Here is a 57671-nt window from a genome sequence, read left to right on the forward strand (position 1 = left end):
CCCTACTTTATGTAGGGCTTTGTCGTCTTTATTCATGTCTTAAGAATAATTTCTTGTGCTTTCACATCTTGCTTCATGCAGCACCTGGATTATCATTATTTAAAAGTTTAAATACTTACTTTTTCCTCTTTTGCCCGATTAACAACGTAATTTGTGCCATTGTGAACGGTAATGAGGATTTCTTCCGATACGCTACATACTTTGGTACCCAAAAATCCGCATATTTTAGCTTAAAGTTTTTTAATCCTTTAAAATGATAGAAATGCTGCCCATGTAGAAAGATTTGTGCAGCTATTTTTTCACTTAAAAAGGAATATCTAGACTGTCCGACATTGGATAAAGGCGACATCCCCATGTTAAAGACACGATAGCCTTCCGATTTTGCCCATTCAAATAATGATAGGAAAATGAAATCCATTGTTCCAGATGGCGAACCAGGCTTAAACCTCATAAGATCCACAGAAACTCTTTCGCCTCGATCATACATCGGCATAATACTAGCAAAGCCAAACGTTCCTTGTGCGCCACGTAAAATGGCAATATTTGAAGTGCTTAAATAATGTTCATCAAAAAAACCGAGCGAAAAACCTTTCTCTGCTCTTCCCTGCAACCATTTTGTTGATACCTCTTTCAATTCCTTCATGACTTCCTGAGAATAAGGAGGACTCAGTATTTCTACTATATAATTTTCTCGTTCAAACTTATTTTTTATCGCTCGACTTCCCTTCATTTCTTTACCTGTGAGTGTAAATTTCTCTAGATCTACAAATGCCTCCTCACCAAGCTTAAAGAAACTATATCCATTCTCATGTAATGCAGAGAAAATTTTATTGTTTATCTCATAAAAGACAGGTGTATAACCATGCCGATCTGCCAATTCTAAAAATTCTTGGATAGCAGATAAAAAATCAGATTCATTTCCAACTGGATCTCCAAGAACGATAATCTTATCTGCATAAATTTGATAAGAGAATAAAACAGTTCCTTTTCCATTCCAATGTACAAATTTATCATGCAAAAAAATCAGATGTGAATACTCCGTTCCCTTATAGGTCATCAAATGATTTTTAATAGCTTCCTCATGCTCAATAGATAAAAGATTTACCATTTTCTTAGGTGTACGTATAAAATAACCTATATAAAAAATAACAATGGCGATAAGAATACCGATGACAGCACTATAAAAGAGGTCATGATAATCGGTTATAATATAGTCCTGTAGGGCACTAGGAAAATGAATTTTAGCAGAGGGTAAATTGACATAACCAATCATCACATACATAGCTGTAATAACTGTTACTATCGCAAGGTCAAGTATGACAATTCCCCATGTCAAAACATAACTTTCTCGATAAAACTGCTTTTTGGATACCATTAATAACACTGTGACAATTGCTAAAAAAATAGCTTCCTCATAATCAAGACCTTTAAAAATAGAAAATATCGCCGAACTACTTAGCACTACTATTGCGAGCTGATATGCCCTTTTTACTTTATATTTTATCCCCCTACATAACCCTAAGAGGATAAAGCCCGCCGCTACCGTCATTTGGTGTGAGACATTCATTATTGGTGAGGATAAAAATTCCTGAGCAATTTTTATACGACTTAGCACCCCTGGCATTGCTGCAGATAGCAATAAAATAATGCCAGAAATAAACACCAATAATGTTAATAGCAAATGGCTTAGTTTTTGAAAAATAATATTAGGTAAGTCATCCCAAGATTGATTCCACCGCATCCAATATTCTTTAATAAATAAGAATGCGGAAACCAAAAATGGTAGAACAAAATAGCCAATACGGTACAAAATTAATAGAAACAACACTTTTTCATCAGCAATTCCTATACTTTGTGTTCCCCACAAAAAAACGAGATCAAAGGAGCCAACTCCGCCAGGTATCATACTGACTATTCCTGCACTAGAAGCAATTAAAAATATAGGAATTAATGCGGATAATTCTATTGGAATCTTCAAAATAAACGTTAAAGCCCAAATTACGAAAAATACAGCAAGCCACTCAGCTATTGAAGTGGCCATCAATTGAAGTGATATTTTTGGTTTTAAAGAACTTTCCTTTTTATATCGAATCATATACATCGCCCAAAAAGCTGGTACATATAGGCTGACAAGAACAACTGCAATCGATAACCACCGTTCTTCTTTTAGCAATGGGAAATCCCAAAAGAATATATACATAATCCACGTTAACAAAGAAATCCCTGTTAAATAGAACAGGGTGACCGAAGCAATACTTCTGATCATGCCTTCCTTATCTTCTTTATATTTGGAATAAAAGTAATCACGTAAGAATATACCAACTAACCCTCCAAAGCCAATAAGGTTTGAAAAGGTATTTACGATAAATGAATGATTGAGCAAATTACGTCTATTGATGTTGATACCTAATATATTTGCTAAAATAACATCGTAAAAAATCATTGGTGTAATTGCGAAAAAAGTGATTAGAAAAATCAATAAAAGCTCCCATAGCTGAAGCTCATTCACTTCTTTTCGTAGTAAATGAACATCTATCCCACTCACTGATTGTTGGATTTCATAAATAGCTACTACCAAAAGTAATATTGGTAATAGAATCTTCAAAAATTTCAATAGTGTCTCTTTTCGGACGTTAAACATATGCCTAACCTACTTCCCATGAGCTAAATTAGAACTTCTATTACCTAAATCATTTTATTTTTTTAGGTAACGGACTATTTCCATATTGTAACGTATTCTTTGCTATATGTATTGTCAAAGTAAAGTACTACTATTCATACTATTAACAAACAATCGAACAATTTTCCTTACCTGCCTACGCCTACTACATCACCTTAAAAAAGACATTTTCATTTCCCGTATATAGTAGAGAAATAAAAATGTCCATATTCAATAAAGTTAACAATTTTACAAGCATATCTGGATTTGAAAACTCATCCCTACTCCTTACTATTCGAATTTACATGCTGCCTTATATGTATGGGGAGATCGGGCTTCTTGCACTCCTTTATAATGAAGCTTTTAGAACGCCTCCTAAATTGGCTCTGTCTTGTATCAGTACATATAACTAATCATTAAATATAATAACGATGAATAGGACGTCCTACGTTTCCATATTGTATATCTACTTTTAATAGTTTCTGCTTTTCTAAAAAGTCTAGATAGCGTCTAGCTGTTACACGTGCTGTACCTATATAAGTTGATACCTCCTCTGCTGATACTGCCTCGCCACTTTTTTTTATATATGCAAGTACCTTATCTAAGGTAGCTCGATTAAACCCTTTTGGGAGTTCTTCTATAAGAATGGCGTCCATTCCTGTAGTTTCTACTACAATTTGTTCAGGAAGACGCTGTTGCATTAAATGATCGACATCATGCTGAGTTAAATCTTGCATACCGCTTATTTTTCTTCTATAGCTTTGATAATTTTTTAAAGTCTGCTCAATCCGCTCAAACGTAAAAGGTTTCATAATATAATCATAGACACCTAAGTGTAAAATTCGCTGCACAGTAGGCATATCATTCGCAGCTGTTACAGCAATAACATCAACAGGAAGATGCTCTTCTCGGATTTTCCCTAACGTAATAATGCCATCTTGCTCTGGCATAAAAATGTCCATAAAGACAAGCTCTGGGGTTATTTGTTTAATTTTTTGAATTCCCTCAATTCCATTGCTAGCATAGCCAACTAATGAAAAACCTTTGATTTGTTCAATAAATTGTCTGTTCACTTCTCGTACCATTGGATCATCTTCTATTAATAAGACATTTATTACATCCATCTATACTTCTCCTAACTCAAATAAAATTAAGAAACTTGTTCCTTTCATAAATTCACTTGTTACTTCAATATCTCCATTGCCTTTTCTTACAATTTCATAGACTAAATGCAAGCCAATGCCTCGATTTTCACTAGCCTTTGACGAAAATCCATTTTCAAACATACGATCCTGCACCTCTTTGGTCATGCCAATACCGTTATCGGTAACTGCAATCGCTAAGACGCCATCATGCTCGTCTACAGAGATGGCTACATATTTATCTTCCTTAGAAAGTACATTTAATGCCTCAAAAGCATTTTCAATTAAATTGCCAAACAACACAACAAAATCATGATGATCTAATAGAGGTGGAAAGCGTTTAAAATGACTTTTTCGATCAATTTCAACCTCGATACCCAGTTCTTTTCCATAACTTACTTTACTTAATAACAAACCTGAAATATTTTCATTATGAAAGCGTTCATTTAAAAACTTCGTTAATGAGGCTTCATTTTCAGTAGTAACGGTAACATATTCAAGTGCTTGCTTTGTATGTCCCAATTGCAGTAGTCCCGCAATCGTATGAATCTTATTTTTATGCTCATGGGTTTGTACACGTAATGCTTGAACAAAGGCCTTTACACCTGTTACTTCCTCCGCAAGCTTTTTCACAGCTGTTAAATCTTTAAACATAGCAACTGCACCAACCAGCTCTCCATTCACAATAATAGGTACACGATTACTTAAGATACTATGATGATTAATGTAAAGCTCTTGATCATAAACAGGTGTTGCTGTTTCAACAATTTCAGGCAGACGGGTATCAGGCAAAACGTCATAAATCTTTTGTCCAATACAGTCCTCTATTTTCCTAGTAACACCTAAAATATCGGCCGCTTTTTCATTAAAAATGGTGATATTCATTTCCTTATCTACCGCTATTATTCCCTCATGCATGGCATTAAAGGTTTCTGTTCTTTCCACATACATTTTTGCAATTTCATGAGGTTCAAGCCCAAACATTTGTTTTTTTATATGTCGTCCTAGTGTATAGGCACCGAAAATACTGAAAATCAGTGATATAACAATAGTTATCATAATTTCTCGCTCATAACTTTGTAACATTTCCAGAAAATCTGGTAATGAATAGCCAACGACTACAATGCCCACTTGTTCCCTTTTATCATTAATAATTGGCACGAAAGCCCGTATCATAACACCCGATTCTCCACGTGCCTTTGATACATAATAATGTTCACTAAATGCGGCGTTTAAATCCTGCGACTCACTGCGTTTTCCTATTTCCTTACTTACTGGGTGTGATAGTTTAATACGCTCCATATTCATTACAACAATATACTCGGCCTTATGAATCACTCTAATGCCATCTACAATTTTATTAATATTTTTTGCAGATTCTTTTATATTGGCATTTTCCAGATGTACACTAAGCTCTGGTACATTTGATACAGTTCTTGCCACAAGCATTGCTCGCTGTCCAAAATCTTTTTCCTGTTCAGATAATAGGTTACCGAGTAAAAAAATACCACCTAGTAAAAAGGAGAGTGCAATGATTAAAAATGTCACTAACAGTATTTTGCCGTTCACAGGCATTTTCATCATTAAAAAATTCCTTCCTTTCAAATTTGCATTCTCATAATCAGTGGCACACATATTTAGTTTTAAGATTATCTGCAAAAAAATCTTTTGACAACATATTTAGTCGATATAAGTAGCAGAAAATATTGAATTTAATGAACAATATTATAAACTGATAATTTAAAAAGAACTTAATTATCACTCTATGTTTTTGTATTATAACAATAATTAATTAACTATAGCGTACCATAACAGAGATAGTTATTGATATTACTATATTTATATGTAAATGTAAGTAAATGTACTTAATGAACGATATGTTTCTTATTTTCTAAATCTCTTTTTTAAAGAAATATTCGCTATGATACTTTTAGTGAAAGCGATATCAAAGAGAAAATTTAGAAAAGAGGTAGCAAAAAATGAAGTTACTGAAAAATTTGACTATTCAGGTTATAGTGGCTATCATACTTGGGATTATTGTCGGAGCCATTTTCCCCGAGTTCGGTGCCAGCTTGAAAATCTTAGCAGATTTATTCATCAAATTAATTAAAATGTTAATTGCTCCTATTATTTTCCTAACAGTTGTTATTGGAATCGGCAGTATGGGAGATATGAAAAAGGTCGGGAAAATCGGAGGTAAGGCATTGCTTTACTTCGAAATAGTTTCCACAATTGCATTAGCAATCGGAATTGCTGTTGCTTTAATCGTAAGTCCTGGTACGGGCTTGGATACATCAGGTGCATCTGATGCTGATATTTCAAAATATACAACTGCTGCAGCTGAATCTGAGCAAGGCTTGGGTGCCTTCATTTCTAGTATTATTCCAGAAAATGTAGTTGGTGCATTGGCAACTGGTCAATTATTACCAGTCCTATTCTCTGCTGTTTTATTTGGCTTAGCAGCTGCCTCAATCGGTGCACCCGCAAAACCAGTTATCACATTCTTTGAGCAAGTAGCAGAGATATTCTTCAAGATTGTAAGTATGGTTATGAAAATATCACCAATCGGAGCTTTTGGTGCAATGGCCTATACAATTGGAAATTTTGGTTTAAAATCTTTAGGTAATCTAGGTTTATTAATGGCTGCCGTATATATAACAATGTTTTTATTTGTTGTCTTTATTTTAGGTGCCATTGCAAAGTTCTTTGGATTCAACATCTTTAAATTTATCGCTTATATCAAAGATGAGATTTTCTTAGTAATCGGGACTTCCTCTTCTGAATCAGCTCTGCCATCTATGATGCGAAAGCTTGAGAACTATGGTTGCTCGAAGCAGGTTGTAGGTTTAGTCGTTCCTACAGGGTACTCCTTCAATCTAGATGGGACTTCCATCTACCTGTCCATGGCTGCATTGTTTATCGCACAAGCATATGGAATGGAACTAACTTGGATTCAAATCATTACACTGCTCGGAATTTTAATGATTACTTCTAAAGGTGCAGCAGGTGTAACAGGCTCAGGATTTATTACATTAGCAGCAACTTTGGCGGCATTCCCAATGATACCAGTGGAAGGAATAGCGCTGTTAATCGGGGTAGATCGCTTTATGTCTGAGGCTCGTGCTGTAACAAATTTAATTGGTAATGGGGTAGCTTGTGTGGTCGTGTCAAAATCTGAAAAAGAGTTTGATATAGCTATGGAAGAACGTGCACTTCAAGGAAAGACCACTATTTCTTCCTAAAAAATGGTAGAAATGATAGCCATCTCTGTTTCACTACACTCTTTTTCATTCTAGTAAAAGCTATGAACTTATGGATTGACGCTGACAACCAACAGCTTACACTATCACCCAAAATAAAATGTTTACACTCTAGTAAAAAAGTGAAAGTTAATAGTAAGAGGTGATAGTGAATGAATGATAAAAAACAGGCGAAAACACGTAATACGAATAACCCTGATGTATTGGATACAGATAAAGAAAGTATTTTTGATAAACACGAGGACATGAAAACCGTTGATCCAATACCTGTCGAAGAATTGAATGAAAAAGTGAAAGATGAACAACATAAATCCAAAACTAAGGATTCCTCAGCAACAGATAAGCGCTATCGATAATGTGAAGGTAGAATTTTTAATTATAGTGCTGCAAAAATGGATAAATATAAAAAGTCGACCTAATTCATTATTATGGGTCGACTTTTTTGATACTATTTGTTAAAGGGAGTAAATCATGAGTAAAATACCAATTATGAAAACGGAAAGGTTACTATTGAGACCTATTACACATGAGGATTTAGAAGCAATGTATGACTACTCTTCCCGTGAAAATGTGGCGCGTTATGTGACATGGCAAGCACACACGAGCTTAGAGGATACAAAGGCTTTTATGGCATTAATTTTTAATGGTTATCAGCAAGGCAATTTGATGCTATGGGGTATTGAATATGCAGGCACAATTATTGGAACGATTGATTTTGTCACGATTAATGACACACATAAATACGCGGAAATTGGCTATGTGCTTTCTGAGGATTTTTGGAATAAGGGATTCACAACTGAAGCAACAAAAAAACTCATTGAATTCGGTTTTAATGAATTAGATTTAGTACGTATCCAAGCACGATGCTTTGAAGAAAACATTGGCTCCCAAAAGGTTATGGAGAAGTCAGGTATGCAGTTTGAAGGGTTATTACGGAAAAGTATGCTTGTTAAGGGACAATACCAAAATGTAAAAATGTACGCTATAACTGATGATGATTATCGAAACCTCTAGCAAATAGAGCCTTGCTACGTTTGCAAGGCTTTATCATTACAACCATCTCTCTATACAGTATATCTTTTTAGCTGTGGCATCTAGCTTTACTCGTTTGCCTATCGCTATCGGATGCATAGGGTGTGTATGACAAATATCCACCTCTGCTAATATAGGAATCTCTATTCCATCCAACTGTTCAAGTAGAATATCATATGGCTGTCGACCCGTTCCTAAATCATTATAGCATTCATGTTTCCCCAAAATGATTCCACTAACTTTGTTAAAGACACCATGCAATTTTAGCATTGCAAAATTCTTTTCAACAACAGCAGCATTTTTTAAGCAGTCCTCCACTAATAAAATATCACCTTCCACAATTTCAGGGAAATACGGCGTACCAATAAATCCATACATGGCATTGACATTCCCACCAATTAATCTCCCTTCCGCAACCCCTCCCTGAATCGCTAACCATTCATTCTTCTTGAGTTTCTTATCCACTGTCTTCTCAAGCCAATTAACAGGCTCATCCGACCAATAAGGAGGCATTGGAATTTCGTATGGTATTGCTTGCGGCTTAAAGAAATAATGCTCAAAAAATTTGAAGGTATCATTTACTAATGGTTCAAACTCGCCAAAGGAAGGTATGAGGGCCGGACCATAAAAAGTTGATATTCCCGTTTTTGCATAAAGTGCCAACAGTACGGCCGTTGCATCCGAATAACCTACGACCAATTTTGGATGTCGACGAAAAGCCTCATAATCAATATAAGGTAGCATACTATTAGCATTGGTGCCCCCGATGGTAGACATAATCATATCCACATTCGGATTGCGTAGTAACTCATTCAATTCTTCGGCTCTTTCCTTTGGCGAACCTGAACGATAATAATCGGATTTACCAGTTAGAGAACCTGTCACGATTTGAAAATTTTTATTCTCGAGAAATGCTTTAGCACGTTCATATCGTTCCAAAGCCGTCACGGTTGCTGGGGAGGACGGTGAATAGATGCCGATGTTTATTTTTGAAGTCATATGTTAAGTCCTTTCCCAATCAATAGTTTTGACATGTAGTATTCATTAATATATTGTCCATCTACATACAGCGAAGCCCGCTTCGTTCCCTCGATATCAAAGCCCATTTTCTTATACAAAGCAACCCCAGCCTCATTATTTTCCATAACGGTTAATTCTAGTCGATGTACACCATTCTCCATTGCCCAATTTTCTACGTGATGAAATAAAGCCGTTCCAATTTTCCTCCCTCTATAGTCACTATGTATGCCTATGACAAGATAAGCACGGTGAGCAATTCTTTTCAGCTCATTGCCCTGTACAATTAAGTACCCCACAATCCGCTCATCCGTTTCAGCTACGAACAAAGCTGAGTGGTGACTATTCTGTAGCTTGTCTATATACTCCCCAAATGGTTTAGGTGTTAAATTGCGCTCACCTGGTCCAAATAACATAAAATTAGATGCCTCTGCATTTGTCATAACAGCTATCATTTGTTCACTGTCATGTCGGGTTGCTTCTCGTATGACCATGTTTAGCACGCTCTCTTTCTAAAATATAGATACCTGAATCCTCAATTCTTTTGTATTTATATGGACATTGCCACCAAAGTATCTCATCACCCAGTGTTAGTTTTGCTGGAATTCTCATACTTTCTTCGTCCCTTCTAATAGGTTTGAATTTTAGCTACTAACTTTTCATTCCTAAAATGGAGTGTCTCAGTATCTATGAGTGTGTAAGCTTGTAATGTGGGATGATTTTCTATCCAGCGATCAAATGCCCATCTTCTCTCTTGATCATTATAATGAGGACAATAGGTACCTGATAATAGCCCTAAGCCATTCCATTCCTCAAAATCATTCTCGGTATTTTCACTATAGCATTTTTCAAACCAACACATTGCCCCAGCACTGATACCAGCTAATAGAACCCCTTTTTGATAAGCTTCCTTTAACAATTCATGAAAACCATATTCTCGCCACTTTTCAAGAAGATAACCTGTATTTCCCCCGCCCACATAGATAATATGCTGTGCTAGTACTGTTTCTCGAATATTATTATCAAGCATATCCTTTAGCAGAATATGTGTTGCTTCACAATGATGAAAAGCTGCATAAAACTTCTCGATATACCCTTGTGCATCATTACTTGCGGTGGGAATAAAACAAATTTTAACTCGTTCATTTGTCTGAGCTTGTTGTAAAATATACTCATCGATAAATGAAGGATTCTGTTGAGAAAATCCGCCGCCTGATAGGGCAATGATTTGTCTTGTCGGTTCATTATTTTTTCTTAATTCATATACAGCTTGTTCCTGCCCAAATCTTTCTAACATCTGTACTTTCTTCATTCCTAACTTTTCGAGCAAGCGACACGATGCCTTGTTAGCTGTTTGTGTTTCCGCCACAATAGATGCTATATTTAGATAATTTAAACCCTCCTCAATTACCTGTGTAAGTACTTCAAAAGCTAGCCCCCTCCCCCAAAACTGAGGTAAAAATTGATAGGAAAGCTCATATAACTCCTTATCATGGTATTCATCGATTGAGACAAGACCGATAAATTCACCTGTCTCCTTTAAAGTGATAGATAAATATGTATTAGGAAATGGCGCTTCTAGCATGCCTTTAAAAGATGCTTCTATATAGCTGTTTGATGGAACACCACCGAGGTAAGTTCGAACCTGTTTATTAGAGTAGAGTTTATGTATATCTGTAAAATGTTCTAGTTGTAATTGTTCGATTACACAATTAGTTGACATGATTTTCATTACATCTAGCCCCCTTCGTTATGTCAAAGTTTAATCTAACTCTCTCGTTAAAATCAAATATTTTTTCCATTTTTTTCTTACAGATATAAAAAAGTAGTGACCAGCATGAATTGCTGTATCACTACCTGCATTATTGCCCGTATTGTTCAAGTAACCGTTGCGTATTGGTTGATTGTTCAAGTACCTTTTTCTCCTTTGCCCAATAGACCAAATATTGTGCATCATCCAAACGAAAAACCATTTGCTGCAACTCTTCATCAAGTTCAGAACTAATAGCCACTTTTAATATTTCCACCTCATAAAGAGGCTTATCCTTCATTTTATAAACGATATGATATGCTGGCTTTTCTTCAAAAATAGTTCTTTCCTTTTTGGAAAGCTTCCTTACATGACTCAATGGATATTTCTCAATAAAGTCTTGTGCCTCATCGCCTGTAGCACGAAATAGAGATCGATCTCCTTGAAATAATTCAATGTCATCAATTTCTGTAGCATGATCTAGAACAAGAGAGATTGCCTCATCTTCACTTTTTTCTCTGTTTTGCATAATAAAAGCACCAATTAGTAAAATACCAGCAAATATAACAAGTCTCCATCTGCGTTTCGTCATCTGCTCTTACCCGTTCAATGCCTTTTTAACAAAACGATTTATATCAACATCAGCGCCTATAACAAGCATAATATCTCCTAATAAAATCTTGTCACTTGCCTGTGGAGATACAATGATATCAGCCCCACGCTTTATTCCCACAATGTTGATGCCATATTTAGCGCGAATATCCAAATCCATAATGGAATATCCAGCAATCGCATCATTGGCCTTTAATTCCATAATTGAATGTTCATCTGATAGCTCTAAATAATCTAGAACAGTATTCGATAACATATTATTAGCAATACGAATACCCATATCCCGCTCAGGATGGACGACAAAATCTGCGCCAATTTTACGTAAAACCTTTTCATGGTAATCGTTCTGAGCCTTTACTGTTATTTGCTCAACACCAATTTCCTTTAAAATAATGGTTGTTAATATACTTGCCTGAATATCTTCCCCAATTGCTACAATTACGTGCTCAAAATTACGAATACCTAATGAATTCAATACCGATTCGTCGGTTGAATCTGCAATAACAGCTTGTGTAGCAATGGAAGCAAACTCATCTACACGCTCTGAAGAATGGTCAATCGCCATTACCTGTGCGCCCTGACTCATTAATTCACGAACAATACTCCCTCCAAAACGTCCAAGCCCTATGACTGCAAACTCTTTTTTCATCATAAAAATCCCTCCGAAAACTACTATACCACCATTGTAGCGTATTCTTTGCAATATGTATTGTCAAAACAAGAGCCCATTCGTCAATGTTGGACAGCAAAAAAGACGAGGATCTATATCCCCGCCTTCTAAATATCGTTATTATTCAGCGTTTCGCATCTCATCTAGCACACGGTTTACACGCTTTTCTAGCATTTTCATACCACTACCACCAGCTTGCATATGACGCAGCTGACCATCTTTATCGAACACAAAATATGCTGGCACATATTGGTTTTCAAAAGCATCCGTTAGCTTCATTTCACTGTCTACAAAGATTGGTTGCACAATATCATGCTCTGCTGCTACTGCTTTAATTGTATCTAAATCAGTATCTGCCTCAGAACGTGGCATATGTACTGCTACAACATTTAATTCATCTTTATATTGATCGCGGAAATTGTTTACGTCTGGCATTGCCTCTTTACATAAGTGGCAGCTTACTGACCAGAAGTGGATTAATGTTGGTTTTTTGCCTACTAATTCTGCTTTTGTTACTTCACCATTTAACCAAGTCGTAGCGCCAACTAATTCAGGCATTTGTTCACGAAGTTTCATAAAAATCCTCCTCTAATAGATTGTTTGTCTTCAATATTTAGATAACGGTCTAAAAACTCTTTCCAATAATAAAAGTTCAGTTAAAAGTCCCCACAAGCTTGTCGTGGGGACTGTTAATTTGTTGCATAATGCCTGGACTCTATTTAAATTATAGAGTTGCTTGGCCTGGACGCCAGTTAGCTGGGCAAAGACCACCAGTTTGTAGTGCTTGAAGTACACGTAGTGTTTCATCAACATCACGGCCGATGTTGTTATCAAATACTGTTTGGTATTTTAATTCGCCTTCTGGGTTGATGATGAATAAACCACGTAATGCGATACCTTCTTCTTCAATTAATACGCCATATTCTTTAGATACTTGATGGTTTGTATCAGCAGCTAATGGGTATTTTAATTCACCAAGACCATTTTGCGTACGGTCTGTGTTAATCCATGCTAAGTGTGTGTGGATTGTGTCAGTAGAAACACCGATTACTTCTGCATCTAAGTCTTCGAACTCGTCATAACGATCGCTCATTGCAGTGATTTCAGTTGGACATACAAATGTAAAGTCCATTGGATAGAAGAAAAGAACTGTCCATTTATCTTGTGCTTTAATATCTTCTAATGATACTTTACCAAACGATTTGTCTGAAAGTACTGCTTCCATTGTAAAGTCAGGTGCTTGTTTACCTACCATGCGTTCTGCCATAATAAATCCCTCCGAATAAATATGTAGTTTATATATTCCATTCGCACTAGCGAACTCGTCTTCTACGATAGCAGAGTAACCGCAGTTTTTCAAACAAGTAAACTCCGCCCGTTCGGATGATTGAAATGGATTGACAAAAATTCGTCAAATCCATCACTGGAATTATCACTAATGTCTTTCTATTAGCTATTTTTAACAAAAATATTCTACACTATACAAAATTTTTCTCACTTTCATTTATACCTCATTTTTTAACTTTTTATAGCTATTTTTTTCACGAAAAACGATTGCAAATTTTTTATTATTATGTATAATTGTAATGGTTTTAGTAAACTAAAAGTTTCGTTAAAGTAAACTTCATATTTCAAAAGTTTATCATTGCTAAACTTCTCTTAGGAGGGAAAAGATGCAAATAGGAGCAAAAATTAAAGCGCTTCGTTTAAAAAAAGGTCTTACCCAAGAGGAACTTGGAGAACGTACAGATTTAAGTAAAGGCTATATTTCCCAATTAGAACGTGATCTAAACTCACCTTCAATTGAAACATTATTTTCAATATTAGAAGTTTTAGGGTCGAGACCTAAAGACTTTTTTGATGATGAATCACCTGAACAGAAGGTTGTTTATACAGAGGAAGATCAATCTACCTATACCGATGAAGAAAAAAAATATGAAATTCAATGGCTGATTCCTACTTCGAATGAGAAAGAGATGGAACCCATTTTCTTAACCTTTGCGGCAGATGGCGAGTTCAAACAGTTTGAGCCTTCGCTCTCGGAAACATTTATTTATGTGGTTAAAGGGCGTATTCGTCTCGTTTTAGGGAATGAACAGTATATCGCAAGTGAAGGCAACGCACTTTATTATGACGCGACAGACCATCATCAGATTTTTAATGCACATGATGATGAAACAAAAATTTTACTTGTCGCAACAGATTCTTATTTATAGCTTAAGGAGGCGCATCCATGACAACCAATTCAATTATCCGCTTTGAAAATGTTTCAAAGTCATATAGTGACGGTACCGTCGTTTTAAAAAATATCAATTTGGAGCTTGAAAAAGGGAAATTTTACACACTCCTAGGTCCATCAGGTTGTGGTAAAACAACCATTTTACGAATTATCGCAGGATTTACCGAACCTACAACAGGAAATGTATTTTTCCATGATAAAAAGATTAATGCAGTTCCTGCCAATGAACGTCAAGTTAATACTGTTTTTCAGGATTATGCGCTATTCCCTCATTTAAATGTTTTTGAAAATGTCGCATTTGGCCTCCGCATTAAAAAGCTTCCTGAAAAGGACATAAAAGAACGTGTGGCTGAAGCCTTAAAGTTTGTCAATTTGGCAGGCTATGGTAACCGCGAAATATCTGAAATGTCTGGAGGACAACGACAACGTGTCGCGATTGCGCGTGCCATTGTCAATGATCCTGAAGTGATTTTACTGGATGAGCCACTTTCAGCTTTAGACTTAAAGCTACGTACAGAAATGCAATATGAGCTACGTGAATTACAGCAACGTCTTGGCAAAACATTTGTCTTTGTTACACATGATCAAGAAGAAGCACTTGCCATGAGTGACGAAATTTTTGTCTTAAGTGAAGGTCAAATTCAGCAATCAGGTACACCTGTGGATATTTATGATGAACCAATTAACCGCTTTGTTGCTGACTTTATTGGTGAATCCAATATTGTACCTGGTGTGATGATTGAGGACTTTAAGGTTGCATTTGCTGGCAAAGTTTTTGAATGTGTCGATCAAGGAATGAAGCCAAACGAAAAAATAGACATTGTTATTCGACCTGAAGATTTAGAAATGACAACAATTGATAAAGGCAAACTTGTAGTAAAAGTGGATACACAATTATTCCGAGGGGTACATTATGAATTATCCACATACGATAAAGATGGTAATGAGTGGCTAGTCCATTCATTAAAGAAAGCAGAAGTAGGGACAGAAATTGGCTTAGACTTTGATCCTGAGGCGATTCATGTAATGCGCTTAAATGAAACAGAGGAAGAGTTTGATAAACGATTAGAATCATATGGAGACGATGAAGATGCAAACTAAAACATCGAAATCAGCGTTATTTCCATATGTGTTATGGATTGCCTTTTTCGTTATCGCGCCAATTGTACTTGTTGTTTATTATTCCCTACTCGATTTACATGGCAACTTTACGCTCGATAACTATAAAGCGTTCTTTTCTTCAGTTTACTTAAAGATGACATTGAGCTCGTTTTGGTATGCATTTTTAATTACACTCTTTACACTATTAATTTCATATCCAACTGCTTATTTTTTAACGAAGACAAAGCATAAACAACTTTGGCTTCTACTTATTATTATTCCATCATGGATTAATCTTTTGTTAAAAACATATGCCTTTATCGGCATCTTTGGGTTATACGGACCTATTAATGCATTTATCGAAGTATTTGGCTTCGATCCAAAGCAAATGCTCTTTACTGATATTAGCTTTGTCTTTGTGTCAGTCTATATTTTTATTCCATTTATGATTTTACCGATCTTCAATTCTTTAGATCGTTTAAACCCAACGCTCATTTATGCAGCACGTGATTTAGGTGCTTCGGCTTTTACTACCTTCCGTCGTGTTGTTTTACCATTGACAATGGATGGCGTTAAATCTGGTATTCAAGTCGTCTTTATTCCTGCTCTATCCCTGTTCATGATTACTCGCTTAATTGCTGGGAACCGTGTCATTACTCTAGGTACAGCTATTGAACAGCAATTCCTTGTGACACAAAACTGGGGTATGGGTTCCACTATTGCTGTATTCTTAATTTTATTTATGGTGATTATTATGCTAGTTACGGGGCAAAAGGATAAAGGAGGTCGCGTACGATGAACAAACTATCTGCATCAGCCAAAGTCTATTTAACAATTGTTTTTATCGTTCTCTATGCTCCGATCTTCTATTTAATCTTTTACTCATTCAATAGTGGCGGTTCCATGAATAATTTTAAATCCTTTACTTTGGAGCATTATCAGGCGGTTTTTGAAGATTCACGTCTTCTTGTTATATTAATAAATACGGTTATCGTGGCACTTCTTTCCGCTCTCATTTCCACTATTATTGGTACCCTAGGAGCTATTGGAATTGTGACGGTTAAGGATTCAAAAATGCGTAATACTTTATTATCCTTAAACAATGTCTTAATCGTCAGCCCAGACGTTATTATCGGGGCTAGCTTTTTAATTTTATTTACACTGGTAGGTATTAAACTGGGCTTTGCATCTGTTTTATTAGCGCATGTTGCATTTAGTGTACCGATTGTTGTATTAATGGTTTTACCAAAGCTACTAGAAATGAATAACTCATTAATCGATGCAGCATTAGATTTAGGGGCAACGAAAAAGGACGTTATGATGCGTGTCATTCTTCCTTATATTCAACCAGGTATTTTTGCAGGCTTCTTCCTTGCCCTTACGTATTCATTAGATGATTTTGCCGTGACATTCTTTGTAACAGGTAATGGCTTTAGTACTTTATCAGTAGAAATTTATTCCATGGCCCGCGCAGGAATTTCTCTAACGGTGAATGCGATTTCTGGTTTAGTATTCTTTGTTACGGTGTTAGTTGTTGTTGGTTATTATTTCATTACAAGTCGTACGAATAAAAGAATGGAGGGACAACGATGAAGTCACTAATTCAAGCAACCATCGCCATCCTTGTCGTTTCAGCCCTTTTATTCTATGCGGCTGATGCCTTAAGTGCAGGTGGCGGTAAAAGTGGAAAAGATACGTTAACCATCTTTAACTGGGGAGAATATATTGATCCTGATTTGTTAAAAGAATTTGAAAAAGAAACAGGCATTCATGTCATTTATGAAACATTCGATTCCAATGAAGCTATGATGACAAAGATTCAACAAGGCGGAACAGCTTATGATATTGCTGTCCCTTCTGAGTATATGATCGAAAAAATGAAGGAAGAAAATTTATTGATTCCTTTAGATAAAACGAAAATCCCTAATTTAAAAAATATTGATCCTTACTTTTTAGATTTACCATTCGATGATAACAATAAATACTCTGTCCCTTATTTTTGGGGAACTGTCGGTATAGTCTATAATCCAAGCCTAGTTGGTGACTTAGACTTCTCTTCTTGGGACGATTTATGGGACCCTTCTTTAAAACGAAAAGTCTTTTTAGTAGATGGTGCTCGTGAAGTCATTGGCATGGGCTTAAACAGTCTTGGCTATTCTCTGAATTCACTAGATGATCAGGAACTTCGCGAAGCTACTGATAAATTAATCACACTCGCACCAAATGTAAAAGCGATCCTTGGAGATGAAATTACACCGTTAATGATCAATAATGAGGCAACAGTTGCCCTTACTTGGTCTGGTCAAGCTGCTGACATGATGTATGAAAATGAAGAGCTAGACTTTGCTGTACCTGAGGAAGGCTCAAACTTATGGTTTGATAATATGGTCATCCCAAAAACATCAAAAAATATTGATGGTGCCCATGCCTTTATCAACTTCATGCTAAGTGCTGAATCTGGTGCTCAAAATGCCGATTTTGTAGGCTACTCAACACCTAATATTGCAGCTATGGACTTAATGGACGAAGAAGTTGTTTCTGACGAACGTTACTATCCTTCTGAAGAACAACGTGACACATTAGAGGTCTACAAAAATTTAGGACCTGATTATTTAGGGAAATACAATGAATTATTCTTAGAATTTAAAATGAGTATTCGATAATTCAGCTAGCGAATTGGTTTCACACCAATTCGCTAGTTTTTTCTCTGCTTATCTAACTTTCTATTAAATTAAGAACATTATCCATCAACTATTTGTATTATTATATTTAGAAAATAATTTAACTAGAATTTGAAGATTCCCCACATCTTCTGTTATGAAAAAACCTCGCATATAGATACTTGTCACCTATCCTGCACAAATTATTTTATCAATAAGCAAGCCATAAAAATGTACTTTTAGTATTACATAACCTTCACTCATTACTTCTGAACATAGTTAAACTTTATGCCATTACAGACAAACCCACAAATTTCACAAGCGAAGTCCATCCACTTTTATTACAAAAATGGATTATTTTACAATTCATAAGTGCCCCGACGAAAACTTTTGTGGAAAACCATTCTAAATATAGAACCAGTACTATAATCTTAACTATTAGCCAAGCAATAATTCTTTATGATAGACTGTACTATATTTGATTACAAAAAGGGGGTTCATTCGATGACCCAGCAGAAGTCCAATAAGGCGGCTTTGTATATTTTAATGTTTAATATGTTTATCGCAATGGGGAGTATCGGCATAATTATTCCTGTCATGCCAGAGTATTTAAAAATATTTGGTGCAGCAGGACAAGTTCTAGGTATGCTAATTGCAACGTTCGCCTTAGCTCAATTCGTATTTTCTCCAATTGCTGGGAATCTTTCAGATCAGTACGGTCGAAAAAATTTAATTATTTTCGGTCTTATCGTAACAGGTCTTGCTCAAATCGGTTTCGGCCTTGCTACAGATGTATGGATGCTCTTTTTAGCACGCTTTTTAGGTGGTCTAGGTTCCGCATTTGTTGCACCTCCTATTATGGCTTTTGTTGCTGACGTCACAACCTATGAAGAACGTGGGAAAGGTATGGGGATGTTGGGTGCCGCTATGTCTCTTGGCTTTATGATTGGGCCAGGAATCGGTGGTTTCTTAGCAAAGGTAAGCTTACATTTTCCATTTTTCACCGCTGGAGCTGCAGCCATCCTAGCTTCTATTTTATCTTATTTCTTATTACCATCTACCAAACCAAACACTGCTCAAAAGAAACAAAAGCAAGACAATCTGGCGAAGCAAATGGCTCGTTCCATACATATGCCTTATTTTGTAATGCTTATTATTATGCTGGTGTTCTCATTCGGAATTGCAAATTTCCAAACGACATTATCATTATTTGTGACAGAAAAGTTTAATTACACACCTGTGGATATAGCAATTATATTAGTTGTTGGTGGTGCTTTTGGAGTAGTAGTACAAATGTTTATCATTACACCGCTGTTCAATCGCTTCGGTGAAATGAAAGTAGTACTTGTCAATTTATTTATTGCAGCTGTTGCTATTTTCTTAATATTATTTGTTTCTGGCTTTGCCCTTATATTAGTTGTAGCAACGATTTTCTCTACAGCAACGACATTAATTCGTCCAGCTGTTAATACACTTATCTCAAAGCTTGCAGAGAAAGAGCAAGGATTTGCTGCGGGCTTGAATAATGCCTATATGAGCCTTGGGAATATGATTGGACCTGCTTTAGCTGGTCTATTATTTGACTGGAATATGAATAGCCCCTATATTTTCGGTTCTATCATATTATTAGCATGTTTCTTCCTAGCGCTCATCTGGACAGTGAAAAAAGCACCTCATTTAATGCATCCCGATACAAAATAGTCTGAAAAATCATTGACTATTTTTTGCAGTATGTTACATTATTGTTGATTCACAAAATTGAATGATTTTAACCACTAGGGGAGTCTTTAAAAGGCTGAGACGTATATGGTAATATACGGACCCTTTGAACCTGATCTAGTTCACACTAGCGGAGGGAAGTGGCGCTACTTGCTGTTGTCACTATACACACACAAGGCCGCTTCCTATTGTTTAAAGGGGGTGGCCTTTTTATTTTTCCTCACGAACTTTACCAAAAGGAGTGAACTTTATGTCAATTCGTAAATTAACAGTCATGGCTTTATTAGTAGCCGTTGCTGTTGCAGGCTCTACTTTCGTATCCATCCCAACAGGAATCGCACGTGCTTACCCAGTTCAGCATGCTATTAATGTGATAGGAGCCATTATACTTGGACCCGTACCAACAGTTATAGTTGCCTTTGTCACTGCCATCATTCGTATCCTTACTGGAACAGGCTCTCTACTAGCTATCCCTGGTAGTATCATCGGTGCGTTCTGTGCTGCCCTTGCCTATAAATATAGCAATAAAATGTGGTTAGCTGGTATCGGAGAAGTTATCGGAACGGGCATTCTGGCTTCACTTATTGCCGTCCCTTATGCAAAATTATTCATGGGAACATCTGTAGCAGCATTCTTCTTCCTACCAGCCTTTTTAACATCAAGTACGATCGGTGCTATTTTAGGTGTAATGGTTGCGAGTAGCTTGCGTAAAACAGAGCTAGTAAAGAGGTTTAATTCTTCTCTTTATTGAGAGAAATTGAATTATGAGCATTCATTGAGCTGGGGTAGGGTAGTCCAATTTGGATCGCTTTTTTTCTCTTTATGAGCAAAGAGCCCACTTTTTAGATCACCTTGCCGCTCTCTACAAAGGGAGCAACTCTCTATTCAAACAATACAAAAAAAGCAGTGCAAACCTATTAAAGTTTGCACTGCCTCCTCCATTTTAAGATCTCTTTTTCATGCCTTTTAATAACTGTGCTACATTTGTATTCTCTGCCTGTACAGGTTTTTCCTCAACCAGCGGCTCTTTCTTCTTCGCGTTCGTTAGGAAATTCCAACCAAAACGTCTTATGGTAATATCAATAAAGAATAGGAGCATACTCGCTAAGAGCAGCCATGTGGCAATATTTTGCCGATCTGCTCCTTTTGTCGTAAAGTCACGGAAGACATCTTGTGGTTCCTTTAAAACAGTGCCTCCTGTTTGTTGAGTCAACTCTTCTATCAGTTGATTATTTACAGGGAGTAGTTCGTATTCGGCACTATAAGGAACACTTAGACCTGCCTGGTAAATGGCCTGCTTTTCATCTGCTACACGGAAGAAAATTAATCCAGGTTCAGCTTGTACTACAGCTCGAACTTGAGATGCGGAAATGGTTTCAAGTTGTGTTTCTAGCTCCTCCCCTGCTTCATTTACCGCTACAATATCTAAAAATGCGGCTTCATTTGTAGGGTCTGTAATCATAAAGGAACCATCTGCTTCCAATCTTACATCATAGGCTACATCATTGTAGCTTGGTAGCATTTGAGAAATAAGTGTTTGCCAAAATGCTCCCCAATTCTGCCATCTTGCCCAATCTCCTGTCCATTTACCCGTTGAATCAGATGTAAAGGCAAATGTTTTACCAAGACCATATTGCCACTGGGCTAACACAGGATCTTCCTTCTCGCTTTCTGCCACAACAGTAGCCCCCTGTTTTGCCGTTGTCCCAATGTATGCATTCATTTGTGGGACACCATTAGCAAACAGTGAATTCCATCCTGGTGCATTATAAATTGCCGGATAGAATGGATTGTCCTCAATATACGTTCGGGAAATCATAGCTGTTTCACGAGATAAAATAGAAGGAATGGTTTGCTCATCTATCACATCATAGAAACGTCCACTGCCCATGTCACTAAGCGCTTCTAATAAGTTCGCATCGGCATCTTGTCCAATCGCTACTGTCGATAAGGTTATACCCTCTTCTTTTCCTTCAGCAATTAAATCCTCATAGTTCCCTGCCTGTGATTGCCCATCTGTTAAGAGAATAATATGCTTACGTTGGAGCTTTAAATCAGCAAGGTTCTCGTAGGCTTTAGCTAGTGAACTATAGATTTCTGTTCCACCACCAGGTGTTACTGATAAAATAGTATCTACAGCCTCTTCTTTACTGCTAAGAGGCCCTGTCTCTATAATCTCCCAAGGACGATCATCAAAGGCGATGAATCCTAATGTATCCTCGTCTCGCAACATCTCAACAGAACGTGCCGCTGCTTCCTTAGCAAGCTCAAGCTTCGAGCCTTGCATACTGCCAGAACGGTCAAGTACAATCACTAATCCTAAGGAAGGTAATTGCTCTTTGCCCTTAATTTCCATTTCCACTGGCAATAAGGTTTCAATCGGTGTTTTAAAATAGCCGCCTAGACCAAAACTATTTTCTCCACCAACCATTGTAAAACCAACACCAAAGTTTTTGACTGCTTGCTCTATAACACTCATTTTTGCTTCACCCACTAAATGACCTGGCACATTGTCGAAAATAATAGCATTATATTGCAAATAGCTGGATAGTTCATTTGGTAGACTGTCGGGCGCTACAACATCATAGGCAATCGATTGACTACCAAGTGCTGCTCCGATTGGTGAAGCTGTTTCATAACCATTCACGATTAATAAATGTGGTTCACTTTGAACCATTGTGACACTAGTTAGCTTATTGTTTTCAAAAATAGCATCCTGACCAACTTGAACAACGGCTTCATATTTTACAAGCCCTTCAGCTGTTGCTGCATGTTTATAGGTAAACACATTCGTGCCTTCAGTCAGCTCAATGGCCTCTCGATGAATAAGCTCATCATTTTCATATAATAACAACTCACCTTGGGCCGCTGATGTTGCATGTATGTCTGTCACTAATTGTTGCTGCTCTCCAACATAAGCAACCTGAGGGGATACAAAGCTTTTTAATGACACATCATTGACAACTGGCTGACTAAAAGTCTTAACATCCACACTAATATTGGAGCCTTTCAACTTCGAAGCAAATTCTAAAGCATCTCCCTTTGTCTCATTACCATCTGTTAATAGCACAAGACGAGTTGCCTTTTTAGGATCTATAATACCTGTGGCAAGTTGTAGACTTTGTTCTATATTCGTTTGATCGGTAGCTTTGATTTCAGTCAGTTTTGGTACTTCCTTTAAGGTTTTAGACAAAATGGCTTCTGTTTGTAAAGTGGAGGAAAATGAATAAATGCCCGCAAGCTGTGGTTCTTTTTTTGATAGTAGGCTTTCCTGAATAAACTGAACCATCTCATCTTCCGTACCATTCATAGATGCAGAACGGTCTACTAAATAAACAATTTGTTCTTCTTTTATTGGTAATAATAGATACGGTCCTGCAAGTGCAAAAACTAAACAGCCTGCTGCCACTATGCGAATAGTAAGTACAACAATATGACTTCTTTTGAGTCGCTGCCGCTCATGAAAGTATGTCCATCCAAAATACAAGAATAATGGAAGGAGTAACAACAATACTAACGGCATATCAATTCGTAAATCCACGACGTCGTTGCACCTCCCACTCTGAAACAAGCAATAGTAAAATAATGACAATTAGCCAAGGTACGAAAGAGGTCATTGATACTTCTTCCTTCCCGTTGTCTGAGATATCACCTAATGTAAAGCTTGTTCCTTGTTCAATAACACGTTCTTGGGCTTGCAATTGGACAATCAATTGTTTTTCCTCATTATTTGAACGTACCATATAAATGCCCGGCTCTTTTGGCGCAGTTAACATCCCCTTCGTAACAGACGAAAGAAACTCGTCTTCTTGCGAATAAACATTCCAGTCTCCTTGCGCTAAAGCTACTGCACGCTGTTCATTGGGTGAAAAAATCCCAAGTGAACCAACTGATTCTGTTAGCTGCTGCTCAGTACTCCATAGAAATAGTGGAAATGATGGATGTAAGGGCCAGTCAGTATCGGCAATATCCGCTAAAATAACAATATCTCCTTTAGGGGAGCGTTGTATGAACGGCTCTTCTCCAACAGAAGCAATCGTTTCATAGTCCGCAAAGCCAGGATAAATAGCACTAACATAAACATCCTTTAGTTCACTAAAAGCAAACAATGCATCACTCCTAGTGCTTACCGTCCCACTTGCTTTTATTTTCTCTGCATCATCACGACCAAATAATACAAGCGGTTTATCCATCTTTTCTAATAAGGCTGTTTGATTTGTGATTACTGTAGCATCTTGATTGTCAGCTACTTGCGATGAAGGAACGATTTTCACACCACTACTAACCGTTTGAAAACCTTTTTGTATCAGTTGATGCATGCTTTGGTCCACAACAATTTTTGAAGAAGTCGTTTGTAGTAAAACAGTTTGTTGATTATCTACAGCATAATCATCTTTTGCATCGATAGTAGCTGTCATCGATTTTGCAATAGGCAAATCTTTGAATGTTTTCGTAATGGCTTCATTTGGAGGCACAACGACACTTTCTGCTACCAGCTCCTCACCCTTTGCATTTTTCAATGCGAGTGTTATCTTTTGCTCGGTATTTGTATCATTATGAAGTTGGATAAGCGCCAGCGTAACTTGTCCATCTGTCGTAGCAGCAAAGCGTGTAATTGCAATATTTGTTAAGTCTTTAGTAGCGCCTCTTACTAGCCATTTAACAGAATCCTTGTCCATCGGTAATTGCTTTTTATCAAGTGTATCTGTAAAAACATAGATAGAAGTTGGTGTATCGCCCACAAATGCCTGTGCTACATCCAGTGCCTTATTCATTTCAGCAGTTTCATAGGTTACTTGTAAATCTTGAATAGCTTTTTTTATTTCATTTGTGTTTGTTTCTTGCTGTAAAACAGCTTTTGGGGCTGCGCCAGTTGTAATTAATGTGACAGGTCGACCATTCAATTCATCCATCAAGTTCAGCATTTCCTGTTTATGAGCGTCAAAGGTTGATTGCTCTTTGCCTGCCAGCATTGTGGCTGAAGTATCTACAATAAATATAGTTTGTGCACCAACAATGGTTGATTTTTTTATATAAGGATTCATCAATGCCAAAACAAGTAGCAGTAAAGCAAGAAGCTGTAAATATAGTAGGGCATTTTTTTGCAAATGCTTTAAATAAGGCGATACACGCGTTTCCTGCATAATCTCCGACCAAAAAAGTGTCGAAGAAACAGTTTGATCTGTATATTTTTTTCGAAAAAAATAATAAAGTAGGACAATGACCGGGATGATGGCCGTCCAGCTAAATATAATTTGACTAAAGCCCAATACGGCTCACCTCACCTAATCCAATGTGCTTTTAATAATTGCTGGAAAATCGCATATTGCAATCCATCTTCCACTTTCAATTGTAATTGTCGAACACCAAAGCGACGGCAAATGGCTTCAAATTCTTCTTCATGTAGTATACGTCTTGCATGGTAGGACTCCAGTACTCTAGAGGACATCGTCACATTCACATCATTACCTGTTTCACGATCAAGGAGACGTACATCACCCGAGTAATTTGGTGACAGTTCTTCTTGCGTTACAATTTGCAAAATGCGAACATCTCCAGCGTAGCGTGGTAGCCTTTTTAATAGCTGTTCCCATTCTTCAATTGGCTCTAATCCATCAGTAACGATGAATAATACGGTACTATCTTTAGGCAAAGCTTTAAGTGCATCCTTGGCAAAACGATGAGAGTAATTAGCTTCCTCTATATCTGTTACTAGCTGTAAAAAAGCTCGGCGATACATGGTACCCTTCCGTCGAAATGGTGGCTTCACTTCATCTTGAACAATAGAAAAGGAAAGACGATCATCTCGACCTAATACCATTAGACCGAGGGAGGCCACAATTTGACGAGCAAATAGCCACTTAGCATGTTCTCCCATTGATTTGGTCGCATCTAGTAAAATATGTACACGCATCTCTTGCTCATCTAAAAACCTTTTAATAAAGTATTTATCTGTACGAGCAAAGACGTTCCAATCCACTTGGCGTACATCATCTCCTAAATGGTATTCTCGAAAATCTGAGAAATCGAGGGATGCCCCGAAGCGTTGAGAACGGTGCGAGCCCTTATGTTGCCCGCGTAGTTTGGAGGCCGTCGCTATTTGAAAGCGACTGATTTTCGCTAACCAGTCTTCGGGCAATAAGTATTTAGCTGTCACTTGCTAATACCTTGCTGAACCTTTTCTAAAATTACATCAATCACATCGTCTGCCGTTTTTCCTGAAGCCTCCCCTTCATAATTCAACAGCATTCGATGACGTAAAACAGGCTTAGCAACAGATTTAATATCCGCTACAGAAACATGAAAACGACCATTCATTAAAGCTCTTGCCTTTGCCAATTTGATTAAGCTCTGCAAACCACGTGGACCACTTCCATACATTGCATATTGTTTAACCTCATCAAGCGCATCTATTCTTTCAGGATGCGTAGCCACCACTAGATCCGTTGCATACTCCAGCATTTCATCAGCAACCATCACTTCTTTTACCATTTGCTGAGCTTCAATAAGAGCATCCGTATCCATTTGCTTCTGTAAACCAATTTCCTGGGCTCCTGTCGTTCGCTTCATAATTTCCATAAGTTCGCTTTTTTCAGGATAGGGTACAAGAATTTTACAAAGGAAACGGTCCATCTGCGCTTCTGGTAATGGGTATGTTCCTTCCATTTCAATAGGGTTTTGAGTGGCCAACACGAAAAATGGTTTCGCCATTTTTTTTGTATCCCCCAATATTGTTACCGTTTTTTCCCCCATTGCTTCCAACAAGGCACTTTGGGTTTTTGGTGTGGCGCGATTTATCTCATCAGCCAATACCATTTGGCTAAAGATTGGCCCAGGTTGAAACGTAAATTGCTGCTTCCCATCGGGTGTACGTTCAATCATGCTTGTTCCCGTTATATCTGCTGGCATAAGATCTGGTGTAAATTGAATACGTGAAAACGACAGATCCAGTACCTCTGAAATCGTACGAATCAACATCGTTTTTCCTAAACCAGGTAAACCTTCTAACAATGCATGACCATCCGCTAATACTGCATATAGGGTGTAATCAATTGCTTCTTCCTGTCCAACAATGAAGCGATGAATTTCTTCTTTAACTCGTTGTAATTTCGTACTCATATCTACATATTGTTGCTCTGTAAAGGCCATTTCTTTTCCTCCTACTGCGACTCAATTGACGTGAAATAAGATTGCACGACATTTTGTAAATCCTTCGGTAATTGTAAACGCTCTGAACTCTCTAAATAGCTGTCTTTGTATGATCCAATTACTTCTTCATAAGGTCGAATAGAACCTTTTGTGATCGGACCATTTCCTTGTTGCTCAGATACATGGGAACCATCACCTAATGCGCCACCATCTACTGATGTCTCAGTTGACCCACCAATTCGATTCGGTGTCGTTAACAAATTCCTTCCGCCTTGGCCACTTCCTGCTCCTTGACCACCTTGGCCTTGTCCCTGTCCCTGTCCTTGGCCTTGCCCCTGTCCTTGACCTTGACCCTGTCCTTGACCTTGGCCCTGTCCTTGGCCTTGACCCTGTCCTTGGCCTTGACCCTGTCCTGGACCTTTGCTCTGGCTATTACCATTTTGCTGTTGAGAACCACTTTGAGCATTATTTTGACTAGATTGGCCTTGTTGATTACTTGGTTGGGAATTACCAGATGACTGTTGACTATTTTGATTGTGGCTGCTTGCATTATTGGCACTCGCAATTGCATTTTGTAAGGAATTACTTGCTGGTTTACCAAGTTTACTCATAGCAGTTTGTGTGGCATTTGCATTTTCTGTAAGCCCTTGCTGCATTTGGGCAAGCTCTTTTAGCTGCTCAACCTCTTCCTTCGATAATCCTTGGCCTTCTGTTGTGCCATCTTGACTAGCCGATTGTTTATCCTTTAATTGCTGCTCCTTTAATGCTAGCTCCTTTTGTTTTTTGACAACTTCTCGTAAAGCTTCTTCTGCTGTTTCAGCTTCTTTTAAAGTATTTTGAAGTTCTTGCAATTGCTCTTTTACTTCTTTTGTTTCCGCCTTTTTCTCTAATTCAGCAACTTCCTTCTTTATATCTTGGATAACTGCCTGCTCCTTTTCAACCTCTATTGCTTCAATTTGCGTAGCTGCTGGGAACATGTAAAGAATGGCTAGTACAACTGTTGTAATAAACAATCCGATAAACGCCTTTGGACGAAATAGATTTTTCTTTCGAGCCTTAAAGTCTGCGAATGCTTTTTCAGCATTTTGCATTGCTTTCGATAATAATGATTGAACAAGAGGATCCTGATCATCTTTAAATGATAAAGCTGTCACTAATTCATTATGTGAGAAATAATGATCCAGTTTATGCAATGCCTCTCGCTCTTTGACCCTTTTCCACCACATATAAGCAATGGTTGCAATAATAACAGTAATAAAGGCTCCTAATGCTATTTGGCGATAATATGGCCAGACAAATAGTCGGGAAATAAGTACGAGAGAAGCACTCGAAAGCAATGCCAAAAACAAACCATATTGTGCAATGGGAATGCTTCTTTCAAGAGTTAATCTCGATTTTGCACGCTGAATATATTTTCGTAATTGCTTACGACGCTCCATACAAATTCCTCCTCATCGGTTACTTTTCATGTTGGCACGCAATTTTTTAATCGCAATCGTTAAACAAAGTACAATGATGAATACATAAGCAATTAAATAAGTAATCCATACAGGTAGTTCTACACCAGAAAGCTCTGCTAACGCATCCCCCATCTCTGGAGAAATAAGTGTCAGCATCAAGGCACCTGGATTAATTGACGCCCAGAAATAGGTCATAAAGGAGGCACCTGTTCCAATGGCGTTGCCCATTTGATGAAAGGCCATTGTTAAAAAGAAGAAGAATGCAGTAATACCTCCTAAGAAAATAATTGAGCCGTATGTGGCAATCATGGCAACAATGGTTCTCTTGGTAATCGTAGAAAACATCACGCCTATACTACCTATCGCTACTACAGTGACTAAATAAAATAAAAATATAGAAATAAGCTGTGAAGGCGACACACCACCAAACAGAAACACTAGGCTATATAGTGGTAAGCCTGCTACCAGCATCAATACTAGAAATGCTACGGAAGATAGTAATTTTCCAATAACTATTTGTGTAGAACTTTGTGTTGTTGTTAATAAAATATTTAATGTTTGCTTTTCGCGCTCACTACTGATAGCACCTGCAGTTAAACTTGGTGTAATGAAAAGAACTAATGCCATTTGTAAAATGGTAAGCACAGCAAACATCATAAAGCTTGTCTCAGGTCTAAAGAAGCCTCTGCCAGTAAATTCAGTTGTAAGCAATAAAAAACCTGCAATGAAAATACAAAGTACAGCTAAATAAAACATTAAACCTGAAAAGCTTTTAAAAGAACGGAAGCGTAACTTCAATTCTTTAACAAATACTGGATTATAAAAGCGTTCCATCATTGATTGTCCGCTCCCTTCGTAATCGCCATAAAGACATCCTCTAAATCTTTCTCTTCTTCACTTAAAGCATAGATCGGTAAATCTGCAAGCATCGCCTTTTTCAGCAATGCCACCTGCTCTGCGTCTGTTCCTCGATAGTTAAAGGCTATTTCTAAACGATTGTCGATGACATCAATTGATGATATATGCGGATCTTCCTCTAAAAATGCTCGTACCTCGTCTAAACGATCTGTTATTTTAAGCACAATACGCTTTTCCCCTTGTAGTTGTGCTTGGATGGCAGCTACATTGCCATGTGCAATTAATTTACCATTATCTATAACACCGATTTCATCACACATTTCAGCCAACTCTGGCAAAATGTGTGACGATATTAAAATTGTTTTCCCCATGGACTTTAAATTTCGTAAAATATCTCGCATTTCCACACGAGCACGTGGATCTAGTCCTGATGCAGGCTCATCTAAAATCAGTACCTTTGGATCATGGATAAGTGCACGAGCTAAACATAAGCGTTGCTTCATCCCACGTGATAATAAATCAACATATTCATAGCGTTTATTTGTTAAATTTACGAGTTCTAATAGTTGTGGAATTAACACTTGGCGCTCTGCTAACTGAATACCGTAGCTCGCTCCATAAAAATCTAAATATTCATCTACTTTTAGCTGATCGTATACACCAAAGAAATCGGGCATATAACCAATTTGCTTTCGAACTTCCTTTGGTTCCTTCACAACACTTTTGCCATTTATCAGAGCATCCCCAGAAGTCGGTGACAATAGTGTAGCTAAAATAGAGAATGTTGTTGATTTACCTGCTCCATTGGCGCCAACAAATCCAAATACAACGCCTTCTTCCAAAGATAAGTTTAAATGATCTAATGCTGTAAAGGAGCCATATCGTTTCGTTAAATCACGAATTTCAATCATTATTTTGCCACTCCTTTCAGCTCTATGTCTGGTAACTTTGTTTGTTCTCCTGATGGATCAGGACCATATTTGATTTCAATTCGAAGCTCTCCATCTTGATTAAAGTATGTTGAAACTTTGTCTGTAAACACTTGCTTTGTATCGACTAAAGGCTCATATATATTCGTTTCATTATTCCAAATGGATAGCTGCATACGTGAGACATCCTTATTAGAAATTGTGAGCTCATTAAGTGATTCAACGGCATCCATAAATTGATCCGGCATGGCCATCGTTACTTCGTACAACCCTTCAGATAGGTACCATTTATTCAATTCTTCCTCGATCTTTTCATAATACCCATTTGCTGATAGCGGCTCTACTGAATACGAGAAGTTATTACGCTTCATTGTAAATGGACCTGTTAGCTCAACTTTTCCTTTAAATGGTTGAACAAGCATCGTAATTGGTGACATATTAGCACTTGTTTCTAGTTCAACACCTACCACAGCTTGATCTGTCCAAGCTGTAAGTATTGGCTGGTTATCCTTTTCGACAAGCGGCAATGCTAATGTTTTCATTCTTTCAATACGCATTGGGTCTACCTCATCCTTTTTCGATGGGTAACTATAATTATAATTATTGAAGATAGATGGTTTTTGAAGAACCGTTGTTTTCAGTTCTTTATTTACCTGTAATGTTCCGTTTGCTTCAATATCACCCAGTTTCACTTCTTTCACACCGGAGATTAATGTGACATCTTTTAATGCAAATGGGAAATTATTTTTAACCGTTCCTGTTAGTTTTTCATTTTTCAGTGTAATATCAATATCCATCTTCCCAATATTTTGCGCTGATGTTTTTCCACCAAAGGATTGCACAGACCAGTAGCTTAAATCACGTAATGTTAGTGTTGAACCGCTAGCATTTTCTTTTATATAAGAAGATTCATGTAATGGTCCCATTGTGCCTGTGAAGTTATTATAATTTCTTAATGCAACGGCCGTTGTATTTTGGTCAGCATTGACCACAAAGTCCCCACTGCGATTCGTTAGAATGGACTCTACATAGTAGCCATTTACACTATTGTCTTCATTTACTTTATAGAATGCCGATTGTTGAACTTGTGGCTGAACAATACGATCCTTCGCTCCGACAATAAAGAGAACAATGGAAAGAACAACAGAGATAGATGGTATAATCCACCATGCATGCTCGCGCTTGTCCGCTTTTTTCAAGATAAAATAAAGGATTGGCCCGATAATTAAAATATAAAGAATAATGACAATTAGCATATAGCTCACTGATACTTCGAAGGATGGAAATAATTCGTTTATGTTACGAAGTTCATAAGATATTTGATCGAGAGGAGATTGTCCCTGTCTCATTATTCCTTGCTGTGAAATACTTTGAATATTTATCACTTTGGCTAAAAGTGCTCCGTAGCCGTCCATAGAAGCAAGTGGTTGATCACCTAAAGAGAAGGTAGTTTGAATCACTTCCCCGCTACCCACTTTTTTCTTTGCTGCTAACACTGTATTATTTTCTGTTAATACAGGTAAACTTCCTTCACTACTAGTAGCTGAGTAAACTGAAATCGGCTGTGTAAAAATGCCGCCTCCTGACATTTTAGTTAAAGCTTCTGCAGAAATCGCAGTCATTTCTTGTGATAATGACAAAGGTAAATACTCTTTAAAAATGCCTGCTGTAGCATTAATTTGGTCAGCAGCACCTAGAAGTAAGGTACCTCCATCTTGCACCCATTTTAATAATGCTTCTTGTTGCTTCTGAGTTAAATCAGCAATAGCCACTTCATCTACAACAATGACATTGGCCATTGCAAGTCCCTGCGAATCTTCTGGAAGTGTATAATCTTTTAATTGATTGATATTAAATACTTCCACATTGCTTTGAGCTACAAATGTTGATAAACGTAATAGTGCTGAAAGTCGATCACTTTTATCTGTTAGTGTATAAATGAATGTTGATGAGGGATCTAAAAAGTTTGATTGCAGACGTTTTGTTCCCTTATAGGCAATCTTTTTTCCTTTTTCAATGTTCCCCTCATAAAAGGCAAATAAATCTGTGTCCGAATAACTATAGTCAGCTAAACCATCAAGATAGAAAGTAAATGTCTTTTCCTCTCCTGCTGCTATATCAATTGGCACGACGAGTGCTGAAGCTGCCTCATAAGAATTTGATGAATTAATCGCCATATCTCCTGAGAAGTCAGCTCCATTATTTTTCACTGTAACTTGTAGTGGTACTACTGATTGATATTTCGCTTTACCAGAAATACCTGCTGTTGCTTTCACCTCTAGCGTAGCAGCCGCACTCGCCTCTGTTGCAGGCAAGATAAAGCTCATTACAAGCATGACTAGTAAGGTCAGTGCCGTCCATTTTGTCTTTTTCAAAAGCTCAACCCCTTTTTATGTAAATAGATGGTTACATAATTATACGATTTAGATTGCATTTTGTTCCATTTCTTATGATATCTTCATGAATATTCATAAACTCTTAAGATTTCTACAATGTCAAAAGGCAACTCCAAAACAACTTGGAGCTGCCTGATTTTCTATTTAGTATAGTCAAACAAACACCGCGCATGATCCTGCACCACTTCAACAAACGCCTCTACCTGCCTTAATTCAAAAGAGGATTCATAACCAATTAGCCAAGTATCGCGTGTAAGACCAAACTCTTTTTCATCATTTGATAGAGGGATTTTGTGAATGGCATCGTGGTCATTTAACGTAATAGAAGGCAAGATTGCATAACCGATACCATTTAATGCCATTTGCTTGCAAATTTCAATTTGATCCACTAAAATTTGTTTTCTTGGATTCGAGGCAAAATGCTGCTGCCACCATTGCTGAATTTCTTGATAATAGTTGGAATCACTCTTATATTGAATAAATGGACGGTCTGTTTTTAACACATCTTCAATTGTTTTAACCTCTTTGTCCACTAAATAAAGAGTATCTCTGAAAAGGTGGATCTTTTCTCCTTTCCAGTCAACTTGGCCTCGTACAATGCCTACATGGGCCTCGCCCTCGTAAAGAGCCTTCACAATTTCAGAACTCCAGCCCGTCATCAGTGATATTTTAGCCTCTGGATATTTTGACACAAACTCCTTCAAGATTTTTGGTAGCCAGTTCTGACCAACAATGGAAGCACAAGCAATTTTCAATGTCCCGTTTACCTTTGTCGTTAAGGATTGAATCGTTTCAAATATTTCTTCCTTTTTGGCTAGCATTTCCTTTGCATAAGCAATAACTTGTTCACCAGCAGGTGTTGCTGTTAAACCTTTTTGTGAACGAATAAATAATTGTGCACCCCAGTCTTTCTCAATCGTTTGCAATCGTTGTGAAAGGGCTGGTTGGGATAAAAATAGACGTTCTGCTGCTTTCCGCATATTGCGTTCTTCAGCTAAGATTTTTAAAATTTCTGCCTCTGTTGCCATCAATCTGTAAACCTCCAATACAAGCAAAGAGGGCCTCATGATTTTCATCTGAGTTCCCTCTTAAGCTACTACTCTTTTTGATAAATATATTTTTTCAATTGCTTTAAAATAACACGTCTTGTTAATATCCCTGCGAATGTACCATCTTCGTCCACTACACATAAAAAGGCGTGGTTAATAACTAAATCCAAAGCACGCTGGAAAGTATCCGTCAGCTTCAATACAGCGATCTCTTTTTCCATAATAGAGTCAACCTTAATATCAGGTAGCTTTTCATATTCAATATGCTCAAGTCCAAGAATCGATTCGGTAATCATTTTCATGCTAAGTAAACCTTGAAGTCGATATTTCAAATCTAATACAGGTATGGACGAGTACCCTGTACGTGTTAGTACAAGGAGTGCATGTTCTGCACTATTTCCACTTTGTACATGCGCAACTTTTTCAGAGGAAATGATAAAATCACTAATTGGCATTGCTAATAAGTCTTTGCTGTTAGTTGAAATCATGAACTTCTTCTCCTTTTCTGTCCTCACTGTGTAGAACAGTCCTTCCCTTTCATCATATCACAACTTTTCTATGTATGACCACGACAAGGCCAAGAAGAGTTTTTCATGAACAATGAATTATTTTAACCCTTACAGCAAAAACTTAGTATATCTTCATTCAGTCCAGTTTTTCGTGACTGAATGAAGATGGTTCCTATCTAATAGCCAGTCTTACTCCAGTAATAAAAAATCATGATTCCTAAAAAAAGCAAAAAAATTGCATAGACCCAAACAATTGGGTTCAACATCGTTGCATACTCTTCAACTGTTTCAGAAATCGGAGTATCATTTTCAGATTTCCGTTCAGAAGTCATTTTGGCTATTTTTAGCGTATAGACAAACGAAATAGCAGAAATGATTACAATGGCAATAATTGCTGGTATTAACCACATACCCATCGGCAAAACTCCTTTCTTTACCCTTAGTATGCGTCAACCCAGCTATTCGTTATGCAAACATTTTTAGAATGGATATTGATTGAGCCACTGCCCACCATCCAAAGTTACACATTCTCCATTCATATAACTTGCTTTGTTAGACATCATAAACGTAGCTAAATCAGCAATTTCTTCTGGTGTTCCTATACGGCCTAGTGGAACAGAATCTAGTGTACGAGCTGCCGCTGCTTCTGATTCCCAAAGCTTATCGGCTCCACCAGTACGCTCGATTGGACCTGGTGCAATAGCATTAACGCGAATTCCATACTGTTTCCCCCACTCAACAGCTAGCGTTCTCGTCAATGAAAGTACCCCTGCTTTTGCTGCAGCAGAATGGATCACACCTGCTCCTGCATTCCAAGCATACGTCGCTACCATATTTAATATAGACCCTTTAATCTTATGTTCAATCCAATACTTGCCTACTACTGAAGAACAATAGAATGTACCATTTAATACAATATCCACGACAGCCTTCCAGCCATTCGGGGATAAATCCTCTGCACGTACAATAAAGTTACCTGCTGCATTATTCACAAGCCCATCCACTTGACCAAATTTTTCAATAGCAAATGCGAGCATAGCCTCAGCATGCTCAGGTACACGTACATCCATTTGGAATGTCTCAATAGAGGGACCAGCCTCCGCTATAAATTTTTTTGCCTCTGCTAATCGTTCTTCGTTACGACCTGTTATAACAACATTAGCTCCCTCAGTCACGAATTGCTTTGCCATATACAGGCCCATGCCACTTGATCCACCCGTAATAATAATCGTTTTCCCTTGCAACATTCCATTTCCCCCTTTGTTAAAAATGAATGATGATTCACTAAAATTTTACTATATATTCTCGAATATGTCATATTAATTCTATAGAATGTGAGTTTATTTTCTAAAAAAATATAAAAGAGCCATTCATTAGTCTGAATAGCTCTTCAATATAATTAAAACTCATACGTATAGGCAATTTTATATAACTCCATTAACTCTTGTAAGGTTGGTATCTTCGGATTGTTGCCTGGGCTTCCACTTGCAAGCGCATCCTCAGCCATTTTAGGAATGGCCTGATAATAAGCATGCTCCTCTATTCCCCATTGTTTTAAATTGCCAATTTTCATATGCTTACACATATTTTTAATGGAAGTAATAGCAAGCTGAGCAAGCTCCTCTTGTGATAGACTTTCTTTTGTTTTATTAAAAAATTGTCCTAAATCTGCCAATCGATCTATACAAGTATCTTTTGAATAGTCTAGTACAGCTGGTAAAAGCATCGCGTTGGAGATACCATGAGGAACATGGAAAAGAGCACCAATCGGACGCGACATTCCATGCACAAGGGCAACAGAAGCATTTGAAAATGACAGCCCTGCCTGCATCGAGCCCAATGACATCGCTTCTCTAGCATCAACATCATCGCCATGTTCATAAACCTTTATGATGTTATTCACAATTAATTCCATAGCAGATAAGGCGAGCACATTCGAATAAGGATGAGCTAAGCGCGATAAATAGCTCTCAATGGCATGGCTCAATGCATCTATTCCTGTTGCTGCGGTAATGGCAGGAGGTGAAGTAATGGTTAAAATAGGATCAACAATCGCAACAGTTGGCATAAAAGCTGGTTGCTTAATCATCATTTTCACATCATTTATCGTGTTGGTAATAACGGTTGCATCTGTTGCTTCAGAGCCTGTACCCGCTGTCGTTGGTATCGCTATGTGTGGGATTGGTACAGAAGCTGCTACCTTTGCCATTTTCATATAATCCCCTATATAGCCACCGTTTGTAGCCACTACTGCAATCGCCTTTGCCGTATCAATACAGCTACCACCACCAACAGATATAATGACATCACAGTTTTCCTTCTGCAAAAGCTGCAATCCCTCTGCTACATACGTATCATCTGGCTCTGTTGTCACCCCTAAATATGAAACGACTTCTAGCCCTTGGTTCTTTAACAGTGTATGGCATTGCTTGACAAAGCCTAAACTGTCCATGATTGGATCACTAATAATTAATGCCTTAGAGCCTAGTTTTTTAGCATACTCTCCTACTTCTTCAAATGAATCACGACCATATACAATCGTTCCTGGTGAATGAACGGTAAAGATGGTTTTTGTTTGAATCATATTTTCCCTCCTAAGCTATTGAGCTGTATAGCCACCATCTAATAGAATGGCCTGACCGGTTAACCCCTTTGCTACATCACTTGCTAAATATAATGCAAGTCCAGTAATTTCCGAGACATCAAGTAAACGTTTTTGTGGGACAAGTGGATATAACACTTGTTCAAGTACTTCTTCCACTTGAATACCCCGTGTCTTTGCTAAATCCATAAACTGATTACGTACTAATTCCGTATCAACATACCCTGGACAAATGGCATTTACCGTAATTCCATTTGTCGCCACCTCTAGTGCGGTTACCTTAGTGAGCCCAATCACACCATGCTTTGCTGCATTGTAACCAGCCTTACCAGCAAACCCAATAACGCCATTGATGGATGCCATATTAATAATGCGACCAAATTGATTTTTCTTCATATATGGTAACGCATACTTCATCGCCACAAAGGGAGCAACGACCATCACTTTTTGCATTGCCTCGAAAATTTCTGTCTTAAAATCCTCAATATGCGATACATGTTGAAATCCTGCATTATTGATTAAAATATCTAATGTTGAGAATTTATTAATTGTAAAATCAATGGCTTCTCTTATGGCTTGTTCTTCTGTCACATCACATATAAAGGAAGTTAAAGAGGGGTTTTGTGCGACAGCTTCTTCTAAAAGCTGTTCATTTTTATCCGTAATCACAACATTAGCCCCTTGCTCATCAAATGCTTGTGCCATGGCAAGGCCAATACCACGAGCTGCTCCTGTAATAAAAACCGTTTTTCCTTGCATACTACATCCCTCCTACATCCCTAATAAGAATAATATGATCGCAAGTATTGTACCTATGATGGGGATAATAACCGTCAAAGCTCCAAATGGCATATATGCATCCTTCTGCTTTTCATTACAAACTGAATTGATGGTTGTCACAACATATCCACCGTGTGGCAATGAATCTAGGGAACCAAATGCTATAGCGATTGTTCGATGTAACGTGCCTCTGTATCTACACCCATCTCGATATAATGCGGTGCAAGTAAGGGCATTGGAATCGTTTGTCCCCCTGATGCTGAACCTGTTAAACCAGCAATAACAGCTATTGCTAAGGCTCCTCCAATCAGCGGACTACCAGGAATATTGGTCATTACATCTACTGTTGCAACAAAGGATGGCGTTGCTTTTACTACGCCTTCAAAGCCGACAACAGCCGCCGTATTGGCAATGGCAATGATCGCACCTATTGCACCTGCTGCTAATGTTGCGCCAACTGACTTTGCATATTTGTAGCTCACTAAATAAGCCACGAGACAGCCACTAGTTAAGGCTACAATTAAAAGTTAGGAAGTTGGCCTGATTTTCATTAGCTGTTTGAGGAAAAAATGCGAGACCATTTGTTAAGGCTGCTAACAGCGCAGTTAACGGTGCTGAAATAAGTAGATTTATACCCCCTCTTTGTTAAATAAACTACCAAAAAGACCGATATACTCTAACATTTACACCTCACCCATCCCCTTTTTTAGAAAAAGAGCTGTATGTCTCTACAGCTCTAGGTTTTATTAGTCGTTATTGCTTGGGAATGCAAATGTGGATGCTGCGGAGGCGTTACCAGCCATCCAACGCTCTGAAATTGTCTTTGTTTTTGTAAAAAAACGTGCTTGATCTGGTCCAAACATATGCCCCTCACCAAAACGAGAGCCTTTAAAGCCAGCAAAGTTATGATAGCCAACGGGAATTGGAATTGGTACATTGACACCAACCATGCCAACATCAATTTCTGTCGTAAATTTGCGAGCTGCTAATCCATCATTCGTAAAAATTGTGACGCCATTACCTAGCTCATGCTTATTTATAAGTGTTATAGCTTCCTCTAATGAATCTACACGAACTACATTGCGAGCTGGACCAAATATTTCTTGCTCATAAACTTCCATGCCTGGCTTTACATGATCTAATAATGTAGGTCCTACATAAAACCCTTTAGACTCTTTAACAATGTCAAGTTCCCGTCCGTCACAGATTACTGAAGCTCCTTCTGCTTCTCCTCGATCAATTGCAGTAAGTATTGCTTCTTTTGATTGTTGAGAAATAACAGGGCCGAAATCTGAATCAGGGTTTGTATAAGGGCCGACCTTAAGATTAGAGATTTTTTCCTTCAGAATCTCCACTAGACGATCTGCAGTATCCTTTCCTACAGGCATAATAGTAGATATCGCCATACAGCGTTGAGAGGCTGCCCCATATGCTGCTCCAATAAAGGCATTAGCTACCTGTTCAAGATCGGCATCTGGCATTACAACCATATTATTTTTACCCCCGCCTAGTGCCGTAACGCGTTTTCCGTATTTTGATCCAGTTTCATAAATATACTTTGCCACTGGTGTTGATCCAACAAATGAAATCGCTTGCACAGTTGGGTTTTCTAAAAGTTCATTGACCGCATCTTTATCACCATTGACCACTGTCCAAATACCATCAGGCAACCCTGCCTTCTTCCAAAGCTCACTAACATACAATGCAGTCATCGGCACACGTTCGGATGCTTTTAAAATCACCGCGTTTCCTACAGCAAGGGCCATACTCGTTTGCGCTAGAGGCACCATGATGGGGAAATTAAATGGAGAAATTGCCGCCACAACCCCTAATGGATATTTTGCAGAATAAGCATTTATTTGACCTCCAACATTTACAGAGTATTCTCCTTTCATTAAGTGGGGCGCACCAATGGCTAAATCAACAGATTCAAGTCCTCGTGTAATTTCACCTTTGGCATCTTCAATCGTTTTACCGCTTTCAGTACAAATGATCTGTAATAGCTCCTCCATATTGTCAGTGATAAGGTTACGGAACTTTAGTACAATTTCTGCACGCTTCGCTACTGATGTATCACGCCAAGCTGGAAATGCTGCTTGAGCTTGCTCGATAGCATCTCGTGTTTCCTCTACTGTTGCAAGGGGTACCTTAGCAATGACTTCACCTGTTGTTGGATTAAACACCGACCCAAATCGCCCACTTTTCCCTTCAACCATTTTGCCACCAATAAAATGTGTTAATGTTTTAACCACTTGTGCTGTTGTCATATCCATATCCTCCTCTTAAAATTGTTCTAGTTTACATTTTTCTTTTAAGCTTAAATAAGCTGCAGACATATCATTTTCTCCATAGCCCTGCTGCACAATCTCACTGTAAAGATCCACCAGCTTTTCACCGATTCGCAGAGATACGCCTGCTTCATCTGCCATTTCCTTAGCTAATTTCAAATCTTTTACTAATAGATTTGTCGAAAAGCCTGGCTCATAATTATCATTTTTCATATACTCCATATAATTGCGTTCATAAATACGGCTTTGCCCATAACTATTACTTAATACCTCATACAGCGTGTCTGCCTGAATACCCATTTTTTCTCCAAGTAAAATAGTTTCAGCGACTGCCTCTGTGTAAAAGCCAATCATTAAGTTATTGAGTAATTTAATTCGCGTTCCTACACTTGGAGATGTGCCCAGGTGATAAACGTTTTTCCCCACTATTCCGAATATTTCTGTAGCACTTTTATAATCAGCTGTGTCACCACCAACCATAATGGTTAATGTCGCATTGACAGCCCCAATTACACCCCCACTGACAGGTGCGCCCAAATAACGTAATCCCAAAGCTTTAGCTTCTGTATGTAACGTATCATTCAATTCGGGATTAACAGTACTGAAATCAATCAGCAGGCATCCTTTCTTTGCATGTTGTAAAATTCCTTGTTCTGACTGATAAACCAATTCTACAACGTGAGGGGTAGGCAAACTTGTCATAATAACATCACATTGTTTCGCAATATCTATTGCTGTCTCAAGACCGATACCACCTGCTGCGACGAATTGTTCCATTGTTTTCGCATTCGTATCGAAACCAAACACCTCATAATCTGCTCTTAATAAGTTAATAGACATCGGTAAACCCATATTCCCTAAGCCAATAAAACCTAATTTTTCCTTCATTGTGACCTCCTCATACCTTGAAAATACACCAGGAAAACTTGATGATATACTAGCCAACTTTCATTTTTTAAAGTAACATTAATAACGAGATAATTTCACTGACCACAGTCATTGACCTTGGTCATTTAAATCATAATCAATCGAAATCCATCTCGTCAATTAAAAATTTGATATTTTCAGAATATTTTTTACAGAAGATATTTTACAATATTTTATATAGGGGGTATTAGCTACCTATGGAAGCACTCACAAGCAGACAGAAAAAGGCATTAGAAACACGTGAAAAATTATTGAAAACTTCTTTAGACTTATTTAACAAACATGGTTATGAACATGTTTCTGTTGAACAAATTACGAAGGCATGCAATGTTTCGAAGGGTACCTTTTATACACATTTCCCATCTAAATACGATGTTATTTTAGAAAAATTTAAGGAACTTGATAATTTTTATAGTACAGTTGAAAAAAATATTGATGCCACATTACCAGCTAGTGAAAAAATACTATTAGTGTTTCAAGAGCAAATGAACTATTTAACAAAAATTGTAGGAAAGGATTTATTGCGTACAGTATATACGGCTGCTATGACAAACCAAGTAGAACAGGATCATTATTTAATCAATCCACAACGAAAGATTTTTCAGATAATGAATACCTATATCGCGGAAGGTATTCAACAAGGGGAATTTAGACAGGATCTATCTGCTACTACCATACAAACACTTATTCAGCGCTGTATGCGTGCGAATGTCTATGATTGGTTAATACATAGTGAAGATTTTGACCTAACCTCCGAGATGTCCCAATTTACAGCAATTGTTTTAAAAGGTCTTAAAAACGACAAATTAAAAAGTAGCACTTCATCTATTTTATGATGTAAGTGCTACCCGTTTTCTAGCTAACAAAATATTGTTGTACAATCGTTTCAACTGGTAATGGTTTATTATACAAATAGCCTTGCCCTTTTTGACAACGATGGCGTTTGAGAAAATCGACTTGTGTGGGTTCTTCAATTCCCTCTGCAATGACCTCTAACCCTAAATTATGAGACATCGAGATAATGGCTTTTATGATGGCTTCATTTTTGTCATCCTTTGCTATATCTGCAATAAATGACTGATCAATTTTTATAATATCAATCGGATAACGCTTGAGATAACTTAATGATGAATAGCCTGTCCCAAAGTCATCCACAGACACATAAACACCTAATTGCTTCAGTTCTGTAAGAATCGAAAATGTTTCATGTACATTTGTCATGGAACTTTCGGTAATTTCTACTTCTAATAATTCAGGTGGTACACCATATTTCTTTAAAGCTGTTTTAATTTTCCGGGCAAAATTTTCTTTTCTAAACTGTTTTGGTGATATATTGACTGCAATCCGTACAGGACGATATCCTTTCGATTGCCATTCTTTTTGGTAACGACATACCTCATCAATAATCCAATCACCGATTTCAATAATCAACCCTGAGGCTTCCGCAATAGGAATAAATTGCGCTGGTGATACAAAACCAAATTTACGGTTATTCCATCGTAATAATGCTTCAAAGCTATTGATGCTATTATTTGCTAAATCCATTTGCGGTTGTAGATGAAGACTTAGCTCATTAAATTCAATTGCTCGACGTAAATGTGCCTCCATTAATGCTTCGTTTGGAAAAATGGCCGTCATATCTTCACGGTAGTAGCGATAATGTGAACGACCATGTTCTTTAACAGAAAATAAAGCTTTATCTGCTTTCCGTACAAGTGTCTCGATATCTTTACCATCTGCTGGGCTAAGTGAAATCCCAATCGATACGCTAATAAAATATTCCTGTCCATCTATCATAAATGGCTGTTTTAATACGTCCATAATCAAGTTTGCAGTTCGTTCAATTTTTTGGATGGTTGCATCTTTTAGCACAAAAATAAACTCATCACTATTATATCGATATAGCGAACACTTTGAGTAGCAAAGCTCCCGTAACCTATGACTAAACATACGCATCAAATCATCTCCCTTGCTCTCGCCAAGGGATTCATTAAACTTTTTAAAACGGTCAATGTCAACTAAAATAAGAGCGGCTTGCTTATGCTCTTGCTTTTTATCATTTAAATGCTGTAGCCAATGCTCCTTAAAAGCTTTTCGATTCCAAATACCTGTTAATTCATCCATTAGTGCTAGGTAATAGAATGCTTCATGATCATTCATAAATGAATTAGCATCTTTAACAAATAGGTGGACACCCACAACTTCTCCATTATAATAGGTTGGATGCGTTCTTAAATAAAAGGGCTCTTTGCTTAGTAAATCACCTTTCAATAAGCATTTAGGCATGCCAAACGCTGAACCTTCGATTGTTTTGGTAAATAATAGTTTAAACTCATTGAGATATTTACTTTCGAGTAATGAAAAAATATCTAGTCCAATTAGACTGTGCTGCTCTCTCGATAGTGTAGCAGTAGCAGCAATATTTTGATGAATTATTCGACCTTGTAAATCTGTCGTTAACACTGGACTTATATGTTGTTCAATGAACTGTAAATAGGGATTTTCTTCAAATTGTGTCGCTCGAAGAATAATGGCAACTATTGATTCAGAAAAGTGCTGAACATGAAGCATAAATGTTTTCTCTTGAAGACCGTTACCTAATTTTAGAGTATGCTGTTTATTGATTTCTTGAATTAGAAATCCCGACAATTGCAGCCAGCATTGCTTAGTAAAAAAGTTCTCAGCGTTTTTGGCTGTTATATCCTCCAGCTCAATCATTGACGATAGCTTTTCATTAAATTCAACGACCTCAAACACTGTCTTATCAACTTGTCTCAAACAAATGATTGCATCAAATGGATTCAGTTGCATGAGCTGTTGATATTCTGCAAATGGCGCTACATTTTCTCTACATTTTTTCATTCTATCCCTCACTAAGTAGCGTGTTTGCTCTATTCTTCGTCTAGCGTAGGCTTTAATGCATCCTTCAAGAAAATTTCCTGGCTATTTAATGGATCTTCGCTACGATCAAACTCTTTATAATGATACTTACCATTAGAGTCTTGAATACGTGCTTTGGCAGTATCCATTAATTGTGCATTCATTATGTCAATAATACGAGTTTTTGCTTCACTTGCATATACAGGGAATAAAATTTCTACACGTTTAATCATATTGCGTGTCATCATATCTGCAGAGGATAAATAGACTTTATTTTCCCCATTATGATGGAACCAATAAATACGAGAATGTTCAAGGAAACGACCAACAATACTTGTTACAGTAATGTTCTCACTAATACCTGGGATTCCTGGTCTAATACAGCATATACCACGAATAATAAGCTCGACCTTTACACCCGCAATCGATGCCTCATAAAGCTTCATCATTAAATCTTTGTCTGTCAATGAATTCATTTTTGCACGAATAAAACCATTTCCATATTTTTTATGACAGGCAATTTCCTCATCCATTAAACGAATAAACTCATCTCGTATATCAAATGGTGCCACGACTAAATGATTAAAAGTAGGCTTTTCTGTATAGCCACTTAAGTAGTTAAAGAAATTTGTCGCATCAATGCCAAACTCTTTATCTGTCGTTATTATGCCCATATCCGTATAGATTTTTGCAGTAGCATCATTATAATTTCCTGTACCCAAATGGACAAAGCGTTCAATTTTGCCGTTACGACGACTAACGACTAGCGTGATTTTGGAGTGTGTTTTTAAATTATTCATCCCATAAATCACAAGACAACCTGCTTGTTCTAATTGTTTTGCCCAGTGCACATTATTTTCTTCGTCGAAGCGAGCCTTTAGCTCAACTAATACCGTGACTTGTTTACCGTTTTCAGCGGCAAGCTTTAACGCTTGAATAATCGGTGAATTCCCGCTTACTCGATATAATGTCTGTTTTATAGCCAATACATTCGGGTTAACAGCGGCCTCAGAAATAAAATCAACAATAGGGGCAAAAGATTCATATGGATGATGGAAAAATATATCCTGTTGAAGTGCTTTTTCGAAAATATTTTCGTCAGACTGTAAATCTAAAGGTGGCTGTGGGATAAAGCTTTCATATTCTAAATGCTCACGACCTACAGAAATACCTTTCACAAAAGAGAACATAAACGTTAAATCCAATGGACCATCAATATGGAATACATCGGATTCTTCTATTTCAAATTCATCTAGTAAGTATCTCAGCACTTCCTCATTCATTTCTCCAACTCGAACTTCTAAACGGCTTCCTACTCCCCATTTTCGCTTTTTCAGCTCTTTTTCGATCTCCACGAGAAGATCTCGAGCCCCTTCTTCATGGATCGTTAAATCCGCATTTCTTGTTAAACGGAAGGCTTGTGCTGATTTTACGCTATAGCCATAAAACAGCTTTTCTATATGCGCTACTATCACATCCTCCAATAAAACGACAACTGTCTTTCCTTCTTCTGACGGTACTTTTATATAGCGATCTAACACAGATGGAACCTGGACAATTGCCACTTTTTCACGACTTTCAAGATCTGACTCATCCTGCTCTAACAGTACTAGTAAATTCAAGGTTTTACCAAGTAAGGTTGGGAAAGGACGATATGCATCCACTGCAACAGGTGTTAAAACAGGGAAGATAGTTTCTGCAAACATTTCATTGATAAATGATTTTTGTGTGCTATTTAAATCTTTCATGTCCGCAATATGTACATTATGTTGTGGCAGTAAATCATAGATTAAATGTCGATATACCTCGGTTTGTCGACGAACTAATGCTTGTGTGCGTTCTGCGATTTTGGCCAACTGTTCCTTTGGCGTTAAGCCAGATTTGTTTTCGGGCTTATGAAAACCAGCGCGTACCTGGTCCTGTAATCCTGCAACACGCACCATAAAAAATTCATCTAAATTTGAACTAAATATAGCCAAAAATTTTAAACGCTCTAGCAGAGGATTATTAATATCCTCTGCTTCTTCTAATACTCGCTCATTAAAGGCAAGCCAGCTTAATTCCCGATTATTATAATATTGAGGCTTTGCAATTTCCTCCAACAATAGATTGTAGTTTTCGGAAAACTCTTCCTCGTATAGCTCGTTTTTCGTTACTTCAGTTGTCATCCATTGTTCCACCCTTCTTCAATAAAATTGATTTTCATTGGGATTTTTAATGCACGTTCTAAATGTTTTCTATGTCGATTGGCTTGATATTTTTCAGCCGCAGCATTCTTTTTAACATAAATATCAAGCTGAACATGATCTTCTTCGGTGTGCATTTCAATAGCGTGTACAATATTGCGCTTTGAAACATTTAATGCATAGACAAATTTTAATAACGCTCCGAAATCTCGTATTTTACGATGTTCCTCCCGACTCATCCATGTAGCAAATGGAGCAGCAAATCGTTCGAAATAATCTTTATTTTTATAGGAGGCAAGAAGTGCTAGTTTTACTCGTTCTAAATGATTTAAACCATCAATGGATTGATTTGCAATTAAATAAAAAGTATGTTGGCTTGAAGAGCTTAATTCGATATACTCTCCTATATTAAAAACCTTCGCCGCTTTTGCTAATAAATGCAAATCTTCTGGATTATATTGCAAGTAGCCTAAATGACAACATTCACGATACAATTGATCTGCTAAATGCATTAAATAATCTACTTCCATTTCACTCCGACCATACTGACGTGCTAATCTTCTAGCATTTCCTTCAAATACATTATATTTATCAAAGGCTTGTGTGTCTGTTTGCAAAATCCGTTGAAAAATGAGTCCCTCACGTAAACCTCGTTTTGTCAGTTGGAAGGACTCACTACCAACTACCTCCATCAACACTCTAAATACCTCTAATGCAGGAACAATGATATCTGCACGGTCTGATGAAAGACCGTCCAATTGTTTCAATTCCTGAAAGCTTAATTGCCCTAAAAATAAGCTTAAATCATCCAAATCTCCCTTTGTCATTTCGTAGCCATGAACGCTGGCAATAGGATAATCATGCTTTTGTTGATGTATTTGAGCAATATTGCGCGCACTACCACCAATTGCGATAATAGGTAGAGCAATATTTTTTATCCAAGGGAGAGTTTGGAACTGCTCTTTTACAAAGGTAAGAAGCTCTTTTTTCTCACTACTATTGATAATGTCACCTTTTACAAAACGTTGCTTTAAAGAAACTGTCCCAAAAGGAAAGCTATGTGATTGCTGAATTTCTTTATTTTCAAACAGCGTAATTTCGGTACTACCACCACCGATATCTATCGTCACAGCCGATTTCGTACCCATGGAATAAGCAACAGCAACGTAGCCAAAATAGGCTTCTTCCTCTTCTGATAAAAGCTCTATTTGGATACCTGTTCGTTCTTTCATTACCTCAATAATTTTGTCACGATTAGTGGCTTGTCGGATGGCAGCAGTCGCAGCAGCTTTTACATCTGTTACTTCAAAATCCTCAAGCATTGCTTTAAATGTTAATAAAGTTTCTGATAACAATTGAATACCTTCATCAGACATCTCCCCTGAGGGCTGTATATATGTACGCAATCGTGCTACCGTTTTGATATTTCCAAGCTCACGAAGTCCCTCTTCATTATCATATTGATATAATACTAATCGAATAGTATTGGAGCCGATATCAATAATCGCTGTTTTTAATTCATTCAAATAATCACATCCTTCAAGCGTCTACAATTTATTTTGTTCATAATATTTGGACATATACAAAAAAAGTCGGTCCCTCTTAATTAAGGCATCCGACTTTTCTTTCATTTATTTTTACTTGCAGGATACCAATTATTAAAATTGAGAAGTATCATGTAAGCCATGGTGATTACAGAATTAGTTGGTCAACACGTAAAATGAGCTCTGCAATTTCTGGCTTACTTATTTGATCCTCAGCCCCTACTTGATCACCTTTATGACGTAGGTCATCTGTAATGAGACTTGAGAAAATGATAACAGGAAGCTTTTGAAGATCGGGATGCTCTTTGATTTTTCGTGTCAAATGATGGCCATCCATTTGTGGCATTTCAATATCCGTTACTACCAATTGAATATGCTCTGCTATATCACTACCACTCTTCACAATTCCCTCTAAGTATTCATAAGCATCGCGGCCATTTTCAAAGAATTCAACATTGTCATAACCAGCTTCACTCATTGTATCGAATAGTAATTTACGTAATAACGGTGAATCTTCCGCAATTAAAATTCGCTTACCAGATCGCTCACGTTTGCCGAGCTTTTTAACAGATTCCACACTAATTCCTGATGCAGGATTGATATCCACCATAATTCTTTCGAAATCTAGTAATAGAATCATTTGCTCATTCTGTTTAATGACACCAATTACTTGTGATGTACCTCCTTGATACATATCTGAAGGCTTTTCAATTTGATTCCAAGAAATACGATGAATCTGTGTGACATTATCTACATGGAAAACCACACGTTGTTTATTAAACTCTGCTACAATATATTTTTGTTGTGGATTTCGCTCAGCACCTTGAATCCCTAATACTCGTAGCATATCTACAACAGGTAATACCTCACCTCGTAATTGAATGATTCCTTCTACATGCGGGTGCGCGTGTGGGATAAATGTTACTGGGATCGGTTGAATAATTTCTTTTACTTTAATAACATTGATGCCGAATTTATTGTTTGCTACTTCAAATTCAACGATCTCTAGCTCATTTGTGCCACTTTCTAATAATATTCCTTTATGTTCCAATGCAACCCCGCTCCTTTCTCTACATCTGTTTATAATTCAATTGTATCATAGGCAATACATTTCTCCTACTTGCTATTTCCATTTTTATCATTAACTTTTAGATGTACCAGTAGACCAACGACAGTCATAACAATCAACGTTGATAGTGCTACACGACTAGCGAGAGTACCATAATCCTTCATCCACAATGTAACAGTTCCATATACGGCTGGACCGATAATGGATGATACCTTACCTGAAAAAGCAAACAACCCAAAAAATTGACCGCGTTTTTCATTTGGTGATAATTCAATTATATATGTCCTAGATGTCACCCACATTGAGCCAAGTGAGATACCAAAAAGACTACCAGCAAGCCAGAACATCCATTGTGCTGAGGCAAAAACAGCGAATACCAACGCAACTATCATAATAAGTGCAACAATTGTAATGGCACGTTTAGCTCCTATTGATTTCGTAATATACCCAAATGCAAGTGATCCAAGGATTGTTGAAACTGTAGAGACCAAATAAAGAACGATAAATTGTCCAGAACTAAAGCCGACAATTGTTGTCGCATAAACAGCCATCATTGCAATCGTTGTAGCAATGGCATCATTTAAAAAGAAATAAGCAATCATAAAGGTAAAGATTGCTTTATATTGCCTCATATCTTTAAATGTTTGAATGATTTCCTTATAACCATCTAAAAACTTTAAGGACTTCCGCTGTGATTTTGGAATCGGTGTATCTTTATTAATTAAGAATAATGGCAATGAAAAGAGTAGATACAGGATAGCTGTTGGAATAAATGCTCGATGAAAATCGCTATTACCAACATACAAGTAAACAAGTAATCCAAAAAGTGTACCAAGATACCCGATTGCAACTCCATACCCTGAGATGAGTGGCATTTCTTCTTTTGTCCCTAGATCACCCATCATAGAATCGTAAAATACTAAACTAGAATTAAAGAAAAATTTTGCTATGACAAAACTTGCAACAACCAAAAACAAACTAAGAGGTACACCAGAGTAATTGACAGTGGTTTGTATATTCGCAAACATTCCCATCATAAACGTAAACAGAATAGATATGGATGCAAACCATACAATAAATCTTTTTTTATAACCTGTGTTATCAATCCAAACACCGAAAAGCGGTGAAAAGATAACGAGCAACAAGCTTGCAATCGCATTTGCATACGATATAAAGGTGCTCGCAACTTGTTGCATGACTTCATTTGTACCTAAAACCTCATCCATGTAAAACGGGAAAAATATTGTATTTATATTTGAAGAAAAAATTGTATTCGCAAAATCATAGAATGCCCATGAAAGTATCGGCAATGATAAATAAATGGCTAATTGACTTCGATGTTGTACGTCTATAGCTGTACTCTTCTTCATAAAACCCTCCCCTCCATTCTCTATAATAATCAATTAATTTCTCTCTGTAATAAAAAATACCTTTTTTTAAAGAAAATTAATATTATTTACAATATAACAGTAAATTCACTGAAAAATAACTGCCAATTGGCCGATAATTGAATACTCATTTTCCTTGTGAATCAAAAAAGGTATTCAAGCCCCTAAGAAGGGCTAGCTTTTATATTTATACAACACAGAAATGAAGATATCCTTCGTGTTGAACACAAGCAGAAAAACATTCTCTTCATTACAAAATAGATATAATAGAATATTATCAGAAGTATTTTTAATTTCATTTTCATAACGATAAATTGCTTATGCATATCACCATCTATAAAAATAAATAAACAAATAAAGGGCAGAAGAATGCTCCGATAACAGCCGTTAAACCCATTGATAAGGAACCAACTGATAATTCCTGTTCCCCATATTCTCTTAATTTCACAAGACCTACCCCGTGTGAAGCACTTCCTACTGCCACTCCTCTACTCACAGCAGAGTCGATTTTGCCATACTTAATGACTAATGGTCCGATAATGGCCCCTACAAACCCTGCAATCATGACGAAAACAGCGGTTAAAGGAGGAATGCCACCAATCGTTTCGCTCACCTGCATTCCAACAGGCGTTGTTAACGATTTAGGTAATGCTGTGAGCATCCAGCCAGGTTCTACACCAATCCATTTTAGTAACACAAAAATTGTCACTAAGCCTGTTATCATGCCGATTAGGAGTCCTGATAAAATAGAGTACTTATATTTCATAATAATTGCTCGTTGATTATAGAGAGGATATGCAAGTGCCACCACAGCTGGCCCTAGCATTTTCTGAAGCCATTCCCCACCTTCCATATAAGTTGAATACGGAATATCAAACACAAGTAAAATCACTGCACTGACAATCGTAGTAGTGACCAAGGGAATCATGATAGGATGGGGAAAGCGTTGATAGAGCTTTGTAAATAAAATAAACATGATAATGGTACTAAGGACAACAGTTACTTCAATCAACAGTTAATTCCCCCTTTCCTTCTTCCACAGTAGTCTTCGAGCTTTCTTTTTTGGCCAATTCTCTTTTCTCAATAAGTTGTGTCAGCAATCCTGTTACATAAATAGAGATTAATGTACTAGCAATAACTGCTAAAATAATGAGCAGACCAGTGATTGACATGAGTTCTGGATAATCAATAACACCAACAGTTGCTGGAATGAAAAACAACGTTAAGATGCCAATTAAAAAACCTGCTCCGTCTTGTATATATTCAACCTTAATTATTTTAAAATTGAGTGAAAGTGCTAATAAAAGTAATCCAATGACGCTTCCTGGAAGAGGGATATGCAAGTAAGAAACAATGCCAACCCCCATGTAATAGAAAATAGTAAGTATCCCAATTTGCACAATAATCCGAACAACACGTAACAACAACGCAGCAAAATTTTCGTTCAACATTTCGCCACTTTTCACCCCCTATATCGTTCATTCTACATCTGCAGGAATTTTCTGTCTATTATAATTTTAGAAAAATAATGAGCAGTTACAGAAAAACCAACCCTTTCTATGGTACACTATTAAAATTCTTTTCCCTTTATAAATCACGATTTTACATATGTAAAATGTATTGTTGTTTTGTGATCCTCTTATACACTGACCGTTAAAATAACTTCCTTCTCTTGTTATTTTCAGCATCCTTGGCTCATTAGAAGCATTTCATTATATATTTTAATCACTATCTAGCAAATTTTTAAAATTTTCTATATAATCGAAAATTACACAAGATACTAGTTTGTATACTATTAAAATTTCTAAGGTGGGATTTTCGATTTTCTTTAAAACATTAAAACTCCAAACTCGCTTTGCCTATTACAGTAGTTTTTTAATTTTTATTATCGTCACTTTAGCTGGTCTACTTTTTTATGTAACCATTTCGGATGCATTACAAACACAAATTGGTAACAGAGCGCTATATTTGGCGGAAACAACAGCTAGTAGAGGCGATGTTATAGCAGCTTTTCACACAGACAACCCATCCGAGGTTCTGCAAAAAATTAGCAATGACATCATGCATGCTGCAAAAGCGACTTACGTGGTCATAGGAGATAAAGAAGGGATACGCTACACCCATCCGCTTGCTGATCGTATTGGCAAATCCATGGTGGGTGATGATAATGACAGGGCATTGAAAAAAGGTGAATCTTATATTTCAATTGCAAATGGTTCAATGGGACAATCAATTCGAGGCAAAGCACCTATTTTTGATACAAATGGCTCGATTATAGGTGTTGTGTCAATTGGCTACTTAACAAGTGAATTAGATCACTTATACCTTTTATACCTGGATAATATTTTTTATACGATGGTAATTGCACTAAGTATTGGTATTATCGGTTCTATATTTTTGTCCCGAAATATTAAAAAGCAAATTTTTAATTTGGAGCCAAATGAAATTGCAAATCTGTTAACAGAAAAAAATGTTTTAATTGAATCAGTTCGTGAAGCTATTATTACCGTAAATGATAAAGGTGAAATTACAACATTGAATAATGCTGCAGCCAATATCTTAAATCTTGCAAACAATACGACTATCATTGGTGATAATATCGAGCAACATATACCAAATACACATCTTCTTAATGTGTTAATGAACGGTGAAAAACAGTTAGATAAATTAATGAATATCAACGGTCATGAAATTATTGTAAATCGTGTTCCTATGAAGGTGAATGGTAAAATTGTCGGTGCTGTTGCAAGCTTCCGTTTACAATCAGAAATTGAGCAAATGGCTATCGAATTATCACAAGTAAAACAATACACGGAATCCTTACGTGCCCAAACACATGAATTTAAAAATGTCCTTTATACAATTTCAGGCCTTATTCAATTAAATGCATCCGAAGAAGCCCTATCTATTATTCATAAATAAGTACAAGGACATTCCTCTCTAACACAATTTATTACAAATCGTGTGAAAGACCCATTTTTAAATGGTTTAATTATTGGATTTTTTAACCGTGCTCGTGAATTAAAGATTCAATTGATTTTTGATGAGGATAGTTATTTAGAAAATTTTCCTGAAAATATCGAAAAAAGTCTGATCATTTCAATTATGGGTAATTTATTAACCAATGCTTTTGAAGAGGTTGAAAAAAATAAAGAGCAACAACGAATCGTCAGACTCTTTATCTTGGATAATGGCGAGGAAATCATCTTTGAAGTCGAGGACTCTGGTAATGGTTTAGCACAAGAAAAACTAGATGTACTATTTTCAGAAAATATTTCTACAAAAGATACTAAGCTCCGAGGCTACGGATTAAGGAAAGTAATTTCCAGCATCCATGATTTAAACGGCTCACTCGCTCTTGGAGAAGGCGATTTAGGCGGTGCCCTATTCATTGTATCTATTAGCAAAAGGGGGATTATCATTAATGAATGATATTGAAGTGCTAGTCATTGAAGACGATGTACGGGTAGCAGACGTACATTGTCGTTTTTTAGAGAAAATTGAAGGTTTCACAGTAATTGCGCGTGCCAACACTGGGGAAGAAGCTATAGACTGGCTTCAATCATTTTCACCACATCTTATATTACTGGATGTATTTTTACCAGATATTCTTGGAGTTGATTTAATAGATAAAATCAATGAATTAAGTCCAACAAGTAGCATCATTTTAATTACCGCAGCTACAGAGGCACATATTGTTCAAAAAGCTTATCTGAAAAATGTTACGGACTATATTTTAAAGCCATTTACATTCGATCAACTAAAAGAAAGTATAGAAAAATTCCGTTACAAGCATTTATTGCTGCAAAAGAACGAGAAATTTACACAAGAAAAAATTCAATATTTATGGCCAAAAGCAACTTTAACTATTCCTCAAGATACACCACTACTACCGAAAGGCATTGATTCAACAACAATGAATCATGTTATCAATTATTTAAGTACGATGGAAGATGGTAGTACAGCTGAACTATTAGGAAGAAATATCGGTGTTAGTCGTTCCACCGCTCGCCGCTATTTAGAATTTTTAGTTACACAAAAGCAGGCATACACTGAACTCACCTATGGTACAGTTGGTCGTCCTGAGCGACGATACTTTATTTCCAAATAAACTTTATGAACAAAATGATATTAATCCACATTATTAACACAATATTTAAACAATTCTGATATACGTTATAGTATTGGTAGCGCTAGATTGATAGCGCTACCATTTTATTTTTAAGGGGGATTTTTATGTGGAGGAAAATATCAAAAATAATGGTAGCTGGCTTACTATTTACTAGTTTGGTTGGCTGTTCAGCATCAAATGGAGAAACAACAGAAGGAAAGAAAACAAGTGATTATCCGAAAAGTAATATTACTATTGTTGCTCCATCTGGGGCTGGCGGTGGATGGGATTTAACAGCTCGTGCAATAGCAAAAACAATGAATGATACAGGTTTAATTGATAAGGCAATCCAAGTTGAGAACAAACCAGGCGGTGGTGGGGCTGCCTTTATGGCAACATTCGCTACAAAGGAAGTAAATAATGATTATATGTTGATGGTTAAATCGCCTCCTATTCTTATTAATCATGAAAAGGCTGAAGGAAATAGTAAATTTGGCTACAAAGACACTACACCTTTAGCGCAATTAACGCGCGACTATGGTGCAATCGTTGTTAAACAGGATTCTCCATTCCAAACGCTTGAAGATGTATTAAATGCACTGAAAACTTCGCCCAAAGATGTCACATTAGCAGGCGGCTCTGCACCAGGCTCTATGGATCATCTAGTGGGAATTATTCCAGCTTATAAATCAGGCATTGATTTAAAAACAATCAAATATGTTTCCTATGATGGGGGCGGTGAGGCCGTAACAGCTTTACTCGGAGGGAATGCAGATGTGATTGCAACAGATGCTTCTACAATTGCTACGTATGTTAAATCTGGAGATGTCCGTGTATTAGCTGTAAGTTCATCTGAACGCTTAGAGGGTGAGCTAGCTGAAGTTCCAACATTTAAAGAGGCTGGTATTGATGAAGAATTTACAATCTGGCGTGGTATTTTTGGTCCGAAAAATATGAGTGAAAATGCAGTTGCTTATTGGTCTGAAAAATTACAAGCAATGTCTGAATCAGAAGAATGGCAAGCTGAAGTAACACGTAATGGCTGGCAAGCCGAATACCGCAACGCTGAAGAATTTACAACCTACCTAGATAATCAAAATAAAATAATTGTTGAACTGTTAACAGCTCTTGGTATGCAAAAAAAGGAATAATATTTGTCAAGAAAAGGGACACAAGTATTTCAAAGAAATATAGAACTACTTGTGTAACCTTCTATTATTCTCTATGGAGGTGAAAACGATTGAACCACACATTTGATAAAGTATTTAGCATTATCTTACTCACACTAAGTATTTTATTTGTCTTTCAAGCAACACAAATTTCTGATAGTGCTTATGGATCTACTGTCGGTCCTAAAATATTTCCACTATGTTTAGGCATTATTTTAGGTTTATTAAGTCTTCAATTATTTTATGAATCGTGGAAAAATGCTGTGAGAGAACGAATCACAAGAGGACCAACACCATCTTCTAAAACCTCCTCTACAGAGCTTAAAAAGTTCTTAATCATTTTTGGAAGTGCTATTGCCTATGTATTTTTCCTTGAAAAAATAGGATATATGATTACTACATTTTTATTTTTGTGCATCAGTTTCCAAATGATGGAACGATCAAAACTGATCTATTCAATCATTATTGCAGCTGGTTTTTCACTGGGTGTCTATTATGTATTTACAGGTTTACTAGGAGGGTCTCTGCCTAGTTTTCCAACTTTTTAGTATAAAGGAGTGAACATATGTCAACATTGCAATTTTTAGTTGATGGATTTGCCATTGCCTTCCAATGGCAAAATCTTCTATTCGCTCTTGTTGGTGTTATAATTGGAACAGCAGTTGGTGTACTTCCGGGGATCGGTCCCATGAGTGGTGTTGCTTTATTAATCCCTGTTACAGCAACCATTACAGCTGGCTTACCAACGGAAGCGGCAGCTACAAGCTCAATTATTTTACTTGCAGGAGTATATTATGGAGCCATGTATGGTGGCTCAACTACTTCTATTTTGTTAAATACGCCTGGTGAATCCTCATCCGTTGTCACAACATTGGATGGCTATCAAATGGCGAAGCAAGGCCGTGCTGGAAGTGCTCTTTCTATCGCAGCCATCGGTTCATTTTGTGCTGGGGTAGTAGCGTTACTAGGTCTGATATTATTAGCGAACCCCCTTTCAAAATTAGCATTAAAATTCGGACCAGCAGAATACTTTTCGTTAATGTTACTAGGGCTGGCGGCAGTAAGTGGACTTGCAGGACGCTCTATAACAAAAGCTTTAATTATGACTGCCTTAGGACTTATGCTCGGCACAGTAGGTATCGATGCAGTATCCGGTATCGAACGTTTTACATTTGGTCAGCCGATGCTATTCTCTGGTATTGAATTTTTAACGATTGCTGTTGGTTTATTTGCGTTAGGTGAAGTGTTTAAAACGATTCTTGAAAAAGACGAAGAAGATGGTCAAATAGCAAAAATTAATCGTGTATTACCAACAAAGCAAGATTTAAAAGATAGTGCTGTTCCGATTGCCCGTGGCTCATTATTAGGTTTTTTCATTGGTGTATTGCCTGGCGCGGGCGCAACCCTTGCCTCATTCTTTTCTTATATTACCGAAAAAAAATTCAGTAAAACACCTGAGCAATTCGGAAAAGGCCATATTGCTGGTGTAGCTGGACCTGAATCAGCTAACAATGCGGCATCAGGCGGTGCAATGATTCCATTGCTAACATTAGGAATTCCTGGTTCAGGTACTACAGCTATTTTAATGGGTGCACTTATTATGTACAATATCCAGCCAGGTCCCCTATTATTCGAAGAGCATCCTCAAGTTGCTTGGGGATTGATTGCTAGTATGTTTATTGGGAATTTAATGTTATTAGCATTAAACATGCCATTGGTCCGTATTTTTGCAAAAATCATAGAAACACCTAAAAAATATTTATTGCCAATTATTATCGCCATTTCAATTTTTGGTGTTTATGCTGTACAATTCGCTACTTTTGATTTGTATCTATTACTAGCTTGTGGTGTACTTGGTTATTTATTTGCTAAAAATGATTATCCAGTAGCACCATTAGTCCTTGCACTTGTACTAGGGCCGATGATTGAAAATAATATGCGCCGTGCATTAACTATCTCTAATGGAGATTTTTCTATTTTTGTATCAAAGCCTTTATCTCTCACATTTTTAGTAGTAGCGATTTCTTGGTTACTTATACCACTGTTCATGAAAATGCGTGGAAAAAATGTTCTTATTAACGAAGAAGGTTAAAATATATAAAATCCACTATACATAATTCCCATATAGTGGATTTTTATTTTTTCCTATAATGCGTGACCAGAGCCGCCATCAATATTAATAGCTGTTCCTGTAACATAGCTTGCCGCATCAGATACTAAAAAAGTGATAACGTTTGCTGCTTCTTGCGTATCACCTACACGACCAAGCGGAATTGCTTGCCCCACTTTACGAGAATATTCTTCCCACGATAAATTGGGTTCTTCCTTTTTCCATTTCTTTTCAATTTGATCACTACGAATCAGTCCTATACATACAGAGTTTACTCGAATATTATTCTTCCCTAAATCCTTGCTCATCGCTTTTGTCAAGGCAAGACCAGCAGCACGACTTACAGTAGTAGGAAGTGAGCTTGCAGGTGGCGTTTTCGCCATCACCGCTGTCACATTAACGATTG

Annotated in this window: 51 protein-coding genes, 1 pseudogene and 1 riboswitch (1 of these 53 cut by a window edge); of the genes and pseudogenes, 17 read left to right on the top strand and 35 right to left on the bottom strand. The window is 37.2% G+C overall.

Annotated elements, in window-relative coordinates; translation table 11 throughout:
- Positions 1-115: 115 nt before the first annotated feature.
- The 3 genes from mprF to V1L66_RS18445 form a co-directional block, all read right to left on the bottom strand.
- Positions 116-2641, bottom strand: coding sequence for a bifunctional lysylphosphatidylglycerol flippase/synthetase MprF (gene mprF / locus V1L66_RS18435; RefSeq protein WP_333006385.1), 2526 nt, complete (start codon positions 2639-2641; stop codon positions 116-118).
- 434 nt (positions 2642-3075) lie between these two features.
- Positions 3076-3783, bottom strand: coding sequence for a response regulator (locus tag V1L66_RS18440; protein WP_333006384.1), 708 nt, complete (start codon positions 3781-3783; stop codon positions 3076-3078).
- The gene (locus V1L66_RS18445) at positions 3784-5385 is read right to left on the bottom strand and encodes a sensor histidine kinase (protein WP_016992861.1); all 1602 of its coding nucleotides are present in this window, start codon (positions 5383-5385) and stop codon (positions 3784-3786) included.
- Positions 5386-5780: 395 nt separating this feature from the next.
- Here V1L66_RS18445 and V1L66_RS18450 point away from each other — a divergent pair, with 395 nt between their 5' ends.
- From V1L66_RS18450 to V1L66_RS18460, 3 genes are all read left to right on the top strand, one after another.
- On the top strand, positions 5781-7043 hold the full coding sequence (locus tag V1L66_RS18450) for a dicarboxylate/amino acid:cation symporter (protein ID WP_016992860.1): 1263 nt from the start codon (positions 5781-5783) through the stop codon (positions 7041-7043).
- 170 nt (positions 7044-7213) lie between these two features.
- A complete protein-coding gene (locus V1L66_RS18455) occupies positions 7214-7417 on the top strand; it encodes a hypothetical protein (protein WP_016992859.1) in 204 nt (67 codons plus the stop codon).
- Positions 7418-7532: 115 nt separating this feature from the next.
- The gene (locus V1L66_RS18460) at positions 7533-8075 is read left to right on the top strand and encodes a GNAT family protein (RefSeq protein WP_312125544.1); all 543 of its coding nucleotides are present in this window, start codon (positions 7533-7535) and stop codon (positions 8073-8075) included.
- A gap of 36 nt (positions 8076-8111) precedes the next feature.
- Here V1L66_RS18460 and V1L66_RS18465 read toward each other — a convergent pair whose 3' ends face one another.
- The 7 genes from V1L66_RS18465 to V1L66_RS18495 form a co-directional block, all read right to left on the bottom strand.
- Positions 8112-9092, bottom strand: a complete 981-nt coding sequence (locus V1L66_RS18465) for a S66 peptidase family protein (protein WP_036075727.1) — start codon at positions 9090-9092, stop codon at positions 8112-8114.
- Positions 9089-9604, bottom strand: coding sequence for a GNAT family N-acetyltransferase (locus tag V1L66_RS18470; RefSeq protein ID WP_333006383.1), 516 nt, complete (start codon positions 9602-9604; stop codon positions 9089-9091). The genes V1L66_RS18465 and V1L66_RS18470 overlap by 4 nt, the downstream gene beginning before the upstream one ends.
- 134 nt (positions 9605-9738) lie before the next feature.
- Positions 9739-10842 carry a GNAT family N-acetyltransferase gene (locus V1L66_RS18475; RefSeq protein WP_258860260.1) on the bottom strand — a complete coding sequence of 368 codons (1104 nt, stop codon included), beginning with the start codon at positions 10840-10842 and terminating at the stop codon, positions 9739-9741.
- A 130-nt stretch (positions 10843-10972) separates the two neighbouring features.
- Positions 10973-11452, bottom strand: coding sequence for a hypothetical protein (locus V1L66_RS18480; protein ID WP_258860261.1), 480 nt, complete (start codon positions 11450-11452; stop codon positions 10973-10975).
- 6 nt (positions 11453-11458) lie between these two features.
- Entirely contained in the window at positions 11459-12121 is a 663-nt protein-coding gene (locus V1L66_RS18485; protein WP_004224679.1) for a TrkA family potassium uptake protein, read from the bottom strand.
- Between the two features lie 141 nt (positions 12122-12262).
- On the bottom strand, positions 12263-12718 hold the full coding sequence (locus V1L66_RS18490) for a redoxin domain-containing protein (protein WP_004224678.1): 456 nt from the start codon (positions 12716-12718) through the stop codon (positions 12263-12265).
- A gap of 148 nt (positions 12719-12866) precedes the next feature.
- Entirely contained in the window at positions 12867-13409 is a 543-nt protein-coding gene (locus V1L66_RS18495) for a peroxiredoxin (protein ID WP_004224676.1), read from the bottom strand.
- A gap of 406 nt (positions 13410-13815) precedes the next feature.
- Between V1L66_RS18495 and V1L66_RS18500 the strand changes: the two genes are divergently transcribed.
- From V1L66_RS18500 to thiW, 7 genes are all read left to right on the top strand, one after another.
- On the top strand, positions 13816-14358 hold the full coding sequence (locus V1L66_RS18500) for a helix-turn-helix domain-containing protein (protein WP_004224674.1): 543 nt from the start codon (positions 13816-13818) through the stop codon (positions 14356-14358).
- A gap of 17 nt (positions 14359-14375) precedes the next feature.
- Positions 14376-15482: an ABC transporter ATP-binding protein gene (locus tag V1L66_RS18505; RefSeq protein WP_036075738.1), complete on the top strand. Its 1107-nt coding sequence runs from the start codon at positions 14376-14378 to the stop codon at positions 15480-15482.
- Complete coding sequence (locus V1L66_RS18510; protein WP_333006379.1) at positions 15472-16281, top strand: ABC transporter permease; 810 nt, start codon at positions 15472-15474, stop codon at positions 16279-16281. Before V1L66_RS18505 ends, V1L66_RS18510 begins: the two co-directional genes overlap by 11 nt.
- Complete coding sequence (locus tag V1L66_RS18515) at positions 16278-17075, top strand: ABC transporter permease (RefSeq protein ID WP_036075740.1); 798 nt, start codon at positions 16278-16280, stop codon at positions 17073-17075. Before V1L66_RS18510 ends, V1L66_RS18515 begins: the two co-directional genes overlap by 4 nt.
- Entirely contained in the window at positions 17072-18145 is a 1074-nt protein-coding gene (locus V1L66_RS18520) for an ABC transporter substrate-binding protein (protein ID WP_333006378.1), read from the top strand. Before V1L66_RS18515 ends, V1L66_RS18520 begins: the two co-directional genes overlap by 4 nt.
- Positions 18146-18646: 501 nt before the next feature.
- Complete coding sequence (locus V1L66_RS18525) at positions 18647-19843, top strand: MFS transporter (protein ID WP_333006377.1); 1197 nt, start codon at positions 18647-18649, stop codon at positions 19841-19843.
- Positions 19844-19909: 66 nt separating this feature from the next.
- A riboswitch (TPP riboswitch) is annotated at positions 19910-20017 on the top strand.
- 94 nt (positions 20018-20111) lie between these two features.
- Positions 20112-20612 carry an energy coupling factor transporter S component ThiW gene (thiW, locus tag V1L66_RS18530; protein WP_054549817.1) on the top strand — a complete coding sequence of 167 codons (501 nt, stop codon included), beginning with the start codon at positions 20112-20114 and terminating at the stop codon, positions 20610-20612.
- Between the two features lie 192 nt (positions 20613-20804).
- On the opposite strand, the gene V1L66_RS18535 is transcribed toward thiW, so the two are convergent.
- The 17 genes and pseudogenes from V1L66_RS18535 to V1L66_RS18615 form a co-directional block, all read right to left on the bottom strand.
- Complete coding sequence (locus V1L66_RS18535) at positions 20805-23402, bottom strand: VWA domain-containing protein (protein ID WP_333006376.1); 2598 nt, start codon at positions 23400-23402, stop codon at positions 20805-20807.
- Positions 23386-25131: a BatA and WFA domain-containing protein gene (locus tag V1L66_RS18540; protein ID WP_258860267.1), complete on the bottom strand. Its 1746-nt coding sequence runs from the start codon at positions 25129-25131 to the stop codon at positions 23386-23388. Before V1L66_RS18540 ends, V1L66_RS18535 begins: the two co-directional genes overlap by 17 nt.
- Before the next feature lie 11 nt (positions 25132-25142).
- Positions 25143-26018 (bottom strand): DUF58 domain-containing protein, encoded by an 876-nt coding sequence (locus tag V1L66_RS18545; protein ID WP_016992434.1) that lies wholly within the window; start codon positions 26016-26018, stop codon positions 25143-25145.
- Positions 26015-27010: a MoxR family ATPase gene (locus V1L66_RS18550; RefSeq protein ID WP_258860268.1), complete on the bottom strand. Its 996-nt coding sequence runs from the start codon at positions 27008-27010 to the stop codon at positions 26015-26017. Before V1L66_RS18550 ends, V1L66_RS18545 begins: the two co-directional genes overlap by 4 nt.
- An 11-nt stretch (positions 27011-27021) precedes the next feature.
- Positions 27022-28449 (bottom strand): hypothetical protein, encoded by a 1428-nt coding sequence (locus V1L66_RS18555; RefSeq protein WP_312125526.1) that lies wholly within the window; start codon positions 28447-28449, stop codon positions 27022-27024.
- A gap of 12 nt (positions 28450-28461) precedes the next feature.
- Positions 28462-29307, bottom strand: a complete 846-nt coding sequence (locus V1L66_RS18560; RefSeq protein ID WP_036075746.1) for an ABC transporter permease — start codon at positions 29305-29307, stop codon at positions 28462-28464.
- Complete coding sequence (locus V1L66_RS18565; RefSeq protein ID WP_016992437.1) at positions 29304-30239, bottom strand: ABC transporter ATP-binding protein; 936 nt, start codon at positions 30237-30239, stop codon at positions 29304-29306. The genes V1L66_RS18560 and V1L66_RS18565 overlap by 4 nt, the downstream gene beginning before the upstream one ends.
- Positions 30239-32632, bottom strand: coding sequence for a hypothetical protein (locus V1L66_RS18570; protein WP_036075747.1), 2394 nt, complete (start codon positions 32630-32632; stop codon positions 30239-30241). Before V1L66_RS18570 ends, V1L66_RS18565 begins: the two co-directional genes overlap by 1 nt.
- A 161-nt stretch (positions 32633-32793) precedes the next feature.
- Positions 32794-33681, bottom strand: a complete 888-nt coding sequence (locus tag V1L66_RS18575) for a LysR family transcriptional regulator (protein WP_048391978.1) — start codon at positions 33679-33681, stop codon at positions 32794-32796.
- Between the two features lie 68 nt (positions 33682-33749).
- Complete coding sequence (gene cbpB / locus V1L66_RS18580) at positions 33750-34190, bottom strand: cyclic-di-AMP-binding protein CbpB (protein ID WP_004224640.1); 441 nt, start codon at positions 34188-34190, stop codon at positions 33750-33752.
- Between the two features lie 197 nt (positions 34191-34387).
- Positions 34388-34627, bottom strand: a complete 240-nt coding sequence (locus V1L66_RS18585; protein WP_036075750.1) for a hypothetical protein — start codon at positions 34625-34627, stop codon at positions 34388-34390.
- 63 nt (positions 34628-34690) lie between these two features.
- On the bottom strand, positions 34691-35458 hold the full coding sequence (fadH, locus tag V1L66_RS18590) for a 2,4-dienoyl-CoA reductase (RefSeq protein WP_036075751.1): 768 nt from the start codon (positions 35456-35458) through the stop codon (positions 34691-34693).
- A 152-nt stretch (positions 35459-35610) separates the two neighbouring features.
- Positions 35611-36795 carry an iron-containing alcohol dehydrogenase gene (locus V1L66_RS18595; protein WP_333006373.1) on the bottom strand — a complete coding sequence of 395 codons (1185 nt, stop codon included), beginning with the start codon at positions 36793-36795 and terminating at the stop codon, positions 35611-35613.
- Between the two features lie 15 nt (positions 36796-36810).
- The gene (locus V1L66_RS18600) at positions 36811-37572 is read right to left on the bottom strand and encodes a 3-hydroxybutyrate dehydrogenase (RefSeq protein WP_333006372.1); all 762 of its coding nucleotides are present in this window, start codon (positions 37570-37572) and stop codon (positions 36811-36813) included.
- Positions 37573-37584: 12 nt separating this feature from the next.
- A pseudogene (locus tag V1L66_RS18605) lies at positions 37585-38117 on the bottom strand (GntP family permease); the annotation flags it as partial.
- A gap of 222 nt (positions 38118-38339) precedes the next feature.
- Positions 38340-39860 (bottom strand): CoA-acylating methylmalonate-semialdehyde dehydrogenase, encoded by a 1521-nt coding sequence (locus tag V1L66_RS18610; protein ID WP_258860272.1) that lies wholly within the window; start codon positions 39858-39860, stop codon positions 38340-38342.
- 15 nt (positions 39861-39875) lie between these two features.
- Complete coding sequence (locus tag V1L66_RS18615) at positions 39876-40769, bottom strand: NAD(P)-dependent oxidoreductase (protein WP_333006370.1); 894 nt, start codon at positions 40767-40769, stop codon at positions 39876-39878.
- A gap of 236 nt (positions 40770-41005) precedes the next feature.
- Here V1L66_RS18615 and V1L66_RS18620 point away from each other — a divergent pair, with 236 nt between their 5' ends.
- Positions 41006-41644, top strand: coding sequence for a TetR/AcrR family transcriptional regulator (locus tag V1L66_RS18620; protein WP_036075759.1), 639 nt, complete (start codon positions 41006-41008; stop codon positions 41642-41644).
- Positions 41645-41663: 19 nt separating this feature from the next.
- Here the strand turns inward: V1L66_RS18620 and V1L66_RS18625 are convergent, their stop codons facing one another.
- The 7 genes from V1L66_RS18625 to V1L66_RS18655 form a co-directional block, all read right to left on the bottom strand.
- Positions 41664-43670 (bottom strand): EAL domain-containing protein, encoded by a 2007-nt coding sequence (locus V1L66_RS18625; RefSeq protein ID WP_333006369.1) that lies wholly within the window; start codon positions 43668-43670, stop codon positions 41664-41666.
- A gap of 29 nt (positions 43671-43699) precedes the next feature.
- Entirely contained in the window at positions 43700-45856 is a 2157-nt protein-coding gene (locus tag V1L66_RS18630; protein WP_333006368.1) for an RNA degradosome polyphosphate kinase, read from the bottom strand.
- Complete coding sequence (locus V1L66_RS18635; protein WP_016992446.1) at positions 45853-47400, bottom strand: Ppx/GppA family phosphatase; 1548 nt, start codon at positions 47398-47400, stop codon at positions 45853-45855. Before V1L66_RS18635 ends, V1L66_RS18630 begins: the two co-directional genes overlap by 4 nt.
- A 166-nt stretch (positions 47401-47566) precedes the next feature.
- Positions 47567-48469: a chemotaxis protein gene (locus tag V1L66_RS18640; RefSeq protein ID WP_016992447.1), complete on the bottom strand. Its 903-nt coding sequence runs from the start codon at positions 48467-48469 to the stop codon at positions 47567-47569.
- 65 nt (positions 48470-48534) lie between these two features.
- Positions 48535-49857: an MFS transporter gene (locus V1L66_RS18645; protein ID WP_333006367.1), complete on the bottom strand. Its 1323-nt coding sequence runs from the start codon at positions 49855-49857 to the stop codon at positions 48535-48537.
- 352 nt (positions 49858-50209) lie between these two features.
- The gene (locus V1L66_RS18650; protein ID WP_333006606.1) at positions 50210-50887 is read right to left on the bottom strand and encodes an LrgB family protein; all 678 of its coding nucleotides are present in this window, start codon (positions 50885-50887) and stop codon (positions 50210-50212) included.
- Positions 50880-51326: a CidA/LrgA family protein gene (locus V1L66_RS18655; RefSeq protein ID WP_036077057.1), complete on the bottom strand. Its 447-nt coding sequence runs from the start codon at positions 51324-51326 to the stop codon at positions 50880-50882. The genes V1L66_RS18650 and V1L66_RS18655 overlap by 8 nt, the downstream gene beginning before the upstream one ends.
- A gap of 334 nt (positions 51327-51660) precedes the next feature.
- On the opposite strand from V1L66_RS18655, the gene V1L66_RS18660 reads away from it, so the two are divergent.
- The 6 genes from V1L66_RS18660 (at position 51661) to V1L66_RS18685 (ending at position 57247) form a co-directional block, all read left to right on the top strand.
- Positions 51661-52797: a sensor histidine kinase gene (locus V1L66_RS18660; protein ID WP_333006607.1), complete on the top strand. Its 1137-nt coding sequence runs from the start codon at positions 51661-51663 to the stop codon at positions 52795-52797.
- Between the two features lie 42 nt (positions 52798-52839).
- Positions 52840-53307, top strand: coding sequence for an ATP-binding protein (locus tag V1L66_RS18665; protein ID WP_333006608.1), 468 nt, complete (start codon positions 52840-52842; stop codon positions 53305-53307).
- Positions 53300-53986 (top strand): response regulator, encoded by a 687-nt coding sequence (locus V1L66_RS18670; protein ID WP_016995009.1) that lies wholly within the window; start codon positions 53300-53302, stop codon positions 53984-53986. Before V1L66_RS18665 ends, V1L66_RS18670 begins: the two co-directional genes overlap by 8 nt.
- A 125-nt stretch (positions 53987-54111) precedes the next feature.
- The gene (locus V1L66_RS18675; RefSeq protein WP_026023527.1) at positions 54112-55137 is read left to right on the top strand and encodes a tripartite tricarboxylate transporter substrate binding protein; all 1026 of its coding nucleotides are present in this window, start codon (positions 54112-54114) and stop codon (positions 55135-55137) included.
- A gap of 89 nt (positions 55138-55226) precedes the next feature.
- Complete coding sequence (locus V1L66_RS18680) at positions 55227-55703, top strand: tripartite tricarboxylate transporter TctB family protein (RefSeq protein ID WP_333006609.1); 477 nt, start codon at positions 55227-55229, stop codon at positions 55701-55703.
- A 17-nt stretch (positions 55704-55720) separates the two neighbouring features.
- Positions 55721-57247: a tripartite tricarboxylate transporter permease gene (locus V1L66_RS18685; protein WP_036077051.1), complete on the top strand. Its 1527-nt coding sequence runs from the start codon at positions 55721-55723 to the stop codon at positions 57245-57247.
- 53 nt (positions 57248-57300) lie between these two features.
- Here the strand turns inward: V1L66_RS18685 and V1L66_RS18690 are convergent, their stop codons facing one another.
- Positions 57301-57671, bottom strand: partial view of an SDR family NAD(P)-dependent oxidoreductase gene (locus tag V1L66_RS18690; RefSeq protein ID WP_016995007.1) — the final stretch only. 412 nt of this gene lie beyond the right edge of the window; 371 of the gene's 783 nt are visible here — the last part of the coding sequence; the start codon falls outside the window, past its right edge; its stop codon occupies positions 57301-57303.

Source organism: Lysinibacillus sp. IITD104, assembly GCF_036698265.2.
Taxonomy (GTDB): Bacteria; Bacillota; Bacilli; order Bacillales_A; family Planococcaceae; genus Lysinibacillus; species Lysinibacillus boronitolerans.

Coding starts and splice junctions, on each gene's coding strand:
- mprF (WP_333006385.1), bottom strand. CDS start 2,641: ATGTTTAACGTCCGAAAAGAGACACTATTGAAATTTTTGAAGATTCTA.
- V1L66_RS18440 (WP_333006384.1), bottom strand. CDS start 3,783: ATGGATGTAATAAATGTCTTATTAATAGAAGATGATCCAATGGTACGA.
- V1L66_RS18445 (WP_016992861.1), bottom strand. CDS start 5,385: ATGATGAAAATGCCTGTGAACGGCAAAATACTGTTAGTGACATTTTTA.
- V1L66_RS18450 (WP_016992860.1), top strand. CDS start 5,781: ATGAAGTTACTGAAAAATTTGACTATTCAGGTTATAGTGGCTATCATA.
- V1L66_RS18455 (WP_016992859.1), top strand. CDS start 7,214: ATGAATGATAAAAAACAGGCGAAAACACGTAATACGAATAACCCTGAT.
- V1L66_RS18460 (WP_312125544.1), top strand. CDS start 7,533: ATGAGTAAAATACCAATTATGAAAACGGAAAGGTTACTATTGAGACCT.
- V1L66_RS18465 (WP_036075727.1), bottom strand. CDS start 9,092: ATGACTTCAAAAATAAACATCGGCATCTATTCACCGTCCTCCCCAGCA.
- V1L66_RS18470 (WP_333006383.1), bottom strand. CDS start 9,604: ATGGTCATACGAGAAGCAACCCGACATGACAGTGAACAAATGATAGCT.
- V1L66_RS18475 (WP_258860260.1), bottom strand. CDS start 10,842: ATGAAAATCATGTCAACTAATTGTGTAATCGAACAATTACAACTAGAA.
- V1L66_RS18480 (WP_258860261.1), bottom strand. CDS start 11,452: ATGACGAAACGCAGATGGAGACTTGTTATATTTGCTGGTATTTTACTA.
- V1L66_RS18485 (WP_004224679.1), bottom strand. CDS start 12,121: ATGAAAAAAGAGTTTGCAGTCATAGGGCTTGGACGTTTTGGAGGGAGT.
- V1L66_RS18490 (WP_004224678.1), bottom strand. CDS start 12,718: ATGAAACTTCGTGAACAAATGCCTGAATTAGTTGGCGCTACGACTTGG.
- V1L66_RS18495 (WP_004224676.1), bottom strand. CDS start 13,409: ATGGCAGAACGCATGGTAGGTAAACAAGCACCTGACTTTACAATGGAA.
- V1L66_RS18500 (WP_004224674.1), top strand. CDS start 13,816: ATGCAAATAGGAGCAAAAATTAAAGCGCTTCGTTTAAAAAAAGGTCTT.
- V1L66_RS18505 (WP_036075738.1), top strand. CDS start 14,376: ATGACAACCAATTCAATTATCCGCTTTGAAAATGTTTCAAAGTCATAT.
- V1L66_RS18510 (WP_333006379.1), top strand. CDS start 15,472: ATGCAAACTAAAACATCGAAATCAGCGTTATTTCCATATGTGTTATGG.
- V1L66_RS18515 (WP_036075740.1), top strand. CDS start 16,278: ATGAACAAACTATCTGCATCAGCCAAAGTCTATTTAACAATTGTTTTT.
- V1L66_RS18520 (WP_333006378.1), top strand. CDS start 17,072: ATGAAGTCACTAATTCAAGCAACCATCGCCATCCTTGTCGTTTCAGCC.
- V1L66_RS18525 (WP_333006377.1), top strand. CDS start 18,647: ATGACCCAGCAGAAGTCCAATAAGGCGGCTTTGTATATTTTAATGTTT.
- thiW (WP_054549817.1), top strand. CDS start 20,112: ATGTCAATTCGTAAATTAACAGTCATGGCTTTATTAGTAGCCGTTGCT.
- V1L66_RS18550 (WP_258860268.1), bottom strand. CDS start 27,010: ATGGCCTTTACAGAGCAACAATATGTAGATATGAGTACGAAATTACAA.
- V1L66_RS18555 (WP_312125526.1), bottom strand. CDS start 28,449: ATGGAGCGTCGTAAGCAATTACGAAAATATATTCAGCGTGCAAAATCG.
- V1L66_RS18560 (WP_036075746.1), bottom strand. CDS start 29,307: ATGATGGAACGCTTTTATAATCCAGTATTTGTTAAAGAATTGAAGTTA.
- V1L66_RS18565 (WP_016992437.1), bottom strand. CDS start 30,239: ATGATTGAAATTCGTGATTTAACGAAACGATATGGCTCCTTTACAGCA.
- V1L66_RS18575 (WP_048391978.1), bottom strand. CDS start 33,681: ATGGCAACAGAGGCAGAAATTTTAAAAATCTTAGCTGAAGAACGCAAT.
- cbpB (WP_004224640.1), bottom strand. CDS start 34,190: ATGATTTCAACTAACAGCAAAGACTTATTAGCAATGCCAATTAGTGAT.
- V1L66_RS18585 (WP_036075750.1), bottom strand. CDS start 34,627: ATGGGTATGTGGTTAATACCAGCAATTATTGCCATTGTAATCATTTCT.
- fadH (WP_036075751.1), bottom strand. CDS start 35,458: ATGTTGCAAGGGAAAACGATTATTATTACGGGTGGATCAAGTGGCATG.
- V1L66_RS18595 (WP_333006373.1), bottom strand. CDS start 36,795: ATGATTCAAACAAAAACCATCTTTACCGTTCATTCACCAGGAACGATT.
- V1L66_RS18600 (WP_333006372.1), bottom strand. CDS start 37,572: ATGCAAGGAAAAACGGTTTTTATTACAGGAGCAGCTCGTGGTATTGGC.
- V1L66_RS18610 (WP_258860272.1), bottom strand. CDS start 39,860: ATGACAACAGCACAAGTGGTTAAAACATTAACACATTTTATTGGTGGC.
- V1L66_RS18615 (WP_333006370.1), bottom strand. CDS start 40,769: ATGAAGGAAAAATTAGGTTTTATTGGCTTAGGGAATATGGGTTTACCG.
- V1L66_RS18620 (WP_036075759.1), top strand. CDS start 41,006: ATGGAAGCACTCACAAGCAGACAGAAAAAGGCATTAGAAACACGTGAA.
- V1L66_RS18625 (WP_333006369.1), bottom strand. CDS start 43,670: ATGAAAAAATGTAGAGAAAATGTAGCGCCATTTGCAGAATATCAACAG.
- V1L66_RS18630 (WP_333006368.1), bottom strand. CDS start 45,856: ATGACAACTGAAGTAACGAAAAACGAGCTATACGAGGAAGAGTTTTCC.
- V1L66_RS18645 (WP_333006367.1), bottom strand. CDS start 49,857: ATGAAGAAGAGTACAGCTATAGACGTACAACATCGAAGTCAATTAGCC.
- V1L66_RS18655 (WP_036077057.1), bottom strand. CDS start 51,326: ATGTTGAACGAAAATTTTGCTGCGTTGTTGTTACGTGTTGTTCGGATT.
- V1L66_RS18670 (WP_016995009.1), top strand. CDS start 53,300: ATGAATGATATTGAAGTGCTAGTCATTGAAGACGATGTACGGGTAGCA.
- V1L66_RS18675 (WP_026023527.1), top strand. CDS start 54,112: ATGTGGAGGAAAATATCAAAAATAATGGTAGCTGGCTTACTATTTACT.
- V1L66_RS18685 (WP_036077051.1), top strand. CDS start 55,721: ATGTCAACATTGCAATTTTTAGTTGATGGATTTGCCATTGCCTTCCAA.